The organism is Streptomyces sp. DSM 42067 (assembly GCF_055792885.1).
In genome coordinates, this window is sequence record NZ_CM147706.1 from 7,075,453 (window position 1) to 7,132,682 (window position 57,230).

At 70.7% G+C, this 57,230-nt stretch carries 50 protein-coding genes (2 of these 50 only partly in view); 25 read left to right on the forward strand and 25 right to left on the reverse strand.

All coding sequences use genetic code 11. The features are described from left to right. The 3 genes from ACSMXV_RS31950 to zapE form a co-directional block, all read right to left on the reverse strand. A protein-coding gene (locus tag ACSMXV_RS31950; RefSeq protein ID WP_473174610.1) for a slipin family protein crosses the window boundary here: on the reverse strand, positions 1-824 show its 5' portion. Its footprint begins 220 nt before the window's first position; 824 of the gene's 1,044 nt are visible here — the first part of the coding sequence; its start codon is at positions 822-824; its stop codon lies beyond the left edge, outside the window. A 667-nt stretch (positions 825-1,491) separates the two neighbouring features. Next, positions 1,492-3,468, reverse strand: coding sequence for a potassium channel family protein (locus ACSMXV_RS31955; protein ID WP_473179121.1), 1,977 nt, complete (start codon positions 3,466-3,468; stop codon positions 1,492-1,494). 463 nt (positions 3,469-3,931) lie between these two features. Beyond that, positions 3,932-5,029 carry a cell division protein ZapE gene (gene zapE / locus ACSMXV_RS31960; protein WP_473174611.1) on the reverse strand — a complete coding sequence of 366 codons (1,098 nt, stop codon included), beginning with the start codon at positions 5,027-5,029 and terminating at the stop codon, positions 3,932-3,934. A gap of 37 nt (positions 5,030-5,066) precedes the next feature. Between zapE and ACSMXV_RS31965 the strand changes: the two genes are divergently transcribed. The 5 genes from ACSMXV_RS31965 to ACSMXV_RS31985 all read left to right on the forward strand — a co-directional run bounded on the left by ACSMXV_RS31965 (position 5,067) and on the right by ACSMXV_RS31985 (position 10,635). Then, complete coding sequence (locus tag ACSMXV_RS31965; protein ID WP_473174612.1) at positions 5,067-5,870, forward strand: pyrimidine reductase family protein; 804 nt, start codon at positions 5,067-5,069, stop codon at positions 5,868-5,870. A gap of 129 nt (positions 5,871-5,999) precedes the next feature. Continuing rightward, a complete protein-coding gene (locus ACSMXV_RS31970; protein WP_181863520.1) occupies positions 6,000-6,473 on the forward strand; it encodes an indole-3-glycerol phosphate synthase in 474 nt (157 codons plus the stop codon). Positions 6,474-6,668: 195 nt separating this feature from the next. Then, positions 6,669-8,072, forward strand: coding sequence for a UDP-N-acetylmuramate--L-alanine ligase (gene murC / locus ACSMXV_RS31975; protein WP_473174613.1), 1,404 nt, complete (start codon positions 6,669-6,671; stop codon positions 8,070-8,072). A 22-nt stretch (positions 8,073-8,094) separates the two neighbouring features. After that, entirely contained in the window at positions 8,095-8,502 is a 408-nt protein-coding gene (gene msrB, locus ACSMXV_RS31980; RefSeq protein ID WP_473174614.1) for a peptide-methionine (R)-S-oxide reductase MsrB, read from the forward strand. Positions 8,503-8,841: 339 nt separating this feature from the next. Then, positions 8,842-10,635 carry a S8 family peptidase gene (locus ACSMXV_RS31985; protein ID WP_473174615.1) on the forward strand — a complete coding sequence of 598 codons (1,794 nt, stop codon included), beginning with the start codon at positions 8,842-8,844 and terminating at the stop codon, positions 10,633-10,635. Between the two features lie 88 nt (positions 10,636-10,723). On the opposite strand, the gene ACSMXV_RS31990 is transcribed toward ACSMXV_RS31985, so the two are convergent. From ACSMXV_RS31990 to ACSMXV_RS32000, 3 genes are all read right to left on the reverse strand, one after another. After that, positions 10,724-11,239: a hypothetical protein gene (locus ACSMXV_RS31990; RefSeq protein WP_473174616.1), complete on the reverse strand. Its 516-nt coding sequence runs from the start codon at positions 11,237-11,239 to the stop codon at positions 10,724-10,726. A 122-nt stretch (positions 11,240-11,361) separates the two neighbouring features. Continuing rightward, positions 11,362-12,768: a serine/threonine-protein kinase gene (locus ACSMXV_RS31995; protein WP_473174617.1), complete on the reverse strand. Its 1,407-nt coding sequence runs from the start codon at positions 12,766-12,768 to the stop codon at positions 11,362-11,364. 209 nt (positions 12,769-12,977) lie between these two features. Beyond that, positions 12,978-13,553 carry a hypothetical protein gene (locus ACSMXV_RS32000; RefSeq protein ID WP_473174618.1) on the reverse strand — a complete coding sequence of 192 codons (576 nt, stop codon included), beginning with the start codon at positions 13,551-13,553 and terminating at the stop codon, positions 12,978-12,980. A 241-nt stretch (positions 13,554-13,794) separates the two neighbouring features. On the opposite strand from ACSMXV_RS32000, the gene ACSMXV_RS32005 reads away from it, so the two are divergent. Both ACSMXV_RS32005 and ACSMXV_RS32010 read left to right on the forward strand, forming a co-directional pair. Next, complete coding sequence (locus ACSMXV_RS32005; protein WP_473174619.1) at positions 13,795-14,658, forward strand: putative protein N(5)-glutamine methyltransferase; 864 nt, start codon at positions 13,795-13,797, stop codon at positions 14,656-14,658. Positions 14,659-14,936: 278 nt separating this feature from the next. Continuing rightward, entirely contained in the window at positions 14,937-17,150 is a 2,214-nt protein-coding gene (locus tag ACSMXV_RS32010) for a terpene synthase family protein (RefSeq protein ID WP_473174620.1), read from the forward strand. Between the two features lie 136 nt (positions 17,151-17,286). Here the strand turns inward: ACSMXV_RS32010 and ACSMXV_RS32015 are convergent, their stop codons facing one another. Together ACSMXV_RS32015 and ACSMXV_RS32020 are read right to left on the reverse strand one after the other, a co-directional pair. Further along, complete coding sequence (locus tag ACSMXV_RS32015) at positions 17,287-18,618, reverse strand: cation:proton antiporter (RefSeq protein ID WP_473174621.1); 1,332 nt, start codon at positions 18,616-18,618, stop codon at positions 17,287-17,289. 4 nt (positions 18,619-18,622) lie between these two features. Next, entirely contained in the window at positions 18,623-19,108 is a 486-nt protein-coding gene (locus ACSMXV_RS32020; protein ID WP_181658675.1) for a cation:proton antiporter regulatory subunit, read from the reverse strand. A gap of 196 nt (positions 19,109-19,304) precedes the next feature. Here ACSMXV_RS32020 and ACSMXV_RS32025 point away from each other — a divergent pair, with 196 nt between their 5' ends. The 4 genes from ACSMXV_RS32025 to ACSMXV_RS32040 all read left to right on the forward strand — a co-directional run bounded on the left by ACSMXV_RS32025 (position 19,305) and on the right by ACSMXV_RS32040 (position 23,112). After that, the gene (locus tag ACSMXV_RS32025) at positions 19,305-20,027 is read left to right on the forward strand and encodes a PDZ domain-containing protein (RefSeq protein WP_473174622.1); all 723 of its coding nucleotides are present in this window, start codon (positions 19,305-19,307) and stop codon (positions 20,025-20,027) included. Between the two features lie 56 nt (positions 20,028-20,083). Continuing rightward, on the forward strand, positions 20,084-20,710 hold the full coding sequence (locus ACSMXV_RS32030; protein ID WP_473174623.1) for a LysE family translocator: 627 nt from the start codon (positions 20,084-20,086) through the stop codon (positions 20,708-20,710). Between the two features lie 170 nt (positions 20,711-20,880). Further along, positions 20,881-22,005, forward strand: coding sequence for a M24 family metallopeptidase (locus ACSMXV_RS32035; protein ID WP_473174624.1), 1,125 nt, complete (start codon positions 20,881-20,883; stop codon positions 22,003-22,005). Positions 22,006-22,140: 135 nt separating this feature from the next. Next, the gene (locus ACSMXV_RS32040; RefSeq protein WP_473174625.1) at positions 22,141-23,112 is read left to right on the forward strand and encodes an aminoglycoside phosphotransferase family protein; all 972 of its coding nucleotides are present in this window, start codon (positions 22,141-22,143) and stop codon (positions 23,110-23,112) included. 299 nt (positions 23,113-23,411) lie between these two features. Here ACSMXV_RS32040 and treZ read toward each other — a convergent pair whose 3' ends face one another. Then, on the reverse strand, positions 23,412-25,193 hold the full coding sequence (gene treZ / locus ACSMXV_RS32045; RefSeq protein ID WP_473174626.1) for a malto-oligosyltrehalose trehalohydrolase: 1,782 nt from the start codon (positions 25,191-25,193) through the stop codon (positions 23,412-23,414). Positions 25,194-25,369: 176 nt separating this feature from the next. On the opposite strand from treZ, the gene ACSMXV_RS32050 reads away from it, so the two are divergent. Continuing rightward, positions 25,370-25,921, forward strand: a complete 552-nt coding sequence (locus ACSMXV_RS32050; protein ID WP_181658680.1) for an FHA domain-containing protein — start codon at positions 25,370-25,372, stop codon at positions 25,919-25,921. 132 nt (positions 25,922-26,053) lie between these two features. On the opposite strand, the gene ACSMXV_RS32055 is transcribed toward ACSMXV_RS32050, so the two are convergent. The 3 genes from ACSMXV_RS32055 to glgX form a co-directional block, all read right to left on the reverse strand. Beyond that, positions 26,054-27,307, reverse strand: coding sequence for a M14 family zinc carboxypeptidase (locus ACSMXV_RS32055; protein WP_473179122.1), 1,254 nt, complete (start codon positions 27,305-27,307; stop codon positions 26,054-26,056). A 382-nt stretch (positions 27,308-27,689) separates the two neighbouring features. Continuing rightward, the gene (gene treY / locus ACSMXV_RS32060) at positions 27,690-30,260 is read right to left on the reverse strand and encodes a malto-oligosyltrehalose synthase (RefSeq protein ID WP_473174627.1); all 2,571 of its coding nucleotides are present in this window, start codon (positions 30,258-30,260) and stop codon (positions 27,690-27,692) included. Between the two features lie 52 nt (positions 30,261-30,312). Then, positions 30,313-32,424 (reverse strand): glycogen debranching protein GlgX, encoded by a 2,112-nt coding sequence (gene glgX / locus ACSMXV_RS32065; protein ID WP_181658682.1) that lies wholly within the window; start codon positions 32,422-32,424, stop codon positions 30,313-30,315. 245 nt (positions 32,425-32,669) lie between these two features. Here glgX and ACSMXV_RS32070 point away from each other — a divergent pair, with 245 nt between their 5' ends. From ACSMXV_RS32070 to ACSMXV_RS32085, 4 genes are all read left to right on the forward strand, one after another. Beyond that, positions 32,670-33,401: a Tat pathway signal sequence domain protein gene (locus ACSMXV_RS32070; RefSeq protein ID WP_473174628.1), complete on the forward strand. Its 732-nt coding sequence runs from the start codon at positions 32,670-32,672 to the stop codon at positions 33,399-33,401. 71 nt (positions 33,402-33,472) lie between these two features. Continuing rightward, positions 33,473-34,780: a copper amine oxidase gene (locus ACSMXV_RS32075; RefSeq protein WP_473174629.1), complete on the forward strand. Its 1,308-nt coding sequence runs from the start codon at positions 33,473-33,475 to the stop codon at positions 34,778-34,780. 103 nt (positions 34,781-34,883) lie between these two features. Then, positions 34,884-36,134 carry an SAV2148 family HEPN domain-containing protein gene (locus ACSMXV_RS32080; RefSeq protein WP_473174630.1) on the forward strand — a complete coding sequence of 417 codons (1,251 nt, stop codon included), beginning with the start codon at positions 34,884-34,886 and terminating at the stop codon, positions 36,132-36,134. A 190-nt stretch (positions 36,135-36,324) separates the two neighbouring features. Next, positions 36,325-37,047, forward strand: a complete 723-nt coding sequence (locus ACSMXV_RS32085; protein ID WP_473174631.1) for an exonuclease domain-containing protein — start codon at positions 36,325-36,327, stop codon at positions 37,045-37,047. A gap of 26 nt (positions 37,048-37,073) precedes the next feature. Here ACSMXV_RS32085 and ACSMXV_RS32090 read toward each other — a convergent pair whose 3' ends face one another. Beyond that, the gene (locus tag ACSMXV_RS32090; RefSeq protein WP_473179123.1) at positions 37,074-37,940 is read right to left on the reverse strand and encodes a phosphotransferase enzyme family protein; all 867 of its coding nucleotides are present in this window, start codon (positions 37,938-37,940) and stop codon (positions 37,074-37,076) included. 205 nt (positions 37,941-38,145) lie between these two features. On the opposite strand from ACSMXV_RS32090, the gene ACSMXV_RS32095 reads away from it, so the two are divergent. The 9 genes from ACSMXV_RS32095 (at position 38,146) to ACSMXV_RS32135 (ending at position 47,028) form a co-directional block, all read left to right on the forward strand. Continuing rightward, on the forward strand, positions 38,146-39,081 hold the full coding sequence (locus ACSMXV_RS32095) for a carbohydrate ABC transporter permease (protein ID WP_473174632.1): 936 nt from the start codon (positions 38,146-38,148) through the stop codon (positions 39,079-39,081). Next, positions 39,078-39,920 (forward strand): carbohydrate ABC transporter permease, encoded by an 843-nt coding sequence (locus ACSMXV_RS32100; RefSeq protein WP_473174633.1) that lies wholly within the window; start codon positions 39,078-39,080, stop codon positions 39,918-39,920. Before ACSMXV_RS32095 ends, ACSMXV_RS32100 begins: the two co-directional genes overlap by 4 nt. Next, positions 39,920-41,206 (forward strand): ABC transporter substrate-binding protein, encoded by a 1,287-nt coding sequence (locus ACSMXV_RS32105; protein ID WP_473174634.1) that lies wholly within the window; start codon positions 39,920-39,922, stop codon positions 41,204-41,206. Before ACSMXV_RS32100 ends, ACSMXV_RS32105 begins: the two co-directional genes overlap by 1 nt. A 452-nt stretch (positions 41,207-41,658) precedes the next feature. Further along, positions 41,659-42,438, forward strand: coding sequence for an ErmE/ErmH/ErmO/ErmR family 23S rRNA (adenine(2058)-N(6))-methyltransferase (gene erm, locus ACSMXV_RS32110; RefSeq protein WP_473174635.1), 780 nt, complete (start codon positions 41,659-41,661; stop codon positions 42,436-42,438). A 277-nt stretch (positions 42,439-42,715) separates the two neighbouring features. After that, entirely contained in the window at positions 42,716-43,702 is a 987-nt protein-coding gene (locus ACSMXV_RS32115; RefSeq protein WP_473174636.1) for a CDP-alcohol phosphatidyltransferase family protein, read from the forward strand. A 337-nt stretch (positions 43,703-44,039) separates the two neighbouring features. After that, positions 44,040-45,248 (forward strand): S8 family peptidase, encoded by a 1,209-nt coding sequence (locus ACSMXV_RS32120; RefSeq protein ID WP_473174637.1) that lies wholly within the window; start codon positions 44,040-44,042, stop codon positions 45,246-45,248. Positions 45,249-45,366: 118 nt separating this feature from the next. After that, the gene (locus ACSMXV_RS32125) at positions 45,367-45,915 is read left to right on the forward strand and encodes a DUF1697 domain-containing protein (protein WP_473174638.1); all 549 of its coding nucleotides are present in this window, start codon (positions 45,367-45,369) and stop codon (positions 45,913-45,915) included. Beyond that, a complete protein-coding gene (locus tag ACSMXV_RS32130) occupies positions 45,908-46,291 on the forward strand; it encodes a nuclear transport factor 2 family protein (protein ID WP_473174639.1) in 384 nt (127 codons plus the stop codon). The genes ACSMXV_RS32125 and ACSMXV_RS32130 overlap by 8 nt, the downstream gene beginning before the upstream one ends. 119 nt (positions 46,292-46,410) lie before the next feature. Then, entirely contained in the window at positions 46,411-47,028 is a 618-nt protein-coding gene (locus tag ACSMXV_RS32135; RefSeq protein ID WP_473174640.1) for a mycothiol-dependent nitroreductase Rv2466c family protein, read from the forward strand. Between the two features lie 9 nt (positions 47,029-47,037). Here ACSMXV_RS32135 and ACSMXV_RS32140 read toward each other — a convergent pair whose 3' ends face one another. The 12 genes from ACSMXV_RS32140 to ACSMXV_RS32195 form a co-directional block, all read right to left on the reverse strand. Then, complete coding sequence (locus ACSMXV_RS32140; RefSeq protein WP_473174641.1) at positions 47,038-47,775, reverse strand: sirohydrochlorin chelatase; 738 nt, start codon at positions 47,773-47,775, stop codon at positions 47,038-47,040. Between the two features lie 6 nt (positions 47,776-47,781). Next, a complete protein-coding gene (locus ACSMXV_RS32145; protein ID WP_473174642.1) occupies positions 47,782-48,732 on the reverse strand; it encodes an ABC transporter permease in 951 nt (316 codons plus the stop codon). Further along, positions 48,719-49,510 carry an ABC transporter ATP-binding protein gene (locus ACSMXV_RS32150; RefSeq protein ID WP_473174643.1) on the reverse strand — a complete coding sequence of 264 codons (792 nt, stop codon included), beginning with the start codon at positions 49,508-49,510 and terminating at the stop codon, positions 48,719-48,721. Before ACSMXV_RS32150 ends, ACSMXV_RS32145 begins: the two co-directional genes overlap by 14 nt. Positions 49,511-49,554: 44 nt before the next feature. After that, positions 49,555-50,667 (reverse strand): aliphatic sulfonate ABC transporter substrate-binding protein, encoded by a 1,113-nt coding sequence (locus tag ACSMXV_RS32155; protein WP_473174644.1) that lies wholly within the window; start codon positions 50,665-50,667, stop codon positions 49,555-49,557. A 223-nt stretch (positions 50,668-50,890) separates the two neighbouring features. Continuing rightward, the gene (locus ACSMXV_RS32160; protein WP_473174645.1) at positions 50,891-52,225 is read right to left on the reverse strand and encodes a sulfate adenylyltransferase subunit 1; all 1,335 of its coding nucleotides are present in this window, start codon (positions 52,223-52,225) and stop codon (positions 50,891-50,893) included. Positions 52,226-52,227: 2 nt separating this feature from the next. Next, complete coding sequence (gene cysD / locus ACSMXV_RS32165; protein WP_473174646.1) at positions 52,228-53,178, reverse strand: sulfate adenylyltransferase subunit CysD; 951 nt, start codon at positions 53,176-53,178, stop codon at positions 52,228-52,230. Beyond that, the gene (gene cysC / locus ACSMXV_RS32170) at positions 53,175-53,771 is read right to left on the reverse strand and encodes an adenylyl-sulfate kinase (RefSeq protein WP_473174647.1); all 597 of its coding nucleotides are present in this window, start codon (positions 53,769-53,771) and stop codon (positions 53,175-53,177) included. Before cysC ends, cysD begins: the two co-directional genes overlap by 4 nt. Continuing rightward, a complete protein-coding gene (locus tag ACSMXV_RS32175; protein WP_181863552.1) occupies positions 53,768-54,481 on the reverse strand; it encodes a phosphoadenylyl-sulfate reductase in 714 nt (237 codons plus the stop codon). The genes cysC and ACSMXV_RS32175 overlap by 4 nt, the downstream gene beginning before the upstream one ends. Next, positions 54,478-54,657: a hypothetical protein gene (locus ACSMXV_RS32180; protein ID WP_181863553.1), complete on the reverse strand. Its 180-nt coding sequence runs from the start codon at positions 54,655-54,657 to the stop codon at positions 54,478-54,480. Before ACSMXV_RS32180 ends, ACSMXV_RS32175 begins: the two co-directional genes overlap by 4 nt. 28 nt (positions 54,658-54,685) lie before the next feature. After that, positions 54,686-56,380 (reverse strand): nitrite/sulfite reductase, encoded by a 1,695-nt coding sequence (locus ACSMXV_RS32185; RefSeq protein WP_473174648.1) that lies wholly within the window; start codon positions 56,378-56,380, stop codon positions 54,686-54,688. A gap of 135 nt (positions 56,381-56,515) precedes the next feature. Further along, positions 56,516-56,599: a putative leader peptide gene (locus tag ACSMXV_RS32190; protein ID WP_309471194.1), complete on the reverse strand. Its 84-nt coding sequence runs from the start codon at positions 56,597-56,599 to the stop codon at positions 56,516-56,518. Positions 56,600-56,750: 151 nt separating this feature from the next. Continuing rightward, on the reverse strand, positions 56,751-57,230 hold the 3' portion of the coding sequence (locus ACSMXV_RS32195; RefSeq protein WP_473174649.1) for a GNAT family N-acetyltransferase. 90 nt of this gene lie beyond the right edge of the window; 480 of the gene's 570 nt are visible here — the last part of the coding sequence; its start codon lies off the right edge, out of view — the gene reads right to left on this strand; the stop codon is at positions 56,751-56,753.

Consider the following 57,230-nt stretch of genomic DNA (forward strand, 5'->3'; position numbering starts at 1 on the left):
GCCGGTGCATCCGCCTGGGTCACCGGTGCCGCAGTGGAAGCGGGGGTCGGAGTCGGCGCGCCCTGCTGCTGGGCGCGTTCGAGGAAGCGCAGCAACTCCACGGGGAAGGGCAGCACCAGCGTGGAGTTCTTCTCGGCGGCGACCGCCACCACGGTCTGCAGGAGGCGGAGTTGGAGCGCGGCGGGCTGGTTGGACATGACCCCGGCGGCCTCAGCCAGCTTCTTGGAGGCCTGCAGCTCCGCGTCGGCGTTGATGACGCGGGCGCGACGTTCCCGGTCGGCCTCGGCCTGGCGGGCCATGGACCGCTTCATCGTGTCGGGCAGGGACACGTCCTTGATCTCGACGCGGTCGATCTGCACGCCCCATCCCACCGCCGGACTGTCGATCATCAGCTCCAGGCCCTGGTTGAGCTTCTCCCTGTTCGACAGGAGGTCGTCCAGGTCGCTCTTGCCGATGATCGAGCGCAGCGACGTCTGCGCCATCTGGGAGACGGCGAAGCGGTAGTCCTCGACCTGGACGATCGCGTAGGTCGCGTCGACCACCTTGAAGTAGACCACCGCGTCGACGCGCACCGTCACGTTGTCCCGTGTGATCCCCTCCTGCGCGGGCACGGGCATCGTCACGATCTGCATGTTCACCTTCCGCAGCCGGTCCACCACGGGGATGATCATGGTGAAGCCCGGTTTGCGTACGCCCTCGAGCACGCGCCCGAGGCGGAAGACCACGCCCCGCTCGTACTGTTTGACGATCTTGGCTGCCGCCATGACGTACACCACCGCGGCAGAACCCAATCCCGCCGCCGCTGCCAGCAGGTCCTCGAGCATGACGACCCCCTCAAGCCTGATGCCGTCCAAGGCGCCTGAAATGTGCCGTTACTGGCACTATTGCCACGATATGACTTGATCGGTGCGCGGTCGAGCACGGTGCACGGTCGAGCACGGTGCGCGGCTTTCCGCACAGCCGCACAGCCGCACAGCCGCACATCGGCCGTGCCGCGGACGCGCGGGCAACCATGCCGCGGCCATGCGGCAGCCGCGCCGCGCCCGCACGCCCAGCTTCCTTCTGCGTGCCGCAGGCCGCGTCACCGGTCACGGCGAGCCGACTGCCCCCGCCGCCACCAGGAGCTCATGGAGCAGGTGCGATGCGGTGATCACACCGAGCAGCCGCGTGTCCCCGCTTCGGGGCCCGCGCGACTGCCGGTCAGCGTCCGTACGCCGGTCCGCACCCGTGCGCCGGTCCGCACCCGTACTCCGGTCAGGGCCGTACGCCGACCGGGCCCGCACGCCGACCCGGGCCCGTACGCCGACCGGGGCCCGTACGCCGGTCAGGGCCGTACACCGACCGGGCCCGTACGCCGGTCAGGGCCCGTAGCTGGTCAGGGCCCGTAGCTGGTCAGGGCTGTACGCCGACCGGGGCCCGTGGGCCGGTCAGGGCCTATGGGTCTATGGGCGTATGGGCGTATGGGCGCATGCAGTCAGGGTCGTACGCCGTTCAGGAGGCATGCGTGCGCTGCCGGGTCCGCCGCCCGAGGAGTTCCGCCAGGCCCCGGCGCGTGGCGGCAAGGACGACACGGTCCTCGGGGCGCAGCACATGTCCGGGGTGCAGATCCCAGACCAGGTCCGGCGGCCGCTTGTCCGCGTACGGCGAGGACGCGGTGGACAGGTCGGGCAGCCGGTCCCCGGGGGCGGCGGAGTCCAGGGCGAGCACCCGCCAGGAGCCGGGCCTGAAGGCCTCCTCGACCGTGCGGCCCTCCAGCTGCGGATGACCGGCCACGTCGACGGCGGCGATCAGCAGCACCTGCCGCTCGACCGGGATCGCCCCCAGGACCTGACGGCCCATCATGGCCCCGGCGAAGGCGGGCGCGGCGAGATGCGAGACGCTGCGGCTGCGGGTCAGCGCGCCCGGGTGCGCTGCGCGCAGGGTGCGGTAGACGGCGGTCGCGAAGTCGTCGTCGTACAGCCGCAGCGACACCCGCAGATCGGGCCTGACCGACCGGGCGACCAGCGCGGCCTCGAGGTTGGTGGTGTCGGAGCTGGTGAGCGCGAGCAGGGACTGCGCCCGATGGATCTTGGCGGCCTCCTGGACGCCCTCGTGCGTGATGTCGCCCAGGACCACCGGCACCCGTAGCCGCCGGGCGAGGGGGAGGCCCCGCGCCTCCGGGTCGGCCTCCACGCACACCACCGGGATGTCCAGCTCGCGCAGCCGCGCCAGCACCCGGGTGCCGATCTTGCCGAGGCCGAGGAGCACGACATGGCCGGACAGCCCGCGCGGCGGCCGACGCAGCGCGGACCCGTTGCGGAACGTGCCCAGCGCCTCCAGCACGGCGGCGAGCAGCACCGGAAGCAGCAGCAGACCGACAAGCCCGGACAGCAGCTGGAGGACCTTGCGGCTGGTCCCCTCGTCCACCGCCGGGTCGTTCATGCCGAAGAGATCCAGCAGCGTCAGATACGTGGCTGTCAGCGGATGCTCGCCGGTCGTCAGCATGGCCGCAACGACGAGGGCCACCATGCTGCCCACCAGCCACGCGAACGACCAGCGCAGCCGGCGCGACAGCAGCGAGGCGAAGGGCGCGCTGCGGCCGGCGGGCAGGGCCGGGCCCGAGTACGACACCGTCTCCAGCACGACCGTGCCGCGGCCGGTCGCCGAGCCCACCGACCGTTCGTCGGGCAGGAGCTGTGGCCCCTCCGCCCCGCTGCCTTCCGCTCCCTCGCTTCCCGCCGGGTCCGTGGAGGTCGCCGAGAGCAGAGCCAGGGTGCACAGCCCCGGGTCGGCCACATCGCCGGGCCCCGGCGGGGTGCGCTCCACCGCCCGCAGCAGCAGACCGTCGGCGTGGACGACCTTGCTGGTGCCCGCCACGGCGGTGGCGGCCAGGGCCGGTGCGGCGGTGTCGGCGTCCGACAGCACGGTGGTCGACGCGTCGTGGGGTTCCGCGTCCGGTCCGGGAGCGGCCAGCGCGGCCGCCTGGTCGAGCAGGGCCTCCAGGTGCTGGCCGAGCCGGCGGTTGTAGAGCCGGATCACCAGGCGCAGCCGCGGATTGATGCGGCGCGCGGTCAGCGCGGCCCGGATGTTCGTCTCGTCGTCGTCATGGACGAGTGCGAGGGCCGCCGCCTGCTCCACCCCTGCCTCGGCCAGGATCTCCTCCGTCGGCTCGGCGGCCTCCAGGAGCCGCTCGGGCGCGGGAGGTTCGCCGTTGCGGGCCGCGCCGTTGCCGGTCCCACGGTTGGCGCCCGCGCCGTTGGGTGCGCCACGGCTGGCGGCCCCACCGTTGGCGGCTGCGCCGTTGCCGGCCGTGCGCGTCACCGCTGCGGACATCCGCTCGAGCAGCGACGAGGCGGGCGCCCGCCCCACGACGGGCGGCCGCCCGCTCCGGCCGGCCGGCGGCACGACCAACGTCACCTGCTCGCCGTACAGCCCGCGCAGCTCGGCGGCGAGCCGGTGGGCGAGCGCATCGTCCCCGCAGACCACCATGTGGCCGGCGACGGGCGTGGAAGCGGTCTGCTGAGGCGGAAGGGTGGACATGATCAGCAAGACTGCCGCAGGCGCCCCACCGGTTCCACCGAATCCGGCAAACAGCTACGAACGGCCGCGCGAACGCACCCGAGCGCGCCTGACGCCTGACGCCGCCTCGCTCGCTGGAGGCACTAGGCGCCGTCCACCTGTGGGCAGTCGTCCGCTGGGGCATGGGGGTGCCCCCATGCCCTTAAGGCAGTGGGGGAGGGTGGGCACTGGGGGCACCTCCCAGCGTCAGCCGGGGGAGGAACCCGACGGCGCCGGGCTGCGCCCCCACGCGCACCACAGTGCCGTGGCGGCGGCCCGCCCGGCCGACCGCGCCAGGCGGCGGCCCGCCCGGCAGGCCACGCCTCGCGGCGGCCCCGCCCGCCGATACGCGGCCTCGCGTGGCCGCGGTCGGCGGCGTCCGGCCGCGCCCCGGCTACTCGCCGACCAGCCCCTTCGCGTCCCTCGCCAGCGCGGTCAGACGCGAGATCGCCCGGAAGTACTTCTTCCGGTAGCCGCCGCGCAGCATCTCCTCGCTGAAGAGCTGGTCGAAGGGCAGGCCGGAGGCCAGCACCGGGACTTCACGGTCGTACAGCCGGTCGGCGAGTACGACGAGGCGCAGCGCCGTCGACTGGTCCGGAACCGGCTGCACATCCGTCAGGCAGACCGCCTTCAGGCCGTCCGTCAGCGCGCCGTACCGGCTGGGGTGTACGCGCGCGAGGTGGTCCAGCAGATGCGGGAAGTCGTCCAGCGAGGCGTCAGGCGTGGCATACGCGGCCCGCGTCACCTGGTCGTCCGAGAACGGCGCGGGCGCTTCGGGAAGGCCGCGGTGGCGGTAGTCCTCGCCGTCGATCCGCAGAGGCCGGAAGTGCGCGGACAGGCCCTGTATCTCGCGGAGGAAGTCGGCGGCGGCGAACCGGCCCTCGCCGAGCTTGCCGGGCAGCGTGTTCGACGTCGCGGCGAGCGCCACGCCCGCGTCGACCAGCTTGCCGAGCAGCGTGGACACCAGCACGGTGTCACCCGGGTCGTCGAGCTCGAACTCGTCGATGCACAGCAGGCTGTGGCCGCTCAGCGTCTGCACGGTCTGCTGGAAGCCGAGCGCACCGACGAGATTGGTCAGCTCCACGAACGTGCCGAACGCCTTCTGCTCGCGCGCGGCCGGAGCGGCATGCCAGAGCGAGGCCAGCAGATGCGTCTTGCCGACGCCGTACCCGCCGTCGAGATACACGCCGCGCGGACCGGCCGGCACCGCGGGCTTCGCCCGCCCGCCGAACCACCTCCGCCGGCCGCTCCCGGAGGCGTGCGCCCCGCCGAGCCCGGCCGCGAAGCCGCTCAGGACCTGCACCGCCTCGCTCTGGCTGGGCTGGTTCGGGTCCGGAATGTACGTATCGAAGCGCACGGAGTCGAAGCGCGGCGGCGGCACCATCTCGGCGACGAGCCGGTCCGCGGGGACGTGGGGTTCGCGGGCGCACAGGGACTGCGGGGCCGCTTCGGTTATCGGGCTGTGCCCGCGGGCGGCTGTGGAGGACGACACGCTTCCCCACTTTAGGCGCCGTGGAAGACTGATCGACATGCGACGCCTGTTCCCTGTGACCGACGAAACAGTAGACCGTACGAGTTCCACGGAGGATCGTGCGGGTTTTGCGCAGTCCGCCGACCGCGAGTGGGGGCTGGAGGAACTCGCCGAGGCGTATGCATATCCGGGGAACCGGGACGTGTGGCTGCGCGCCAACATGGTGTCGACGCTCGATGGCGCGGCCCAGCACGAGGGCCGCTCGCAGCCCATCTCGTGCGAGACCGACATGCGTATCTTCGGCACGCTGCGCGGGCTCGCGGACGCCGTGGTCGTGGGCGCGGAGACCGTCCGTCTGGAGGGTTATCGCCCCGCACGCGCGCGTGAGGCCTTCGCCGCGCGCCGGGCCGCGGCCGGACAGGGCCCGGCGCCGGCCATCGCGGTCGTCAGCGCCAGCCTCGAGCTGGACTTCTCCCTGCCCCTCTTCACCGAGCCGCTCGTCCCCACCCTCCTGGTGACGGGTGCGGCTGCGCCCCTCACCCGCCTCCGGGCCGCGGAGGCGGCGGGCGTCGAGGTGGTGATCGCCGGCGAGGGAGCGGGCGCGGAGCCGGCCCGGATCGTACGGGCGCTGGCCGACCGCGGTCTGAGGCGGCTGCTGACCGAGGGCGGGCCGCGCCTGCTCGGCCAGTTCGTGGCCGCGGACGCCCTGGACGAGCTGTGTCTGACGCTCTCTCCGATGGTGGCCTCGGGAGCGGCGCAGCGCATCGTCGGAGGCCCCGAGACGGATGTGCTGAAACGATTCGCCCTGTCCTCGCTCTTGGAGGACACTGGGTTCCTCTTCGCTCGCTACCGTCGTAAGTGACACACAGCGGAATCAGTCGTTCCGCTCCGTCTTCGCCAGGCAAACTGAATCTTGGATACCCCGTGCAGAGACGGGGCGGGCTGGTTTCCGAAGGGGCACTTCGCGGCCCATGGAGAGAGGGCTCCTGTCGTGTTCACGAGCGTATTGATGATCGAGAAGGCCCTGACATCCGCCGACGTGGAGTTCATCACCACCTTGCACGGCGACGAGGGCGCTTCCTTCCACGTGCTGCTGCAGCCGCGCGGTGAGCAGGCCGACCGCCTGCTGCGCGCGATCGACGACATCGCGATGGGCGAGATCGACGAGGCCGTCCGCGAGCACGAGACGCCCGAGGGCAAGGACGCGGCCGCCGTCGGCCGGCAGGCCCTCGAGGTCTCCCTCGCCGCCCTGCGCGCATCGGGCTGCACCGCGGAGGGGCGGCTCGTCGAGGACCACCCGCTCGACGCGCTCAAGACGCTGGTCGAGGAGACGGACGCCGACGAGGTCATCGTGCTGACCGACCCCCACTACGTGGAGGAGTTCTTCCACCGCGACTGGGCGTCGCGGGCACGGCACAAGGTGGGGGTACCGGTCCTGAAACTGTTCTCGCACAAGAAGGCGTGAGGGTTGGTGGGGGCGGGTTGGCGGTACGAGCCGGCCGCAGAGCGTGGGGCGCCCGACTCGGCCGGCCGAGGGCACGGCACCGCATCCGCAAGGCATAGGCTGGGGACCCGCTCCGGCGTCGTTTCGCCGGCCGCGGCCCCAGCCGTATAACTTGCCCGAACCAGCCGTACCACTCGTCACCTGGGAGACACACGCATGGCACCCGGCCTTCCCACCGCCATGGACCGACCGCATTTCATCGGCATCGGCGGCGCCGGAATGTCGGGAATCGCGAAGATCCTCACCCAGCGCGGCTCCAAGGTCGCGGGCAGTGACGCGAAGGAGTCCGCGACCGCGGACGCGCTGCGCGCGCTCGGCGCCACCGTGCACATCGGCCATGACGCCGCGCACCTCGCCGACGACGCCACCTGCGTCGTCGTCTCGTCCGCGATCCGTGCCGACAATCCGGAGCTGGCCCGCGCCGCCGAGCTCGGCATCCCGGTCGTCCACCGCTCGGACGCCCTGGCCTCGCTGATGGACGGCCTCCGTCCGATCGCGGTCGCCGGTACGCACGGCAAGACCACGACGACGTCGATGCTGGCGGTGTCCCTCACCTCCCTCGGTCTGAACCCGTCGTACGCGATCGGCGGCGACCTGGACGCACCCGGCTCGAACGCCCAGCACGGCACCGGCGAGATCTTCGTGGCCGAGGCGGACGAGAGCGACCGCAGCTTCCACAAGTACGCGCCCGAGGTCGCGATCGTGCTGAACGTGGAGCTGGACCACCACGCCAACTACGCGTCCATGGACGAGATCTACGAGTCCTTCGAGACGTTCGCCGGAAAGATCGTGCCCGGCGGGACGCTGGTCATCTCCGCGGACCAAGAGGGCGCGCGCGAGCTGACCCGACGGCTCGGGGACCGCGTCAAGGTGGTGACGTACGGCGAGTCCGACGACGCCGACGTCCGCGTCCTCTCCGTCGTCGCCCAGGGCCTGAAGAGCGATGTCACGGTCCTGCTCGACGGCGCCGAACTGACCTTCACGGTCTCGGTCCCCGGCCGCCACTACGCGCACAACGCGGTCGCGGCCCTGGCCGCGGGCGTGGCGCTCGGCATCCCGGCGGCGGACCTCGCCCCCGCCCTCGGCTCCTACACGGGCGTGAAGCGCCGCCTCCAGCTCAAGGGCGAGGCGGCGGGCGTGCAGGTCATCGACTCCTACGCCCACCACCCCACCGAGATGACCGCCGACCTGGAGGCGATGCGCGCCGCCGCCGGGGACTCCCGCATCCTGGTCCTCTTCCAGCCCCACCTCTTCTCCCGCACCCAGGAGCTCGGCACGGAGATGGGCGAGGCGCTGGCCCTCGCCGACGCCTCCGTGGTCCTCGACATCTACCCGGCCCGCGAGGACCCGATCCCGGGCGTCACCAGCGCCCTGATCATCGACGCTGCCCAGGCGGCCGGCGCGGACGTCCAGGCCGTGCACGACAAGGCCGCGGCCGCCGAGGTCGTCGCGGGAATGGCCAAGCCGGGTGATCTTGTTCTCACCATGGGCGCGGGCGACGTGACGGAGCTCGGCCCGCACATCCTGGAAAAACTGGGTCTGGACCAGCTGCCGAAGTAGCCGGAGTGAGGGGCTGAGCAACATGGCGTACGACGTCGAAAAGCCGGACGAGCAGTGGCGGGCGGAGCTGAACCCGGCGGAGTACGCGGTGCTGCGCCAGGCCGGCACGGAGCCCGCTTTCACGGGTGAGTACACGGACACCAAGACCAAGGGCGTCTACTCGTGCCGCGCCTGCGGCGCCGAGCTCTTCACCTCGGACACGAAGTTCGAGTCGCACTGCGGCTGGCCGTCCTTCTTCGACCCGAAGGACACCGACGCGGTCGAGCTGATCGAGGACCGGTCGCACGGGATGGTGCGCACGGAGGTGCGGTGCGCCCGCTGCGGCTCGCACCTCGGCCACGTCTTCGAGGGCGAGGGCTACGCGACGCCGACGGACCAGCGGTACTGCATCAACTCGATCTCCCTGCGGCTGACTCCTGACGAGGGCTGAGGTAGCTCGCCTCCCGTCACCGTGTTCTCCGTGAACCCGTATCAACCGAACCCGCATCAAAGCTGATAAAGCGGCACGTTTCTTTCCAACCCTCGGTCCTGCAAAGGGAGTTCCCGCGCCAGGATCGAGGGTTTCCCCTGTATCCGGCCTGCCCGCGCCTTGTTTATCGTTCGGTCACAGCTGACCCACAGGTAACCCCTTACGGTCGCTCGCGCCTGGCCGGCCTTCGCGCCTACTCGATGTGACCCCCCTCCGCTTCGACGACGAGGCGAATCGACCGCCGCTCCGCGCTGCCCGGAGCCGGCCACGAAAGGCGATCCCTTGCTCACTCCACGTGTTTTGCGTGCTCCGAGACGGAAGCTGATATCCGTCGCCGCGATCTCCGCGACTCTCCTCTCCGGTACCGCCACCGCCGTCGTACTGGCCGGCCCGGCCGCCGCCGGGACACCCGCCGCAGAGGCCGCCGCCCCGGCCGCCTCCAGCCTCGTTCCCGCCGAACGGCTCATCGTCGGCTACAAGTCGACCGCCGCCGAGGCCAAGTCGAACTCCGCGGCCTCCGCCGACGCCGAGGCCAAGGGCCGCGAGGCCGGCGAGGACCTGGACTTCCAGCGCCGCCTCGGCACCGGGGCCGCGCTGGTCGACCTGGGTGAGAAGCTCTCCACGGCCGAGGTCGCCGACGTCGTCGCCGAGTACCAGGAGGACCCGCAGGTCGCCTACGTCGTGCCGGACCGGCTCAACAAGCCGCTCGCCGACCCGAACGACACCGAGTACAGCAAGCAGTGGGACCTGTTCGAGGCCACCGCGGGCATGCGCGTGCCGGGCGCCTGGTCCACCGCCACGGGCAGCGGCGTCACGGTCGCCGTCATCGACACCGGCTACGTGACGCACTCCGACCTGGCCGCCAACATCGTGGCCGGCTACGACTTCATCTCGGACACCGCCGTGTCCGTCGACGGCAACGGGCGCGACAGCAACCCCGCCGACCCGGGCGACTGGTACGCGACCGACGAGTGCGGCACGGGCACCGGCTCCAGCGACTCGTCCTGGCACGGCACGCACGTCGCGGGCACCATCGCCGCCGTCACCAACAACAGCAAGGGCGTCGCGGGCATCGCGTACAACGCGAAGATCTCCCCGCTGCGCGTCCTCGGCAAGTGCGGCGGCTACGACTCCGACATCATCGACGCCATCACCTGGGCCTCGGGCGGTACGGTCTCGGGCGTCCCGGCCAACAGCAACGTCGCCAAGGTCATCAACATGAGCCTGGGCGGCAGCGGTTCCTGCACCTCCGCGACGCAGAGCGCCATCAACGCCGCCGTGGGCCGAGGCACGACGGTCGTCGTCGCGGCGGGCAACAGCAACGCGAACGCGGCCAACTACTCGCCGGCGAGCTGCAGCAACGTCATCAGCGTCGCCGCCACCAACCGCAGCGGTTCCAAGGCCTCGTACTCCAACTACGGCTCGGTCGTCGACATAGCGGCCCCCGGCGGCCAGACCAGCACCGGCACCGCCAACGGCATCCTGTCCACGCTGAACAGCGGTGCGCAGGGCCCGTCCACCGAGAGCTACGAGTACTACCAGGGCACCAGCATGGCCGCCCCGCACATCGCCGGCCTCGCCGCGCTGATGAAGTCCGCCAGCTCCTCACTGACCCCGGCCCAGATCGAGTCGGCGATCAAGACCAACGCCCGTGCCCTGCCCGGCACCTGCTCGGGCGGCTGCGGCGCGGGCCTCGCGGACGCGACCAAGACCGTCCAGGCCGTGAGCGGCTCCGGCGGATCCGGCGGCACCACCTACACGAGCACCACGGCCGTCTCCATCCCGGACGCCGGCTCGGCGGTCGAGTCCCCGATCACGGTCAGCGGCCGCACCGGCAACGCCCCCTCGGCCCTGCAGGTCGGCGTGGACATCACCCACACCTACCGCGGTGACCTGGTGATCGACCTGGTCGCCCCGGACGGCTCGACGTACCGTCTGAAGTCCTCCAGCGGCTCGGACTCCGCGGACAACGTCGCCACCACATACACCGTCAACGCCTCCAGCGAGACCGCCAACGGCACGTGGAAGCTGCGTGTCCAGGACGTCGCGGCCCAGGACACGGGCCGGATCAACAGCTGGAAGCTCACCTTCTGATCGCTGCCCCAACCGTCCACCGAATCGGGCCAGGGGCCGGCCGGCGCGGAACGTGCGTCGGCCGGCCCCTGGCACGTGAGCCGGGCGACTATTTGATGAGCGCGTTGGCGATCACGACGATCACGCCGAGCAGTGCGTCGACGCAGGCGACCCCCAGGGACGAGAGCCAAGTCCGTCCTGCGGCGCGCATGGTGAACAGGCCCCAGCCGAAGAGCAGCAGGATGTTGAACCCGAACGCGATGTACTCGATGCCCTCGGACTCCCACCAGCCGTGGCCTGCGCCGAAGAGCATCAGCACTGTGGGCAGCGTGACCACCAACAGGGGCCACTCCTCCGCGAGCACGCCCAGCGAGGCCCGGGCGCCTAGATGGACGGCATGCTCACCGCGCAGGGCGATGATGTGGGCGTAGCCGTGGGCCAGGGCCGAGGCGCACGCGGTGAACAGCAGCCATGCGCCGGCACGTGACATCTCTCCGTACTGGGCGAGGGCGGCGACGAGGGAACTCGCCAGCACGGCCCCGTAGACACCTCCGAACAGCACGTTGGGCTGCGCGAGCAGCCCGCGCAGGCGCCGGCCGGAAAGACGGAGGGTGCTGTCGTGCATGGCGTGGGCCTCCGGGCGCGGCGGGCAGTGATGTCCGTACGGGTTGCTGGGAACCCTCCCCGCTGGTCGGACCGCCGGATCCCCCCGAACGGGTAGCGGCCCGCGGCGCCAAGTGCCTCGCCTCAGTCGTCCTCTTCCTCGTCCTGGTCCCCGCGATGCCCCTTCTGCGTCTCGACCGCCGTGGGCGACACGCTGGGGACGACCGGCGAGGCCGACTCCGACGCCTGACCGCCGACCGGTTCCGTAGCCGCCGGGGTGGAGGCCCCGGGGGCGGAGGCCGCCGGACTGGGAGCCACGGAACCCGTACCGGCGTCTCCGGAGCTCGTACCGGCGTCCGTCGTGGCCCCCGGGTCGGCCGTCGGCCGCTCCCCGGAGCTGCCGTCGGGCGCGAACCAGGCCATGCCGATCAGCAGGCACGCGATGAAGAGCGCGAGGCCCGCGACAAGGCCCGTCACTCGCGGCTGCCTCCCCGCCAGCGCACGCAGACCGCTGCCCCTCTGCACCGGGGGACGCTGCCGCGCATGAGACCGGCCCCCAGTGGTGGGTGAGCCGTACGAGGCGGTGTGCCCGCCGCGCGCAGGGCCGGCACCGGCACCGGGCGCATACGGGGTCGTGACCCCGGACGCAGGCGTGCCCGCGTGCGTGGGCGCCGCGCCAGACGTCGGCGTCACCCCGGACAGGGGCGTCGCCGTGTGCGTGGGTGCCGCATGCGTCGGCGTCGCCGCAGGCAGCGGCTCCGGCCGCCCCCGCCACGCGTCCGCCCGGAACCAGTCCGCAACCTGCTGCGCCGACGGCCGTTCCTCGGGCCGCTTGGCGAGCAGCCCCAGCAGATAGTTCTCGAAGGCTGGCGGAACGGCCACCCCCAGCCGGCCCGGCGGCACCGGCGGGGCGTCGACGTGCTGGTAGAGCAGCGCGGTGGCGGTGTCCGCCACGAACGGAGGCTGCCCGGCGAGCAGTTGGTACAGGACGCAGCCCAGTGAGTAGACGTCGGAGGCCGGGCCCGCCTGCTGCCCGAGGGCGCGCTCGGGGGCCAGATAGAGGCCGGTGCCCACGATCTGCCCGGTGCTGGTGAGCGCGGCCGCCGGATCGTCGAGGAACCGGGCGATGCCGAAGTCGCCCAGTTTCACCGTGCCGTCGGCGGCGAGCAGCAGATTGCCGGGCTTGATGTCCCGGTGCACCACGCCCTCGCGGTGCGCCGCGGCCAGCCCCGCCGCGGCCTGCTCGGCGATGGCGGCGACCCGCTCCGGTACGAGGCGGGCCCCACCCGAGGTCTCCTGCGCGAGGCTGCCGCCCTCCACGAGCTCCATGACGAGGTAGAAACGCCCGTCCCAGGCACCGAAGTCGAAGACGCCCACCACGTGCGGATGGCTCAGCCGTGCCGAGGTCTGCGCCTCCAGCCGGAAGCGGGCCGTGGCCGACGGGTCCGACTCCTGGCTCAGCAGCAGCTTCACGGCGACGGGCCGGCCGAGCACCTCGTCGGTGGCCCGCCACACCTCGCCCATGCCGCCCCGGCCGATGGGGGAGTGCAACCGGTATCGATCCGCTACCAGCACGTGCGCACCAACCTCGTTCCGGACAGCAGCCAACTGGACGGCCACGGAACGCACTTCGCCCGCACAGGGAGTCGGGGGAGCCGCAGCGGCCCTCAGCTTACCGGCGCTCCTCGCGGTTCCCGCACGCCACCACCTCTCTCACCAGCCGTCCTGGGACGCCGGTTCATGACCCCGTCACCGAGCCGTCACGTCGTGCCGGAGTTCCCCTCCGCCGGACCGGAGTCCTGGCCTTCCTGCGACTGAGCGTCCGGTCCCTGGGCGCGCACGCGCTGGACGTGTTCCAGGGATTCGCGCAGCTCCGTGAGCCAGTCGTCCGTGTGCTGCTGGACCAGGCGTACGCACCAGGCGAGCGCCTCGCTGCGGCTGCGGGCCACGCCGCCCGCGATCAAGGTGTCGAGGACCTGGCGCTCAGGCTGCCGCAGACGGGTCATCACCGGCGCGGCGACATGGGTGAAGAGGGCACGCTCCCCACCGCACTCCACACCCCACGAGACCTTACGGCGGAAGCGGTGCTCGGCCTCGCGGGCCACGGCGACGCGGTCCTCGCGGGTGCGCTCGCGAAATTCCTGGATACGGCCCTGGACGGCCGCCTCCCGCTCGGCGTCCGAGGCGTCCCCGGCCAGCCGGGGTTCGCGGATGCGTCCGATGACAGTGATCTCCTCGCGGTCCACCGACACGTCCAGCAGGCTCTCGAAAAGATCTTCCGGCAGGCGGCCGGCGAACCAGCCGCGTAGCTTCTCACGCTGATCGGCTGTAATCATGTAATCAACATTACGCCGATGCAGGTGGACCGCAAGGGGTTGCTTCAAGGGGTTGCTTCCCTGGGTTCCTGCTCGGGTACTGTGTGCCGTCTCCAGCACTGGAGGAAGCAGCACCGGAAGACGACCGAGGAGGTGAGACCCATTACCGCTGCAGCAGGCTGGGTGCTCTCACCTCGTGGTCGTACGGTCGCTCAGGCATAGGCGAGCGCGAGAGCGCCCTTCGGCATCTCGAAAGGCTCTCATGTCGGCTTCGCCGTCCCTTCCCCCCTTCTCCGCCTCCCTCTCCTTCACCTCCTTCTCCGCCGTCGTCACGCGGCTTCGGGCCGCAGGCTGCGTCTTCGCCGAGCAGGAGGCGCACATGCTCCTCTCCGCAGCGCCGACACCCGACGATCTCGCCGCCATGGTGGACCGGCGGGTCGCCGGGCTTCCGCTCGAACATGTCGTCGGCTGGGCCGAGTTCCACGGCCTGCGGATCGCCCTGGACCCCGGCGTCTTCGTGCCCCGCCGCCGTACCGAGTTCCTCGTCCGCCAAGCGGCCGCCCGCGTCCGTCCAGGCGCCGTCGTCGTCGATCTGGGCTGCGGCTCGGGGGCGCTAGGCGCCGCGGTGGCCGCGTCGCAGGGGCGGGTCGAGCTGCACGCGGCCGATATCGACCCCGCAGCGGTGCGGTGCGCCCGCCGCAACGTCGCCGCCATCGGCGGCCGTGTCTACGAGGGTGACCTCTACGAGCCGTTGCCGACCGCCCTGCGGGGCCGCATCGACATCCTGCTCGCCAACATGCCCTACGTCCCCACGGACGAGATCGAGCTGCTGCCCGCCGAGGCCCGTGTCCATGAGGCGCGGGTGGCGCTCGACGGGGGCGCGGACGGGCTCGACGTCCTGCGACGGGTGGCCGCGGAAGCGGTGCTGTGGCTCGCGCCGGGCGGCCATCTGCTGGTCGAGACGACCGAACGCCAGGAACCGGCGGCGTCAGAGGTCTTCGCTCGCTGCGGGCTGACCCCGAGGGTCGCCACCTCCGAGGAGCTGTACGCCACCGTCGTCATCGGGACGAGGCCGGTCGGTCTTAGCGACGGGCGGGGCGAGCACGAGGGTTCCTGCGCGCGCTGACCAGGTGGCGCGCCGCCATGACCAGGTGGCGCGTCCGCAGTACGCGCCGATCAGTCGGGGCGCGTCCGGTGGGCGTGCCGGTCAGGCGACGAGCTCCCGCGCGTGCCGCACCGCCTCCGCGACCGGGCCTGGTGCACCGGTCCGTGGCCCGGCAGCGCGGCAGGCGTGGGGGACCTGCTCTTCCCCGAATGGCCTGCCCACACGCGCCCGTTCACGCGATGGTGCGATCATCTGCGCCCACGTGGATGTACGTCCGAGGGCACGGGTAATGCCCGGCCATGAGCCAGCCGTTCGATCTTCCGCAGTTCTACATGCCGTATCCCGCACGGCTGAACCCCCATGTCGACGACGCGCGTGCGCACTCCAGGGAATGGGCCCGCGAGATGGCCATGCTGGAGGGATCCGGCATCTGGGAGGAGCGCGACCTCGACGCGCACGACTACTCGCTCCTGTGCGCCTACACCCACCCGGACTGCGACGGCCCGGCGCTGTCGCTGATCACCGACTGGTACGTGTGGGTCTTCTTCTTCGACGACCACTTCCTGGAGACGTTCAAACGCAGCCAGGACCGGGAGGGCGGCAAGGCGTACCTGGACAGGCTGCCGCTGTTCATGCCCATGAACCTGTCGACGCCGGTGCCCGAGCCGCAGAACCCGGTCGAGGCCGGCCTCGCCGATCTCTGGGCGCGCACGGTGCCCGCGATGTCCGTCGAGTGGCGCAGACGGTTCGCCGAGTCGACCGAGAACCTCCTCAACGAATCACTGTGGGAGCTGTCCAACATCAACGAGGGGCGCGTCGCCAACCCCGTGGAGTACATCGAGATGCGCCGCAAGGTGGGCGGGGCGCCGTGGTCGTCAGGGCTTGTGGAGTACGCGACGGCCGAGATCCCCGCGCCGGTCGCGGGCACCCGGCCGCTACGCGTGCTGTGCGACGCCTTCTCGGACGGTGTGCATCTGCGCAACGACCTGTTCTCCTACCAGCGGGAGATCGAGGAGGAGGGCGAGCTCAGCAACGGCGTTCTGGTTCTGGAGACCTTCCTCGGCTGCTCGACCCAGGAGGCCGCGGACACCGTCAACGATCTGATCACCTCACGGCTGCAGCAGTTCGAGACGACGGCACTGACCGAACTGCCCGCACTGTGCGCCGAGAAGGGGCTCACACCGGAGGAGTGCGCGGCCGTCGCCGCGTATGTGAAGGGGCTGCAGGACTGGCAGTCCGGCGGGCACGAGTGGCACCTGCGCTCCAGCCGCTATATGAACGAGGGCGCTGTGAGCGGGCGTCCGCTGCTCGGGGCGCCCGTGGGGCTTGGGACGTCGGCCGCCGGTGTCGGCGCACTGCTCTCCGTATCGGGCGCGAACCGGGTACGCAGCTACACGCACGTCCCGTACCAGCGGGTCGGGGCTTCCCTGGTCCCCGACCTGGAACTGCCGTACCGCACCAGCCTCAGCCCCCACCTGCCGGGCGCCCGCGAGAACCTCGTGGACTGGGCGCGCAGTATGGGCATGCTGGGCGAAGGGCTCTGGGACGAACAGGACCTGCGCCGCTTCGACTTCGCACTGTGCGCAGCAGGGCTCCATCCGGACGCCACGCCCGACGACCTCGACATCGGCTCGTCCTGGCTGGCCTGGGGCACGTATGCCGACGACCTGTACACGGGCGTCTACGGGGGTGCACGCGACCTCGTCGGGGCACGGGTCTGCACCGAGCGGCTGAAGAACCTGATGCCGCTCGACATGACGAACGGCGGCGTGCCGGCGAACGCCATCGAGCGGGGCCTCGCCGATCTGTGGACGCGGACCGCCGGACCGATGGCACCGGACGCGCGCACCCTGTTCCGCGAGTCCGTCGAGACCATGCTCGAAGGCTTCCACTGGGAGCTCGCCAACCAGGTGCAGCACCGCATCCCCGACCCGGTCGACTACATCGAGATGCGGCGGGCCACCTTCGGCGCCGACATGACGATGAGCCTGGCCCGGATCTCCCACGGCAACCAGATCCCGCCCGAGATCTACGGCAGCGGCCCCCTGTGCTCCCTGGTGAACGCCGCCGTGGACTATGCCGCGCTGCTCAACGACCTCTTCTCGTACCAGAAGGAGATCGAATTCGAGGGCGACGTCCACAACGGCGTCCTGGTCGTGCAGAACTTCTTCGGCTGCGACTACCCGACCGCCGTCGCCATCCTCCACGATCTGATGAACGGCCGCCTGCGCCAGTTCCAGCACGTCGCAGCGCACGAACTACCCGTGCTGTACGACGACTTCGAGCTGGGGGAGAGCGAGCGCGCGGTCCTCGGCGGGTTCGTGAAGGAGCTCGAGAACTGGATGGCGGGCATCCTGACGTGGCATCGGGAGTGCGGTCGCTACCGGGAGGAGTTCCTCTCCCACGGAGGCACGGCAGGCCGCCCGACCGTGCCGGCGCCACGACCGCCTCGGCTCCCCTTCACCTGGACCGGCCAGGGGGCCGCCGGGGTTTCGGCCTCCGCAGTGCTGTGACGGCTCTACGGCCCCGCGGCCATGCCTCACCAGCGCGGGGGTCGCGTACCGGCCGTCGCCGCATGCGCCACCGCCGCGCGCGCCACGACCCGCACCACCGAGGTGGCTGTGACCAGGTGGCTGTGAACCGTAGGGGTCAGGAACGGTGAACTGCCTCGTCGTTGTCGCTTTCCTCGGGCCAGGCCGAATCGTCCGGGACCGATGCTTGAGCCGAAACCGGCGCCGGCACGGATGCGGTTTCCGACGGAGCCGAAGACGTAAGTGCAGGCGTGGCCGTCCGCTGGTCGCTCTGCTCCCGCCCGCCGGTCCTGCGGCGCCAGGCCGCCAGTGCCATGGCCACCGGCTCCGTGAACCGTGCGGTGAGCGGCCCCAGTACGACGAGGATCAGTACGTACGCGGTGGCCAGCGGGCCGAGTGAGGGCTCGATTCCGGCGCTGACGGCCAGGCCCGCGATGACGATGGAGAACTCGCCGCGCGCGACCAGCGCACCGCCCGCCCGCCAACGGCCCTTGACGGAGATCCCGGCCCGCCTGGCAGCCCAGTATCCGGTGGCGATCTTCGTCAGCGCCGTGACGATGGCCAGCGCGAGGGCAGGCAGCAGGACCGGGGGGATGCTCGCGGGATCGGTGTGCAGGCCGAAGAAGACGAAGAACACTGCGGCGAACAGATCCCGCAGCGGGCTGAGCAGCGTATGCGCGCCGTCGGCGACCTCGCCCGACAGCGCGATGCCCACGAGGAACGCGCCCACCGCCGCGGAGACCTGGAGCTGCTGCGCGATGCCCGCGACCAGCAGGGTCAGTCCGAGTACGACCAGGAGCAGCTTCTCGGGGTCGTCACTGGAGACGAACCGCGAGATATGCCGGCCGTAGCGCACAGCGATCATCAGGACGAGCCCGGCCACGCCCAGCGCGATGGCGAGGGTGGCGCCGCCCGCGGCCCAGCCCGCACCGGCCAGCAGGGCGGTGATGATCGGCAGATACACGGCCATGGCCAGGTCTTCGAGGACCAGGATGCTCAGGATGACGGGCGTCTCGCGGTTGCCGAGCCGACCGAGGTCGCCGAGGACCTTGGCGATGACACCCGACGACGAGATCCAGGTGACGCCCGCCAGGACGACGGCGGCCACCGGGCCCCAGCCGAGCAGCAGGGCGACCGCCGCGCCGGGCAGGGCGTTGAGTGCGCAGTCGACGAGTCCGGCCGGGTACTGGGTCTTGAGATTGCTGACCAGATCGCTGGCCGTGTACTCCAGGCCCAGCATCAGCAGCAGCAGGATGACGCCGATCTCGGCGCCGATGGCCACGAACTCCTCGCTCGCGCCGAGGGGCAGTAGCCCGCCCTCACCGAACGCCAGCCCGGCCAGCAGATAGAGCGGAATCGGCGAGAACCGGAAACGTGCGGCGAACCGCCCGAGCAGCCCCAGGCCGAGGATGATCGCGCCGAACTCGATGAGGAAGACAGCGGAGTGCACGCAATCACTCCCGTCCCAGAATGTCCGCTGCTGCCTCGACGCCCTCGCGGGTACCGATGACGATCAGCGTGTCCCCACCGGCCAGCCGGAAGTCCGGCGCGGGCGAGGGGATGGCCTCCGCGCGCCGCAGAACCGCCACGATCGAGGCGCCCGTCTCGGTACGCATCCGCGTCTCGCCCAGCAGGCGCCCGTTCCAGTACGAGGTGGGGGACAGCTCGATGCGTTCGGCTACCAGCCCCAGATCGGTGGTGTGGAGGAGGTTCGGGCTGTGGTGCGCCGGCATCAGCGCGTCGATCAGGGAATCCGATTCTCCGGCGGTCAGCCGGAGCGAGAGCGCGCAGGCGTCCGGGTCGTCCGACCGGTATGCGCTGAGGGTGCGGGCGCCGTCGCGGTGCGCGATCACCGAGAGGCGGTTCTGTTCTCGGGTGGTGAGGTCGTAGCGGACGCCGATGCCGGGCAGCGGTGTCTGACGAAGGCGCGGTGCGGGCACGGTGTGTTCTCCCCTGTGTGGCTGTCTGCAGGGCTGCTTTACCAAGTCTTTGTACTTGCCATCCTTTTTACTTGATCGCGGTTCGCCAGGGATCGGCGGGGTCCGGTCAGGTGTTCTCTGCGGATGCGTGCCCGTCACCCGTTCGTGGATCTTCGCGCGGGAGCCCGCCGGGTAGAGCACCTGCCGGAGGCGAGCCATGGAACAGACAGCGTTGCAGCAGGAGACGGCGTCGAAGCAGATGAAGCAAGAGACGGCGTCGAAGCCCGGCGAGGGCCGGAAGACCGGTGCGGGCCGCCGTCCGCATGCCGCCCGGCGGCGCGGGCGGCGCCTGGTGAGTCTGTTCTTCGGGCTCCTCTTCGGGACCGTTCTGGTGCTCTCGGGGGTGGGCCTCGGCACCGTGAGCGCCGCCGTCATCGGCATGACCAAACTGGCCGAGCTGCAGAGGCAGGCGGAGGTTCAGGCACCGGGAGAGCCAGACCAGCAGCCGCGCGCGCAGCAGAAGCCGCCGGCGACACGGCAGCCCGGCGATGCCAAGCCGTCGTCCGGTGCTTCCGCCGATGCTTCCGCAAGTCCTTCCGCCGGTGATGGAAGCTCCGCTTCCGCCGCCTCGGAAGGCGAGACCACCGCCCAGCCCGTCCCCGCAGCGGGAGCACGCTCCGCCCTCGGAGTCGAGGCCGTCGACGCACCCAAGGGCGCCGGCGCGGTCCTCGTCGGGGTGCACGTCCCGGGTCCCGGGCACGCGGCCGGTCTGGTACGCGGCGACGTACTGACCGCGTTCGGCGGGACCCGTATCGCCTCGGCCGCCGACCTCGCGTCGGCCGTCGCGACCGCACCGCCCGGAAGAGCCGTCACGCTCACCGTCCGGAGTGCGAACGGCGACCGCCAGATGCTGTCGGTGACACCCGGCGTCGTCACGTGAGCGGGTGAGCGGAAAACCATTGGCCCGGCAGCGGGGGCCGGCACCACGATGGGCCCATGCTGAGCACCCTTCTCGCCTTCCTCGGCGCCTGTACGCTGATCGCCGCCTCGCCGGGCCCGAGCACCGTGCTGATCATCAAGCAGTCGCTGCAGAGCAGGCGGTCGGGCTTCCTCACCGTCCTCGGCAACGAGACGGGCGTGTTCGTCTGGGGCGTCGTCGCGGCGTTCGGGCTGACCGCGCTGCTGACCGCGTCCCAGATCGCGTACGACGTCATGCGGATCGTGGGCGCCGTGGTCCTCGTGGTCTTCGGCGTCCAGACGCTGTGGAACGCACGCCGCCACAAGGCGGCCGGGGCCGCGGACGGCGGATGGCAGGGGACACAGAAGTCCGGCTGGGCCTCGTACCGGGACGGGCTGCTGCTCAACCTCGCCAACCCCAAGTGCGCGATCTTCGCGATGTCTTTCCTGCCGCAGTTCGTGCCGGCGGGCGCCCCGCATCTGCCCACGATGGTCGGCCTCGCGGCGCTGTGGGCGGTCTACGAAGTCGGCTGGTACGGCGCGTACGTGTGGTTCGTGGGCCGGATGAAGCAGGTCCTGTCACGTACGGGGGTCCGGCGTCGGCTGGAACAGGTATCCGGAGGAGTACTCGTGCTCCTCGGGGTGCGGCTCGGCCTGGAGAGCTGACGCACATGAACCGGTCGGTGGCTCAGCCGGCCGCTCCCGGGCCGCTGCCGACCCCCGGAGGCCGTGCAGCCCGCTCGCGCGGACGGGGACCGGCGGGCAGGATGCTGCCCGTAGACCCGCACATCCGGAAGCCCATAGACCCGTAGAGCCGTGGAGCCCTGGAGGCCCTGATGTCCGGCACGCCCCCGCCCTTCACCGCCGACGACTACAAGGCCCGTATGGACCGCGCCGCACAGGCGGCGGCTGATGCGGGACTGGCCGGCGTCCTCGTCGCGCCCGGTCCCGATCTCGTGTGGCTCACCGGCTACCGGCCGCCCGCGACGACCGAGCGGCTCACCATGCTGGTGCTCGCCGCCGGGCAGGACCCGGTTCTCGTCGTGCCGACTCTCGAGGCGCCGGATGCGGCCGAGGCGGCGGGCGCGCCCGCGCTGACACTTCACGACTGGACCGACGGCAAGGACCCCTACGCGACGACCGCGCCCTTCCTCGACGCCTCCGGCCGGTTCGGCATCAGCGACAACGCCTGGGCGATGCATCTGCTGGGGCTTCAGAAGCAGTTGCCGGACACGTCGTATGTCTCCCTCACCGACGCCCTGCCGATGCTGCGGGCCGTGAAGGACGCCGCCGAACTCGAACGTCTCACGGCCGCCGGGGCGGCCGCCGACATGACGTACGAAGAGATCAAGAGAGTCCAGTTCGAGGGCCGCAGGGAGGCGGATGTCGCCGCCGAGCTCGCACATCTGCTGCGGCAGTGCGGGCACGAGCAGGTCGACTTCACCGTCGTCGGCTCGGGGCCCAACGGTGCCAATCCGCACCACGAGGCGGGCGACCGCGTCATCGAGCGCGGCGACATGGTCGTCCTGGACTTCGGCGGCCTGATGCACGGCTACGGTTCGGACACCTCCCGGACCGTGCACGTCGGCGAGCCGAGCGCCGAGGAACAGCGCGTCCACGACGTGGTCCGCGCCGCCCAGGAGGAGGCCGTGAAGGCCGTACGGCCGGGTATCGCCTGCCAGGACGTCGACCGGGTCGCCCGCGCGTACATCACCGAGGCCGGGTACGGAGAGTTCTTCATCCACCGCACAGGCCACGGCATCGGCGTCACCACCCATGAACCGCCCTACATGATCGAGGGGGAACAGCAGGCGCTGGTGCCGGGGATGTGCTTCTCCGTGGAGCCCGGCATCTATCTGCCGGGTCGCTTCGGGGTGCGTATCGAGGACATCGTGACCGTCACGGAGGACGGCGGGCGACGGCTCAACAACACGGCACGGGAGATGGCGATCGTGCACTAGGGGCGCCGGGACCGAACGTCCGGGACGGGGCGCCGGGAACTGACCGTGCGCGAGGGTGCCGGTCAGAATCGTGAAAGTCGGGTAACCGGCGAGCGTGGGCGATCGTGGAGATCGTGGACTGGGAGCGACGCGAGGATGCACCGGCCACTGACAGCAGACACCGTTCGGGGACTCGTCCGCACCGCCCTCGGCGACGCGGCCGGAGTCGGCGACGGCATCGACGTGCGCCCCGTCGATGAGGGCGGCGAGCAGCTGTGCTGGTGGATCGGCACGCGCCATGTGCTGCGGCTCGCCCCCGACCCTGCCGCCTCCGTCCGCCAGCGGCGTGAGATCCGGGTCCGCGACCTGGTACGCCCCCACATCGGCGTCCCGGTACCGGCCAGCTCCGCGGCCGGTGAGTGGGCGAACGGGCTCGCCTTCACGCTGGACACCCGGCTGCCGGGGGCCTCCGCGGAGGGCCGGGCCGTCTCGCCGGCGGGCGAGGCGGATCTGGCGGGGCTTCTCTCGGGGCTGCGCTCGGTGCCCGTGCGCGCGGCCGCGGCGCTCGGTCTGCCGGTGACCGCCCCGCGGTCGCTGGAGAAGGTGCGGGCGCAGGCCGCCCGGGTCGCCCAACGTGTCGATGTGGACGGCGAGTTCGATCCCGGACGGCTCGACAGGCTGACGCCGCGTGCCATGCATCAGCTCGTCCCGTTGCCTGGCACCGGCGTCGTCGTCCACCACGACCTCACGGGCGAGCACCTGAAGGTGACCGCGGACGGACGGGTGTGCGGCGTCCTCGACTGGGCCGACGCGGTGATCGGCGACCCGGCAGAGGACATCGCGGGCCTGGCCGTCGCCGTGGGCGCCCCTGCCGCGGTCCGGGCGGCGACACTGGCCGGATACGAGGCCCGGCTGTGCCTACGTGGTCTGTGGCTGGCCCGCTGCGACACCGTCATCCGCCTCGCCGGCCGACTCCACGGCCAGGACGAGGGCCCGCGGCCACTGCGGCCGCTGCTGCGCGCACAGTTGCGGCGCGCCTGGGAGGCGATCCTCCTCGAACGCCTCACGGATGTGCCGGAACAGGGGCCTGGCTCGGGTCAGAGGCCCGCACCGGACCAAGGTCCCTGACCCGGAGTCGGTTTCCGCCCCGTCCCCGGCCCCACCACCCCCGGCCCAAGGCTGGGACCCAGCGTGGGGCCGGGGCCCTGGGCGTAGCGGGCGGGAATGGACTGCGCGGCTCCCGCGGCCCCCCGCCGAAGAGCGGCCCGCGCCGCGGACGCCGCCAAGGGCGCGGATGCCGCCAAGGGCGCGGATGCCGCCAAGGGCGCGGATGCCGCTAAGGGCGCGGACGCCCCCGACAGCCGTCTCAGTCCGGTGGCACGCGGTCCCGGAAGCGCTCCGGAGAGGCCGGGCCCGAAGGCCCGACGTCATCCCTGCACCAGCACCACGCACGACTCGCCCGGAACCACGAGCGTGCCCTCCGCGTCCGGTGCGCCGACCGGTTCCCATGCGGCCAGCACGCGTGCGTGGCCCGTGCCCAGGGGTACGGCGGCGGGCTCCTTGGAGAGGTTCACGGCGACCCGGATGTCGCCGCGCCGGAAGGCGAACCAGCGCGCCTGCTCGTCGTACGAGACCCGCACCGCGGCCAGGTCCGGATCGGAGAGGTCGGGCAGCCCGTGCCGCAGCGCGATCAGTTCGCGGTACCAGGCGAGCACGCGCGCGTGATGCTCTCGCTCCGGCTCCGACCAGTCGAGGCACGAGCGGTCCCGCGTCGCCGGGTCCTGGGGATCCGGGATGTCCTCCTCCGCCCAGCCGTGGGCCGCGAACTCCCGCCGCCGGCCCCGGCGGACCGCCTCCGCCAGGGCGGGATCGGTGTGGTCGGTGAAGAACTGCCAGGGCGTGCCCGCGGCCCACTCCTCGCCCATGAACAGCATCGGCGTGAACGGCCCGGTCAGGGTGAGCGCGGCCGCGCAGGCGAGCAGGCCGGGGGAGAGGGAGGCGGCGAGCCGGTCGCCCTGGGCGCGATTGCCGACCTGGTCGTGGGTCTGGGAGTAGCCCAGGAGACGGTGCGCGGAGATCCGCGTCAGGTCGAGCGGACGGCCGTGGCGGCGGCCGCGGAAGCTCGAGTACGTACCGTCGTGGAAGTACCCGCCCGTCAGCGTCTTGGCGAGCGCGGCGAGCGGTGCCTTGGCGAAGTCCGCGTAGTAGCCCTGCGATTCGCCGGTGAGCGCGGTGTGCAGCGCGTGGTGGAAGTCGTCGTTCCACTGCGCGTGCAGACCCAGGCCGCCCTCCGAGCGCGGTGTGATCAGGCGCGGATCGCAGAGGTCCGACTCGGCGATCAGGAACAGCGGCCGGCCGAGCTCGTCGGCGAGCCCGTCCACCGCGGTGGACAGCTCCTCCAGGAAGTGGATCGCGCGCTTGTCGTGCAGTTCGTGCACCGCGTCGAGCCGCAGCCCGTCGATCCGGTAGTCGCGCAGCCAGGCCAGCGCACTGCCGATGAGATACGCGCGCACCTCGTCCGATCCGGGGCCGTCGAGGTTGACGGCGACGCCCCAGGGGGTGTGGTACGCGTCCGTGAAGTAAGGCCCGAACTGGGGGAGATGGTTGCCGGACGGGCCGAGGTGGTTGTGCACGACGTCGAGGACGACACCCAGACCGAGTTCATGCGCTCTGTCGACAAAGCGCTTCAGCGCCTCGGGGCCTCCGTAGGGTTCGTGTACGGCCCACAGCGAGACACCCTCATACCCCCAGCCGTGCCGCCCCGGGAACGGGCACAGCGGCATCAGCTCCACATGCGTGATGCCCAGTTCCACCAGATGGCCGAGGCGTTCGGCCGCCGCGTCGAGCGTGCCCTCGCGCGTGTACGTTCCTACGTGCAGCTCGTACAGCACCGCGTCCGGCAGGCCGCGCCCCGTCCACTCCGTGCGCCATGCGTACCGCCCGTGGTCCACGACGGCGCTCAGCCCGTCCGGACCGTCCGGCTGGCGCCGCGAGCGCGGATCGGGCAGCACCGGGCCGTGGTCGAGCGAGTAGCCGTAGCGCGCGCCGTCCTCCGCCTCCGTGTCGCTGGTCCACCACCCCGTGCGCTCCGGATCGCGTTCCATCGCGCGCGTGGCGCCTTCCAGGTCGAGCGTCACCCGGTCGGCCTGCGGTGCCCACACCTCGAACTGCTGCACGGACGGTATCCCCTCGTCTCCCGGCTGTGGCATCGGTGTCCATGGTGCTGCACAAGGGATCGATGCGCTCCTGAAATCGCCGTATGCCGCGCCGAGTCCTCTTTCACCGGACATGCCGGTCCCGTGCCTGGTCAGTGCGGCGGCCTCGAGGCCGGGGAAGTCCGGCGTTTCCTGGACACCCCGGCCGGTGCTGCCCGACAATCACCAGCGTGACGTCGTCTTTCGAGTTCCACACCTACCCCGCGCGGCTCTCCGACGCCGAACGCGACAGGGCACTGAAGGTGCTCAGGAACGGCGTGGCCCTGGGGCGGCTGTCGCACGACACGTTCATACGGCGCATGGAACTCGTACTGGCCGCCCGCCGGCCCGACGAGCTCGCGGTGCTGACCGCCGATCTGCACACCGAAGGCCGTTGGTCCCGACGGCTGTTCGGCGCGGTCGGCGCCGTCTCGGGCTTCACGGTACGGCTGCGCAGGGCCTGGCAGTCCGAGCGGCTGCCGAAGCTGCTGCTGCCCGTGCCCGGGAGCCCCTACCCGCTCCGCATAGGCCGGGACCCGGCGAACGGGCTGCGCCTCAGCCACGAGACGGTGTCCCGGGTCCATGCCGAACTGAGCCGGCAGGGCGGCGTGTGGGTGCTCCGCGACCTGGGCTCCACCAACGGCACGTCGGTGAACGGTCGGCGGGTGATCGGCGCGGTCGTCGTCCAGGACGGCGACCAAGTCAGCTTCGGCCAGATGTCGTTCCGTTTGTCGGCGGACTGAAACGCTCGGCCTCTTCGCCTGCGTATCCGCCGCTCAGGCCCGCGCGAGCCCCGGAACAGGCGTCCACGCGCGTGTGCAGGCAATCGGCGATACGTGCACTCGCGTATGCGGGCAACCCGGCGATACGTACAGTCAGCCGGTGACCGCGAGCGCCTGCCGCATCGCCTCGACCACCGTACGCGCCTGGTGCTCGACCTGGTGGTCCAACGGCACCCAGCGGGCCCGGAACCGCTCCGCGAAGGCGGCGCACCAGTGCGTCACGAGCTGGTCGAGCCGCGGCGCGGCCCGGTCGTCGCTCTCTCGCAGCACCCGGAGCAGCATCGCGGCGGCGCGCAGCGGCAGCCGGCGGCCGAACGCGTCGATGCTGTCGACGTACGCCATCGTGGCGTCCTGCGGCGGCGGCCGGCGCCAGTCGTCTGCGAGCCCGGGGACCAGATCGAGCGCCCATCTGGCCGCGCGCAGCAGGGGCCCCTCGGCCCCCGCCAGGCGCGGCAGGGCCTCCGCGAGGATCTCCTCGACCAGGAGCGTGTCCCGGCGCAGCCGGCCGGACAGCCGCCGCATGGCCTCGGCCGGCGCGGGATGCGGCGCCGGGTCACCGACCAGATCGCTCGCCCACATGGGCACCTCGACGATCGCCGTCAGACCGCCGTACCGGTGGGCGTGGTGCCAGGTGCTGTGCCGCGCGTCGTCGGGCAGGCTCGGGAAAGCCACGTCCGAATCCGCGGCCGGCATCACATGGACGCCAGGGCCGGAGGCCGGCCAGCCCGCGGCGTCGGACGCCCCCGTCTCGACCGGAATGTGCAGCTCCGCCGCCGACTTGGCGAACGGCTCGGCGAGCCCCGGGATGTCCTTCGTCAGCTGCACCCAGGTGCCGCCAAGATCCGTGCTGTGCAGCGACACCTGGAGGTAGGGCCGCAGTTCGTCGATGACGCCGGTGAGGGCCAGCGTCTCGGGCGGCAGCCGGTCGGGAGGCAGCACGGACGGGGACCACTCGGGCTGCTCGGGGCCCGCGGGACGGAAGAAGTTGCGGTGGTAGTCGAGCAGTGAGCGAGGCGCCGGGGTGCGGTGGAGGCTCGCGCCGTCCGGATCGGCGCACAGCAGGAAGTGCCAGGAGACATCCGTGCGCAACCCCCGGTCGTGCAGCGCCCGTTCGGCGAGGTACAGCAGCGTCGAGCCGCCCGTCGGCTCGTTGGCATGGGCGCCCGCGACGACCAGGACCGCCCGGGAGGCCCGGCCGACGGACAGCAGATGCAGGGGTCTGCCCGCGCGTGAAGTGCCGACCTGCCGCAGCTCGCACAGATCAGGCCGGTGAGCCGCCAACTCCCGCGCTGCCCAGGTGAGTTCCGTCACGCTGGGATAGCGCTGGTCTATCGGGTGGGTCTCCATGGGGTGGGTCACCGCTCCTCCTCGCCGAGCAGCCGCGGGCGTGAGGACATGCGCTCGGCGCGCATCCGGAGCCGTTGTGGACTCGCTGACGACCCGTTCGGCACCACAGGGCGGAGGGGGGGCGGACTGCCGTCGCCCTCCTGCGCCCGGCCCTCGACGACCGGTCCGGAATCGGCATCCCAGGCCGACCGGGCCCTACGAGGGCGTCTGCCGCTCACGCACCTCGGCTCCTCCCGCTGGCCTAGCCGAACAACCGCCGGGCGAAGGGAACCAGGTTCCCCCGGCCGCCGGCCGTCGCGCCCCCGTTGTGCGCATCCGCAGTACCCCATGCCGTGGAGCGGCTGTCAATAAGGCCGCAACCGGTACCCGCCCGTCCGGCGGACTACAGTCCGTCGCCGCCGGTTCCCGGCTCGGTCCGCACCAGAAGAGCCGCCGGCAGTTCGGTGAACAGCTCCGCCACGCGCGCGTGCCCCGCGAAGCTCCGCCCCGGCGAGAGCAGGTCGGACCACCGTCCCTCCGGCAGCGGCAGCTGCGTGTCCCGCCAGCCCCCGGCATCGGCCAGCCGCAGCGACAGCCGCGTCACGGCACAGATCACCTCGCCGGACCGTACGAACGCGACGCAGTGCGCGGCACCGGGCCCCTGAGCGTCCAGCGGCTCGTACGTCGCCGCGTCGCCGAAGAGCTCCGGGCGGCGCCTTCGCAGTCGCAGTGCGGTCGTGGTGAGCGCCAGCTTCTCGGCGGAGAGGTCGGGAGGCCCGGAGAGAACCTGAGCATCGGAGACGCCCGGAGCACCCGGGACCCCCGCAGCACCGGCGGCGACCTCGGAAGCACCCGAGCCCTCCGGCAGCCCCGGGACCTCCCGAGCTCCTGAAAACTCCCCGCCGCCGTGCCTCGCGTCCAGGCGCCGCAGCAACTCGGGCCGGAACCGCGGCGGCCGCCGGTTGTCCGGGTCGACCAGCGCCCGGTACTCGCTCTCCGTGCCCTGGTACACGTCGGGCACCCCGGGCATCGTCAGATGCAGCAGCGCCGCCCCGAGGACGTTGGCGCGCAGATGGGGACGCAGGGCGCCCGCGAACTCCTCGACGGTGTGCAGCGGCGGCCCGCCCGGCCCGGCCTCGACGAACCGCGCCACCGCCTCCTCGTACGCCGGGTTCTGCTCGGTCCAGCTGGTGTGCAGCCCCGCCTCGCGCACATGCTTCAGCATCGCCTCCCGCAGCCGGTCGCCAGGCCCACCGGACGGGTCCTCCGGGACGCCCCGCCCGAAGCCGACCGCCGTCTGCCAGGACGCCCAGGCCACCTGGAGGTCGGGCGCAGCCGGTGCGTCCGCGCGCGCGGTCTGCTCGGTCACTTCGGCCAGCAGGCCCGCCCACCGGTCGGGGCACTCGGTGAGCACGGCGATGCCGGCCCGTACGTCGGCACTGCGCTTCGTGTCGTGCGTGGACAGGACGGTCCCGGCGAGCGGCCAGTCGCGTTGCACGCGCGCGCAGTACGCGTGGAAGACCTCCGGCGAGACGGCCGGACTACCCGGATTCCCGCCCACCTCGGTCGCCGACATCAGCGGCACATAGCGGTAGAACGCCGTGTCCTCGACCGACTTGGCGTGCAGCGCCGACGCGATCTGCCCGAACCGGGTGGCGAACGCGACCTGGTCGGGGCCGTGGCCGAGCCGGCCGATCACCAGATTCCGGACGACGTCGACGGTCCCCGCCTCCTCGGGCACCGCGAAAACCGCCTTCGCCTCCTCGGCGGCCTCCTCGGTCAGGACGAATTCGGCGCCCCCGTTGACGTACGGCCGGTAGACGTGCAGGCGGACGAGCAGTTCGCGGATCGCGGTGCGCAGCGCCCAGGGCGCGTGGTCGCGCAGTGCGGGCTCCGCGGCGCAGATGAGGCTCCCCACGCGCGTTAGGCGGTCGACCTCGGTGGCCAGCTCGCGGGTGACCACCTTGTACGCGGCGCGCCGCACCGTGGCCGCCCAGTCGCCGCCCCGGTCGGCGGGCGGGGCGGCGAAGCGCCGGTACTGGCCGAGGAGTTCGCCAGCGCCCGCCGGGTCCGTGAACAGCCCGTCGATGTGCCGCAGGGCGTCATAGCCGGTGGTGCCGGCCACGGGCCAGGCGGCGGGCAGCTGCTCGCCGTCGTTAAGGATCTTCTCCACGACCGTCCAGCGCCCGCCGGTCGCCTCGTGCAGCCGCTGGAGGTACGCGCCGGGGTCGGAGAGCCCGTCCGGATGGTCGATGCGCAGCCCTTCCAGCACGCCCTCGCGGAGCAGTTGCAGGATCTTCCCGTGCGTGGCGGCGAACACCTCCGGGTCCTCGACGCGCACCCCGATGAGATCCGAAATGGTGAAGAACCGCCGGTAGTTGAGCTCGGTGCGGGCCAGCCGCCACCAGCCGAGCCGGTACCACTGCGCGTCGAGGAGTTGCGGCAGCGGCAGCTTCGCGGTGCCCTCGCGCAACGGAAACGTGTGCTCGTGGTAGCGCAGCACGTCGCCGTCGACCTTCAGCTGGTCCCATACCTCGCCGATCCGGTGGCCCAGGACCGGCATCAGTACCTGGCCGCCCCCCGCCTCCCAGTCGATGTCGAACCAGCGTGCGTACGGCGACTGCGGGCCGTCGCGCAGCACCTCCCACAGCGCGCGGTTGAACCGCGGTACCGCCGCCATGTGGTTCGGCACGATGTCCACGATCAGGCCGAGGCCGTGCTCCCGCGCGGTGCGCGCCAGCGCGCGCAGCCCCTCCTCGCCGCCCAGCTCGTCGCGCACGCGCGCGTGGTCCACGACGTCGTAGCCGTGCAGCGAGCCGGGGACGGCCTCGAGGACCGGCGACAGGTGCAGGTGCGAGACGCCGAGCGCGGCGAGATACGGCACGGCCGCCTCGGCCGCGGCGAACGGGAACGCCGGCTGGAGCTGGAGCCGGTACGTGGCGGTGGGCGGCGCGGGGATCGGCTGAGGCGTCATGGGAACGTACGTACCCGGCTGGCGGGCATTCGTGTCATGCCCGCACACCCGCTTACGCCGGCCGCTGCAAAACCACCAGGCTCCTGTCCACCAGCGTCAGCCGGTCGCCCGCCTGCACCTTCACGCCCGTGCCCGGTGGCACGCCGTCCGCTCGCGCCGTGTCCACGACGACTTCCCACTGCCGCCCGTGGTTGACGGGCACCACGAACTCGAGCTCCTCGGGGGACGCGTTGAACATCAGCAGGAACGAGTCGTCCGCGATGCGCTCGCCGCGCGGGCCGGGCTCGGAGATCGCGTTGCCGTTGAGGAACACGGTCAGGGCCCGTGCCTGGGACGCGCTCCAGTCGCGCTGCGTCATCTCCTCGCCCTCGGGGGTGAACCAGGCGATGTCGGACAGCTCGTCGTGGGTGCCCTGGACGGGCCGCCCGTGGAAGAACCGGCGGCGGCGGAATACCGGGTGATCGCGCCGGAGCCACACCATCGCGCGCGTGAATGCCAGCAGGTCCCCTTCGCCGTCCTCCGGCCAGTGCACCCACGACAGCTCGCTGTCCTGGCAGTACGCGTTGTTGTTGCCGCGCTGGGTGCGGGCGAACTCGTCGCCGTGGCTGAGCATCGGTACGCCCTGGGACAGCATCAGCGTCGCGATGAAGTTGCGCATCTGGCGCAGGCGCAACTCCAGCACCTCGGGGTCGTCGGTCTCGCCCTCCGCCCCGCAGTTCCAGGACCGGTTGTGGCTCTCGCCGTCGCGGTTGTCCTCGCCGTTGGCCTGGTTGTGCTTCTCGTTGTACGAGACGAGATCGTGCATCGTGAAGCCGTCGTGGCAGGTCACGAAATTGATCGAGGCGAGCGGGCGGCGCCCGTCGTCCTGGTACAGATCGGATGAACCGGTCAGCCGGGAGGCGAACTCTGCGAGCGTCCGCGGCTCGCCGCGCCACATGTCGCGCACCGTGTCGCGGTACTTGCCGTTCCACTCGGTCCACAGTGGCGGGAAGTTCCCCACCTGGTAGCCGCCCTCGCCGACGTCCCAGGGCTCCGCGATCAGCTTCACCTGCGACACCACCGGGTCCTGCTGCACGAGGTCGAAGAACGATGACAGCCGGTCCACCTCGTGGAACTGCCTCGCCAGCGTCGCCGCGAGATCGAAGCGGAAGCCGTCCACATGCATCTCGGTGACCCAGTACCGCAGCGAGTCCATGATCAGCTGCAGCACGTGCGGGGAGCGCATGAGCAGGGAGTTTCCGGTCCCCGTGGTGTCCATGTAGTAGCGGGGGTCGTCCGCCAGACGGTAGTACGACGCGTTGTCCAGGCCCCGGAAGGAGAGCGTCGGGCCCAGGTGGTTGCCCTCGGCCGTGTGGTTGTAGACGACATCCAGGATGACCTCGATGCCGGCCTGGTGCAGGGCGCGCACGGCCGACTTGAACTCCAGCACCTGCTGGCCGCGGTCGCCCCAGGAGGCGTAGGCGTTGTGCGGTGCGAAGAAGCCGATGGTGTTGTAGCCCCAGTAGTTGTTCAGGCCCATCTCCACCAGGCGGTGATCGTTCACGAACTGGTGGACCGGCATCAGCTCGAGGGCGGTCACGCCCAGCTCGGTCAGGTGTTCGAGGATCGCCGGGTGCGCCAGGGCCGCGTAGGTGCCGCGCAGCTCGTCGGGCAGCGCCGGGTGCATCATGGTCAGGCCCTTCACATGGGCCTCGTAGATCACCGTCCGGTGGTAGTCGGTGCGGGGCAGGCGGTCGTCGCCCCAGTCGAAGTACGGATTGACCACCACGGACGCCATCGTGTGCGGCGCCGAGTCCAGGTCGTTGCGCTTGTGGGGCTCGCCGAAGTGGTAGCCGTAGACCTCCTCGCCCCACTCGATACGGCCGCTGACGGCGCGCGCGTAGGGGTCGAGGAGCAGCTTCGCCGAGTTGCACCGCTGGCCGCGCTCGGGTGCGTACGGTCCGTGCACCCGGAAGCCGTAGCGCTGCCCCGGCATGATCCCGGGCAGGTAGGCGTGCCGCACGAAGGCGTCGCTCTCGCGCAGCTCGACGGCTGTCTCCGAGCCGTCGTCGTGCAGCAGACACAGCTCGATGCGGTGCGCGGCCTCCGAGAAGACCGCGAAGTTCGTACCGGCGCCGTCGTACGTGGCGCCGAGGGGATACGCCTGTCCAGGCCAGACCTGCATGGATACGACTCTTCCATTTCCGGCCCGGGTACGGGGGGCCACTCGGCTCCGAGTCTCCCTGAAAGTGAGTGAACCTCCTAGGACTTCATGCCGTCCTACAGGGTGACCACATACCCGGTATGCGTACTGACTACCCGGTATGCGTACTGAGGGGACTGCAGAGACAGCAGGGACTATAGGGGGAACGTGTGCGCGAACTAGCAAGACGCCATCTGGGGAAGGTGGTGGCAGGAGCGGCCATCGCAGTGGCGGGTACCGCTCTGATGGTCGCCGTCACGCTGCCGGGCGAGGCGGGCGCGGGGGAGCCGGCGGACAGGCGCACGTCCGCGGGCGCCGCGCAGCAGGACGCCGTACCGCCCGAGGGCGTCGTCGAGACCGCGCCCACCGAGGCTGACCAGGGCGTCGGCAGCGATCCGCTCACCGACGACGAGCTGAAGCGGGCCGAGCGGATCGCCGAGACCAGGGCGCTGCGGTCCGATGCTCGCGACGTCGACGGGGACCGCGGCCCGCAGCGGCTGTCCACCAATCTCGGCGAGCCGGCGCCGGACGACACGGCGCCCCAGCGTCGCGCCGACGTCGTCTTCTACGACTACAAGAGCGACGCTGTGATCACCAAGACTGTGAATCTCACCACAGGCAAGGTCGAGCAGACGGACGTGGCGCATGGTGTGCAGCCGCCACCCAGCCAGGAGGAGCTCCGCGAGGCGGCACAGCTCCTGATAGCCGACCCGCTCGGCGCGGACCTCAAGAACGACTACCGGCATGCCACGGACAAGGAACTGAGCGGCCCGGTCCAGCTGGAGCTGAGCGGCATGATCTTCCGCAAGGAGACCGTGCGGCAGGTGCCGTCCGGCCTCGCCAACTGCGGAGAGCACCGGTGCCTGCGGGTGGTCGCCAAGGTCAGGAACGGCCCGTGGATAGACACCCGGTCCCTTGTCGTCGACCTCAGCGCCCGCACGGTCAGCCGCCTCGGCTGACGCGCCGCCCGTCCGCTTCTTCGCCCCTTCTCCTGTACGCGATCTTCTCCTCCACGAAGGAGTCATTCCGCATGCCCGTCAGCAGACTGTCGCGCGCCCGCAAGCGAGCCGGCCTCGCCCTTGCGGTCTCCGCGCTCCTCGGCACCGCCGTGACCGCCGCAGGCCCCGCCTCCGCCGCGCCCGACCAGGCACCTGAGGCCCTGGCCGCCGCCCCCGGCTGCAGCGCCGCCTACCGCATCGAGCAGACCCTCGACGGCGGCACCACCTGGCGTATGTGCTGGCACTACAACACCCTCTCCGGGCTCGTCCTCGACAAGATCAGCTACCAGCCCAAGGGCGAGCCCAGGTCCATACCCGTGCTCACCAGCGCACGCCTCGCCCAGATCCACGTCCCCTACGACGACGGCGAGAGCGAGTACGACGACGTCACCGGAACCGACTTCGGACAGGCGCTGCAGAACCTGAAGCCGGGTGAGTGCCCCGGCGGCACCATCAAGACCGTGAAGGTCCCCGACACGGGCAATGTGAAGGGCCTGTGCACCACGACACGCGCGCGTGGCCACGCCTACCGGCTCGCGAACGACGAGGGCACAAAGGTCTGGCAGGCCCAGGGCAAGGACCTGCTCGTGTACACGGTCAACAAGGCGTCCTGGTACGAGTACATCACCGAGTGGCGGTTCGGCTCGGACGGCACGATCACCTCCAACGTGGGCGCGACCGGCAGCCTCTCGCCGTTCGACTACAACGGCGGCGACGGCCGCGGCTGGCCCATCGGCAAGGGCGCCCGCGCCTACGCCGAGAGCCACGCCCACAACGTCTTCTGGCGGCTCAACTTCGGCCTCGACGGCTCGCCCAAGGCCAAGGTCGAGCAGTACGACTCGAAGGTGACCCCGCCGCGCGGCAACGGCACGCCGACGACGAGGACCACCCGGACGGCCGTCACCAAGGAACTCGCGGGCGACGCCAAGGCCATGCGCTGGTGGCGCGTCGTCAGCACAGTCGGCAAGAACAAGGACGGCCACCCGCGCAGTTACGAGATCGTGCCCGGCCACACCGACAAGTTCTCCGGACGTCCCTACACCCGGCACGACGTGTACTTCACCGAGTACAAGAAATGCGAGCAGTACGCGTCCAACAACCCGGGCTGCAGGGACGGCGTGCCGACCAGTGTCGACAAATGGGTGAACGGCCAGACGCTCAAGCATCCGGTCACGTGGGTCAACATCGGTTTCCACCACATCGCCAGGGACGAGGACCAGCAGCCCATGCCGGTTCACTGGCAGGGCTTTTCACTGGTCCCGCGCGATGTGACGGCTATGAATCCGCTCACTCCCGCCGATCTCGCGGGCGAGAACGGCCAGCCGGAAGAAGGGAGTTGAGAAAGGACCCTGTGCATCCGGCTGCACCGCCACCCGCTCCCGGAGTACCCTTCCTTGATCGTTGAACGGGGGAGTGCTCGGGGGAGCGGAAGGCGGTGCACGGGTGAGCTCGGGAGGGCTGGAGCTGCCCCCTGGTGACAGTGGTCACGAGGGGAGCTCCATGGACGCCCCACCGGGTGCGGTGTCCCTGGCGCGGCCGATGGAGATGGGATCTCAGATCGGACCCGAACTGGACTGGGGCCCCGACGCCTGGAGCGAAGTGCGTACGCGCGCACAGCGGGCCGGTCGCGCCTACATCTGGCTGAACCTGGTCGAGCAGCGGCTGCGCGCCGTCGTGGCCGCCGTTCTGCGTCCCATCTACGAGCCCGTCCACGGCGACGACTGGGTCGTCGCGGCCGCCGGTCCCGCAGGGCAGGAGTGGGTGCAGCGTGCCGTCGCGGTACGCGAAGTCAGCCGCCGCAAGGGGTACTTGCTCGACCCGGCGGACGACAACATCCTGTCCTTCCTGACGCTCCCGCAGCTGCGCGAGCTGATGGTCCAGCACTGGCCCTGCTTCGAGCCCTACTTCGACGACCGGCGAGATGTCGAACTCGCCCTGGACGAGCTGGAGGTCACCCGGAACGTGGTGTCCCGCAACCGCGCCCTGTCCGGGACGGTCCTCGCCCAGGCGGAACGCGCCTCGGCCCGTCTGCTCGACATACTCGGGGCCGGCTCCGACGTGCCGTCCGCGCGCCGGCTGCCCGTGGACGCCGTCGAGGACCTCGTCGGTGACCGGTACGCCGACGTGGTCGCCGTTCATTCGGACCGGGTGCGGCTGCTGCGGCAGTTCCCGGCCGAGGACATCTTCGGCGGTGCCCGGCGCCTCGACGCGATCGGCATAGGCCTGAACCTGCTCGTGCAGAACTTCTCGGGCCGGCGCCTTGTGCGCCTCGCCGAGTCGGGCTGCCGGGTGCGGCTGCTGTTCCTCAATCCGGCGTCCAGCGCCGTGAAGCGACGCGAGCGCGAACTCGGCCTCAAGCGAAGCGAGTTGAGCCGGTCGGTCGAGATGAACATCCTGCACATGAGGCGTGTGCGCGCCAAGCTGCGCGACCCCGGTGCCTTCGAGATCCAGGTCTTCGACGAGACACCCCGCTTCACGGCGTACCTGGTCGACGGGGACGGCTCGGACGGCATCGCCGTCGTCCAGTCGTATCTGCGCAGGACCCGTGGGATGGAGGCGCCTGTGCTGGTGCTGCGCGGCGGAGGCCGGGTGGTCAAGGCGGGCGAGACCGGCGAAACGGGTGAGAGCGGGCTGTTCACGACATACCGCGAGGAGTTCGAGGCGGCTTGGATTGATTCGCGACCGGTGTCCTGAAGTCGGGTCGTGAGGTGGGTGTCGTGAGGCCGGTGTCCTGAGGCCGGTGTCCTGAGCTTGTGGTGAACGGCCTCGCGATGTCCTTGTCGGTGCCCTGCGGCGGCGCGAAGCGGAACGTGCCTCTCTGATTGTCAGTGGCGGATGCGATCGTGATGGTCACTGGGGGAAAGCACTACGAAGGAGGGGCCGCATGGGCTGGCACCGGGAGCTGCTGATCGGCTTCGACCTGGAGACGACCGGGACGGATCCGCGCGAGGCGCGCATCGTCACGGGAGCCGTGATCGAGCTGAGGGGTGGGGAGCTGCTGGGGCACCGGGAGTGGCTGGCCGACCCCGGGGTCCCGATCCCCGCGGAGGCGGTGGCGGTGCACGGGATCACCGGCGAACGGGCGGCCACCGAGGGCAGACCGGCCGACGAGGTCGCCGACGCCATAGCGGCCGTCCTCGTCTCGTACTGGCAGACGGGCGTGCCCGTCGTGGCGTACAACGCGGCCTTCGACCTGACGCTGCTCTCGGCGGAGCTGCGGCGGTACGGGCTGCCGTCGCTGCGCGACCGCCTCGGCGGTATCGATCCGGCCCCGGTCATCGACCCGTACACGATCGACCGCTCCGTCGACCGCTACCGCCGCGGCAAGCGCAACCTCGAAGCGGTCTGCACGGAGTACGGCGTGGCGCTGGACGCCGCGCATGACGCCTCGGCGGACGCCGTGGCCGCGGCCCGTCTCGCCTGCGCGATAGCCGACCGCCACCCGAAGATCGCCGGCCTGGGCCCGGTGGAGCTCCACCGCCGCCAGATCCAGTGGTACGCGGAGTGGGCCGCCGACTTCCAGGGCTTCCTGCGGAAACAGGGGAACGCGGAGGCGGTGGTGGACGGGGTCTGGCCCGTGCGGGAGTTGGCGGAAGAGGCAGTTTGAGGGGCGGCGGGTAGGGGAGCCAGCCGTCAGAACGGATACCAGCGCACCGTCTCGTCCCCGTCCCGCAAGGACGCCACCCTGCGCTGGAATTCCGCCAGCGCCTTCGGGTTGGTGGGGGCGTGCTGCGCGACCCATGCGCAGCTCGCCGTCTCACGGGCACCGCGCAGCACGCGGCAGCCCTCCCACTCGCGTACGTCCCAGCCGTACGCGTCGGTGAAGGCGCCGTATGCGTCGTCCGGCAGCCCGTATCGGTCGTGGGTCAGCGCCATGACCACCAGGTCGTGTTCGCGTAGGTCGGAGGAGAACGTCTCCAGGTCCACCAGGACCGGGCCGTCGGGGCCGACATGGACGTTGCGGGGCAGCGCGTCGCCGTGGACAGGGCCGGGCGGCAGGTGCGGCTTCAGTGCGGCAGCGGCGGCCGCGAAGCCGTCGCGGCGCTCGCGCAGATACGCCGCGTCGGCCGGGTCGATCGCGTCGCCCGCGAGCCGCAGCCAGCGCTCGACGCCGCCGAGCAGCTCGCGGCGCGGCAACTCGAAGGAGGGGGAGGGAAGTGCGTGCACCACTCGCAGCAATTCGGCCAGATCACGGGGCTCCGCGGGCCGCAGGGCCACCGGGATGCGGTGCCACAGCGTCACCGGATGGCCGTCGACCAGGAGGGCATCGGCCTCCGCGGCCCGCACTGCCGGTACGCCCGCCTCCGCGAGCCAGCCCGCGACGCGCAGCTCGCGCTGCGCGCGATCGAGGAGTTCGGCGCTCCGGCCGACCTTGACCACCAGGTCACCGACCGCGAACACCGCGTTCTCGCCCAGGGCAAGCAACTCCGCCTCCCGTGCCGCCACATCCGGCAGCACGCCCGCCGCCGTCAGCACGTCCCGCGCCCGGGCCTCGTCCATCATCCGCCTCCGCTCGATCACGCCCTACGCCCGCCAGTCTCGCATTTGCACAGGTAGAGACCGGTGAGAAGGGCCGGGAAGCCCTTGCGCAGTGCCTTGACGGCATCCGGGTCCGCCCTCACCATGACGGGGGCCGCCTGGGCGGCCGGACCGCAGCCGCACCGCATTCGGACCGTGACGAGCCGCCCCAAAGGAGCCGACTGCCGTGACCTTGGCGACCGCAACGACGCGGTCAACGAAGCGCCCGCCCGCACCCAACGGCGACCGGCGTCTGACCGACCGGGGCGCCTGGTTCCTGGTGCTGCCCGCGCTGCTGCCCATCCTGGTGCTCAGCGTCGGCCCCCTGCTCTACGGCATCGCGCTCGCCTTCACCGACGCGCAGTCGGGCCGTACCGCACCCACACAGTGGATCGGGCTGCTCAACTTCCGCGACCTGCTGCACGACACGCTGTTCTGGGACTCGTTCCGCATCGGACTGTTATGGGCGGTCGGAGTCACCGTCCCGCAGTTCCTGCTGGCGCTCGGGCTCGCACTGCTGCTCAACCAGAACCTCCGGCTGCGCTGGCTGGCGCGGGCGCTCGCCATCATCCCCTGGGCGATGCCCGAGGTCGTCGTCGGCATCATGTGGCGCCTCGTCTACAACGCGGACGCGGGCATCCTCAACGAGACCCTCCGCGACCTCGGCCTCGGTGACGGACGCGACTGGCTCACGGGCCTCGCGACCGCCCTGCCCGCCGTGATCGTCGTCGGCGTGTGGGCTGGCATGCCGCAGACCACGGTGGTGCTGCTCGCCGGTCTGCAGAACACCCCGCGCGAGCTGCACGAGGCGGCGGCCATGGACGGCGCGGGTGCCTGGCGCCGCTTCCGCACGGTCACCTGGCCGGCCCTCCGGCCGGTGGCGCTCGCCATCACCGCGCTCAACCTGATCTGGAACTTCAACTCGTTCGCGCTGGTCTACGTGCTGACCAGTGGTGGGCCCGGCGGCCGAACGCGGCTGCCGATGCTCTTCGCCTATGAAGAGGCCTTCCGCTACGGCCAGTTCGGTTATGCCGCCGCGATGGGCTGTGTGATGGTCGCCGTGATCTCGGTCGTGCTGGCCGTCCATCTGGTGGGCCGGCTGAGGGGAGGGGACCAGCGGTGAGCGTGTTCCGGACCAGTCGGCCCGCTCGCGCGGGACAGTACGTCGCACTCCTCGCATATCTCGTGTTCCTCGCCTTCCCCTTCCTGTGGCTGGTCTCGACGGCCTTCAAGCCGCCGCGGGAGCTCGGGAGTCTGCACCCGACCTGGATCCCGAAGGACCCGACACTCGCGAACTTCCGGCAGGCCTTCGACGAGCAGCCACTGCTCGGCGCCGCACTCAACTCCCTGGTCGCAGCCCTCGGGGCCGCAGTGATCGCGGTGGTCATCGCGACCCCCATGGCGTATGTCATGGCCCGCCGCCGGGCGCCGCTGTCGAAGGCCGCAACCGGCTGGGTCGTGGTCAGCCAGGCGTTCCCGTTCGTCCTGGTGATCATCCCGCTGTTCCTGGTCCTGAAGAATCTGCGGCTGATCAACTCCGTGCCCGGACTGATCATGGTCTACGTCGTCTGGGCGCTGCCGTTCGCGCTGTGGATGCTCATCGGGTACGTACGCGCCGTACCCGCCGAACTCGAGGAGGCCGCCGCCGTCGACGGCGCGGGGAAGCTCCGGACGCTTGTGTCGGTCATCGCTCCGCTGCTCGCGCCCGGCCTCGTGGCGACCGCGCTGTTCGCCTTCATCAGCGCATGGAACGAGTTCTTCTTCGCGCTCGTCCTGCTCAAGACCCCGGAGAAACAGACCCTGCCGGTCGTCCTCACCCACTTCATCGGCGCGGAGGGCGTGGCGGACCTCGGCCCGCTCGCGGCGGCGGCCTTCCTCGCGACACTCCCGTCCCTCGTCGTCTTCGCCCTCATCCAGAAACGGATCACGGGCGGCATGCTCGCCGGGGCGGTGAAGAGCTGATGCGTACCCGAATCCTCCTGGCCCTCGCGGCGGTCTTCGGACTGCTGCTGACGGGATGCACGGGCGACAGCGGTGGCTCCGGCTCCGACCGGATCACGCTCCGCTTCCAGTCGCTGGCCTGGCAGGAGGAGTCCGTCGAGGCCAACAAGGAGCTGGTGGAGGAGTGGAACGCCGCCCACCCGGACGTGCGGGTCGAGTACGTCCAGGGCAGCTGGGACAGCGTCCACGACCAGCTGCTCACCTCCTTCGAGGGCGGCGAGGCGCCGGACATCATCCATGACGCCTCCGACGACCTCGCCGACTTCGCGTACGGCGGATATCTCGCCGACCTGCGCGAGCTGCTGCCCGCGCGGCTGAAGGAGGAAATCCCGGACCGCAGCTGGGAGACGGCGACGTTCGGCGACGGCATCTACGGCGTGCCGTTCCTGCAGGAGCCACGCGTCCTCATCGCCAACGCCGAGTGGCTGAAGGAATCCGGGGTCCGCATACCCACGCCCGAGGAGCCCTGGAGCTGGGAGGAGTTCCGTCAGATCACCAAGGAGCTGAGCGGCGACGGCAAGTACGGAGTCGCCTGGCCGCTGAAGGAACCCGTGTCGGCGACGCTCAACCTCTCGCTGTCGGCGGGCGGGCGGATCTTCCACCGCGGCGAGGACGGCAAGGTCGATGTCCGCTTCGACGCAGCCGACGAGGTGGTGCCGCGCACGGTCCACGACCAGGTCGCCGTCGACCGGAGCGCTTCCGGCACGACGCTCGGCATGGGCGGCTCCGACACGCTGCCCGGCTTCTTCGGCGGCAAGTACGCGATGGTCCCGCTCGGGTTCTCCTACCGTCAGCAGATCGTGCAGCAGGCGCCCGAGGGCTTCGACTGGCAGGTGCTGCCCGCGCCCGCCGGCGCCGACGGCCTCACCCAGGGCGTGAGCCCCCAGACGCTGTCGATCGCCGAGGACAGCCCGCACAAGAAGGAGGCGGCCGAGTTCATCGACTTCCTCCTCCGCCCGGAGAACATGGTGCGGCTGGCGCTGGGCGACTGGATGCTGCCCACGGGGAGGAAGGCGCTGAGCGACCCGGCACTGCACACCGAGAAGTACGACTGGGCGACCGGCACGGCACTCGCCGAGCACCTTCGCTCGGCAACCGCTCAGTCGGTTCGTGGCTATCCCGAGTGGAAGGACAAGGTGGCCACCCCCGCGTTCCAGGAGTACTACAGCGGGGCGATCGGGCTGGACGAGCTGCGGGAACGCCTTGTCGAGGACGGGAATCTGGTGCTCGCCCGCTATCAGCGCTGAGCACTCGCTGTCAGCGCTGAGACTCGCTGTCAGCGCTGAGCACTCGCTGTCCTTTAGCGCTGAGCGCTCTCGACTGCCGGGTGCCGGGTGCCGGGTGCCGGGTGCCGGGTGCCGGTGTGGGGTGCTGGGTGTGGGGTGGCGGGGCGAAAACCTGTTGTCCCCCTCGCCCCGCCTCGCCTAGCGTGCCGTTCGTGGGAGCATTCAACGCGATCTTCATCTCCGGTCACGGCCGGGGCTGCACGCACTCCATCCGGCTGCGCCGCGGCCCCGGTGCCCTGACCGGCCCGGGGAGCCACGCCCGCTGACGGTTCCACCGCAGGGGCGCCCTCCTCCCGTACGCCATTGAGCGCGCACGCGTCCGACGCGTGCCCGCTGTGTGCGTCCTCCTCCTGTCTCCGGTCGGGGCCTTCGTCTGCCCGGATGCCCTTTACGGAAGACAAGGACCGCAGGCCATGGCCCGCCCCACGCACGTTTCCCGCGCGCTCTCGCAGAACTTCCTCGCCGACCGCGCCACCGCCGACCACATCGCCCGTCTCGCCGTCCCGCGCCCGCACCAGGCAGCACTGCTGCTCGAAGTCGGAGCGGGAAGGGGAGCCTTGACCGAGATGCTCGCCCACCGCTGCCGGGAACTCCTCGCGTACGAGATCGACCCACGGCTGGTGCCCGTGCTGCGCGACCGGTTCTCCGGCACACCCCACGTACGCGTCATCGGCGGGGACTTCCTCGCCGGGCGCCCCCCGCGCACCCCGTTCTCCGTCGCCGGGAACGTGCCCTTCTCGCGCACCGCAGCCATCGTCGACTGGTGCCTGCGCGCCCCCGCACTCACCGACGCCACGCTCCTCACGCAGCTCGAGTACGCCCGTAAACGCACCGGGGACTACGGGAGTTGGACCCTGGTGACGATCCGGAACTGGCCGCGCTTCGAGTGGCGGCTGGCCGGGCGGGTCGGCCGGACGCGGTTCAGGCCCGTGCCGCGCGTCGACGCGGGGATCGTACGCATCGAGCGGCGCCGGAGGCCGCTGGTAGACCCCTCGACGTACCAAAGTTGGCTGCACCTGGTCGAGTTGGGCTTCTCGGGGGTGGGTGGTTCGCTGCACGCCTCGCTGCGCCAGGCCCATCCGAGGCGTCGCGTGGACGCGGCGTTCCGTGCCGCGCGCCTCGATCCACGCGTGCTCGTCGGCGAGGTGCCGCCCGGGCAATGGCTGGCGCTCCACGCCGCACTCGCCCCATGAGATGCCGCCCCGCCACCTGCGGCTATCCCGGTGTACGACGGGTGCACCGATTCGGTTGCACCGCAGCGGTGAAGCGATCGCACACATTCGATAACGAGCGGGTCATTCGATAACGCTCGGATAACGCAGGCCCGGCCCTCGACCGCCATGGACTCGGCCTGCTCTTTTCGACCCGTTACCCCCGGGAAAGGTTGCACAGGCACCTTCTTGTTCCTTCTCTTACCGGCTTCCTAACGTGAAACCAACTCCAGTCGAACGCCAGGAAGTTGGCCGATCCATGCGCTCAGAGATTCCGCCACTGCACGAGGTGCGCCGCATCACCCAGAAGAAGCGGGACGCGTGGTGGACCGTGCTGCTCGTCGACCCGGTCGCCACGCCGCTCGTGCGACAGATCGCGCTGCGCACCAGCATCACCCCGAACCAGATCACCTGGGGTGCGCTGCTGCTGGGGCTCGGCGCCGCCGGCTGTTTCGCGATGGGCGACTGGCGCTGGCTTATCGCCGGGGCGCTCGTCTACCACTTGAGCTTCGTACTCGACTGCATGGACGGCAAGGTCGCCCGGCTCACCGGGCAGGGCTCGGTGTTCGGCGCCTGGCTCGACTACATCTTCGACCGCATCCGCGTGATGGCCTGCGCCATCGCGCTGATGGCCGGCCAGTACGAGCGCACCGGCGATCTGCGCTACATCTGGCTGGCGGCGGCCGTCGTCTTCCTCGACGCCCTGCGCTACATCAACTCGCTGGAGATCTTCAAGACCCGGCACACCATGCGGAAGCAGATCAAGGCGCGCATACGCCAGGCGCGGCGCAGTGAGGACGAGGCGGGCGTCGCCTTCATGGAGGACCTGCTGCGGCACAACCCGGAGGCCGACGTCGAGCAGGACCTGGCGTCATTGCACGCGCAGGATCGGCGCGCGGAGTCCGTGACTGCACATTCCGGAATCGTCCGGATTCCCGAACAGCCCAAGGCTCAGGTGATCGACCTCCAGCAGGAGTTCCGGCACCGCTTCCCCGTCTATCTGCGGCTGCGCTCCTTCCTTCTGCGTCACCGTATCCGCACCCACCTGATCAGCGGGATCGAGTTCCAGATGGGTGTTTTCATCATCGGCCCGCTCTGTGACGCGGTGATCCCGGCGACCATCATTTCCGGCGCACTGCTGCTCGTCTTCGAACTCGCCATCATCTACAAGCTTCTGCTCTCCACTCGCGATTTCAGCCGGACCCTTGCCTCCTTCGAGGAGGACGAAGTCCCCACGGCGGCATGACCGCGACGGCCCCGCACCCTCGCCGGGCCCTCACCGCCGTACCGGCGCCCTGAGCGCCCTACCCCGGCTGTCCGGTCTGCCGCACCCATGCCGATTTGTTATTGCGAAGCCTTGTTGAACGGATCACAGGTGTATGAAGGTCTTGATCTGACCGCGTCAATCCGTCAGGGTTTCGTGCCAACACCCGGAGATCTTCCGGATCTACGGGCGTTGATGCAGCAATGCCGACGGCGAAGCGGGCGCCGACCGACCTGACGAGGTGTCGGCGCCGACCGGAGGCCTCGCCCGGCAACCCCCCACATTTCCCCCCACAAACACCACGAGGAGACCCCTCTTCATGGCAACTCACAAGCGCACACGCTCGATGAAGCTGACCGCCGCCATAGCCACCGCTGCCACCGCAGTGGGCGTGTCCGTCTTCGCCGGCTCCTTCGCGGGCGCCGCTGCCCCGGCCGAGGGCAAGGTCTACGGCGCGAACGCCGAGGGCGCCGTAGCCGGCAGCTACATCGTCATGCTCGACGAGAAGACGAACAAAGGAGCGAAGCAGGACCTCGCCCAGGAGTACGGCGGCACCCTGAAGCGCAACTACTCCTCCGCGGTCAACGGCTTCTCCGCCTCCGGTCTGAGCGAGACCGAGGCCAAGCGCCTGGCCGCCGATCCGGCCGTCTCGAAGGTCGTCCAGAACAAGAAGTTCCACATCGACGCCACCCAGGAGAACCCGCCGTCCTGGGGCCTGGACCGCATCGACCAGACCGAGACCGCGGGCGACGGCGCGTACACCTACCCGGACAGCGCGGGCGAGGGGGTCACCGCGTACGTCATCGACACCGGTGTCCGCATCAGCCACCAGGACTTCGGAGGCCGCGCCTCGTCCGGTTTCGACGCGATCGACAACGACGACAGCGCCGACGACGGCAACGGCCACGGCACGCACGTCGCGGGCACCATCGCCGGCGAGGCGCACGGTGTCGCCAAGAAGGCGAAGATCGTTGCTGTCCGCGTCCTCGACGACCAGGGCTCCGGCACCACCGAGCAGGTCGTCGCGGGCATCGACTGGGTCACCGCCAACCACCAGGGCCCGTCCGTCGCCAATATGAGCCTCGGCGGGGGCGTCGACGAGGCGCTCGACGCGGCCGTGCAGAAGGCCATCGCCTCAGGCGTCACCTTCGCCGTCGCGGCCGGCAACGAGTCCACCGACGCGAGCGGGGGCTCCCCGGCCCGGGTCCCCGAGGCCATCACCGTCGCCTCCTCCACCGAGGCCGACGAGCAGTCCTCCTTCTCCAACTACGGTTCCGTGGTGGACATCTACGCACCCGGCTCGGAGATCACCTCCGACTGGAACACCGGCGACGACGCCACCAACACCATCTCCGGTACGTCGATGGCGACCCCGCACGTCGCGGGCGCCGCCGCCGTCTACCTCGCCGGCCACCCCGAGGCCACGCCGGACGAGGTCGCCAAGGCGCTGACCGACGGTGCGACCCCGGACGCGATCTCCAACGCGACCGAGGGCACCCCGAACAAGCTGCTCAAGATCGTCGAGTAGGACCTACCGGCAAGTGGGGGTGGGACGCCGCCCCCCACTTGCCGGTAGGTCTATGCCGTCGTGCCGCGGCCGCCGTGCCCACCCCCACGGGGCACGGCGGCCGCATTATCGTGTGCGGGTGACAACCAGGTATGCGGCGCTGCTGCGCGGGATCAACGTGGGCGGCAACAAGAAGGTCCCCATGGCGGAGTTGCGCACGGTCATGGAGGAACTCGGCCTCCGCGACGTACGTACGTATCTGCAGAGCGGCAACGCCGTTTTCACCAGCGACTCGGACGACGAGCAGGCGGTCGCCGACGCGCTGGAGAAGGCCATCGCGGAGCGGTTCGGCTTCACCGTCGACTGCCTGGTACGTGGAGGAACGTATCTGCGGCGGGTTGCCGAGGCCTGCCCCTTCCCCGCCGCGTCCCTGGAGGCCAAGCAGCTGCACGTCACCTACTTCTCCGAGGAGGTCGGCCCCGAACGGTTCGCGGACATCGACCCGGCCGCCTACCTTCCGGAGGAGTTCCGCCTCGGCGAACGCGCCCTCTACCTCTATGCGCCGGAAGGCCTCGGCCGCTCCAAGCTCGCGGATGCCCTCTCGCGCCCCGGACGGCTGAAGGGCATCGTCGCCACCAGCCGGAACTGGAACACCGTCACCAAACTCGTGGAGTTGACCGGTGCCTGAGCGCAACCCCGCCGTCGACGCCGCCATCGAGAGGGAACTGAGCCTCCTCGACTCCGAGGTGCGCCGCTCGCCCACGCGGCTCGGTGCGCTGCTGCACCCCGAGTTCACCGAGTTCGGTGCCTCCGGTCGGTACTGGGACCGGGTCTCGATCATCGAGGCGCTGACGGGGAAGTCGGAGCCCCGCGTACGCCCCTTCACCATCTCCCGTATGAAAGGCGTCCAGCTCGCCCCGGACGTCGTCCACCTCACCTTCGACACCGACTACAACGGCCGCCGGGCACACCGCAGTTCCCTGTGGCGGTACACCGAGGGGAGCTGGCGGTTGTACTTCCACCAGGCGACGCCGTTCGACGGGGGCGGCCAGCAGACGGGCTGACCCATCTTCGACCGGGGGCCTCGCGCACAGGGCGGGCGGCACCCCGCGCCAAATGGCCCAACAGAAGGCGGCACAAGTGGACCAGAGTCGGGAGCCACTCGGTCGGTAGCGTCATCGGCATGATGGTTGCCCCCACCACCCGCGTCGACTTCTACTTCGACCCTGCCTGCCCTTTCGCCTGGATCACGTCCCGCTGGCTGCTGGAGGTCGAGCGTGAGCGCGATCTCGACCTCCGCTTCCACATCATGAGCCTCCATCTGCACAACATCGGCAACGAACTCCCGGACTGGTACCAGGACCTGGTCGACCGGTCGATCGGCCCGGTCCGGGTCGCGGCCGCAGCAGCGGAGCGTTACGGCGAGGAGGTGCTGCGAGACCTCTACACGGCGTTCGGCACGCGTATCCACGTGCAGAAGAAGGAGGACTTCGACGAGGTCATCGCGCAGTCGCTGGCCGAGCTCGGGCTGCCCGCGGGGCTGGGCAAGGCGGCACACGACAGGGCGTACGACGAGGCTGTGCGCCGCAGCCACGATGCCGGCAAGGACCCGAAGGCCGACGGCTATGTGGGGACTCCCACCATTCACGTCGATGGAACCGTGTGGTTCGGGCCAGTGCTCCGGGCGATCCCGCGCGGAGCGGAGGCGGTCCGCATCTTCGACAGCTTCCGCGTCCTCGCCGGCCACCCGGACCTCTTCGAACTGAAGCGGACACGCACGGGGAGCCTGAGCTTCGACTGAGGCAGCGCGTCAGGCGCCCAGCGCCGTAAGCGCCGGCATGCGTGCCTCGTCGTACCGCTCCAGCACCACCCGCGCCACCTCCGGCGCCGGGCCCAGTACATCAGCCAGTACGTCCGCCTCTGCCGCACCCCGCGCGATGCGGTCCGGCAGGAAGCCGGGGGCGAGGACATACGGGGCGACCGCGACGCGGGTGCAGCCGAGGGCGCGCAGTTCCCGTACCGCGTCCTCCGTGCGCGGAAGGGATGCGGAGGCGAACGCAGGCCGCACGGCGCACCAACCGGTGTGCCGCCACTCCCGCGCGATTTCAGCGATCACTGCGATCGCCTCCGGGTCTGTGGACCCCGCCGAGGCCAGCACGACCCCGGTCGAGGACTTGTCGGCCGGAGTCAGCCCGGCCTCGTACAGCCGCCGTTCCAGCGCGGCGGTCAGCAGCGGGGAGGGGCCCAGCACCTCCGCCTGGTGGATCCGCAGCTGCGGCGGGGCCTCCCGGAGCACCGCCGGGATGTCCGCCTTCGCGTGGAACGCGCGCGTCAGCAGCAGGGGGAGGGCGACGACATCGCGTACCCCCTCCGCCGCCAGGGACTCCAGCACACCCGTCACCGAGGGGAGGTTGAAGTCCAGGAAGCCGGTCTCCACGCGCATGCCGGGCCGCAGCGACCGCACACGGCGCCCGAGGGCGTGCACGGTCGCCGCGTGCCGCGGGTCGCGGCTGCCGTGGGCGATGACGAGGAGGACCGGATTTCGCATGGGAGTTCAGCTCTTCACGAGGAGACCGCGGTTGCGCAGCACCCACCGCTCCAGCGGGCTGAAGATGAGCAGGTCGATGGCGATACCGACGATCAGGATGAGGATGATGGCCAGGAAGACCATCGACATCGAGCTGGTGTTGCGGCCGTTCTCCAGGAGCTGGCCGAGGCCCACGCCCAGTTCGGGCGAGGACGCGATGATCTCAGCGGCCATCAGGGAGCGCCACGAGAAGGCCCAGCCCTGCTTCAGACCGGCCAGGTAGCCGGGCAGCGCTGCGGGCATGACGATGTGCCAGGTGCCCTTCAGACCGGTCGCGCCGAGTGTGCGGCCCGCCCGCAGGAACAGCGGCGGCACCTGGTCGACGCCGGAGACGAGACCGTTGGCGATCGACGGGACGGCGCCCAGCAGGATCACCGCGTACATCATCTTGTTTTCCAGGCCCAGCCAGATGACGGCCGGGGGCACCCACGCCACCGACGGCAGGGACTGCAGGCCGGACAGGATCGGGCCGATCGCCGCGCGCACGAACTTCACACGGGCCACGATCAGACCGAGCGGCGTGCCGATCGCCAGCGCCATCAGGAAGCCGAGCAGACCGCGGGAGACGCTGGTCCAGATGTAGTCGAGGAGTGTGCCCTGCAGCCAGGCGTCGGTCACCTCGCCCCACACCGCGGACGGCGAGGGCAGCTTGCTCGGGTCGTCGACGACCTTGAACGACACCAGCGCCTGCCACGCCACCACGACAAGCGCCACGGCCACAACGGGCGGCAGCACCTTCCGGACGAGTGTTTCCCGCAGCGGAGTACGGCTCGACTGGACCGTCTCCAGCGCGTCGAGGCCGGCCTCCAGACCCGCCAGGTCGTGGTGGTCCCTGCCGGTCCTGCCGGCCTCCCTGGCCCGCTTCTCGGCCTCGTCGACCGGTTCGGCCTTGTCGACGGACGTCTCAGTGCTGGCCATGACGGCGGATCTCCCCACGCAGTTCTTCGGTGATCTCGACGGACAGCTCCGCCACGGCGGCGTCCTCGATGCGGCGCGGCTGCGGAATGTCGACGCGCCACTCGTGGGCCACCCGCCCGGGCCGCGACGACAGCAGTACGACACGCTGCGCGAGCCGCACCGCCTCGCGCACGTTGTGCGTCACGAACAGCACCGACACGTTCGTCTCGCGCCAGATACGCGTCAGTTCGTCGTGCAGCACGTCGCGGGTGATGGCGTCGAGCGCGGCGAACGGCTCGTCCATCAGCAGCAGCTTGCTGTCCTGGCCCAGCGCGCGCGCCAGCGCGACGCGCTGGCGCATACCGCCCGACAGCTCGTGGACGCGCTTGCCGTACGCGCCCTTCAGCCGTACGAGCTCAAGCAGCTCCTCGGCCCGCTCGCGGCGCTCCGCCTTCGGAACGCCCCGCAGCTTCAGGGCCAGTTCGATGTTCTTGCCCGCGGTCAGCCACGGGAACAGGGCGTGCTCCTGGAACATCAGCGCCGGACGGCCGTCCGTGCTGATGCTGCCCGCCGTCGGCCTGTCGAGACCGGCGACGAGATTCAGCAGCGTCGACTTGCCGCACCCGGAGGCTCCCAGGAGGGTGACGAACTCGCCGGGCGCGACATCGAGTGTGATGTCGTCCAGGACGAGTTGCTGCCCGGTCGGGCCTATGAAGGACTTCGAGACGTGCTCGATCCGGGCGGCGTGGTCCACCGCTGCGGCGTCGCTGTCGGCGGCCTTGGCGAGGGTGGTGGCCATGGTCGTCACCTCCTGGGAACTCAACGGATTACGGGGCTACGGCTTTACTCGGCGCCGAGACCGGCGTCGGCGACCTCGGACTCGCCCGCGGCCTTCAGGACCTTGTTCAGCAGCGTCAGGTCGTAGATGCCGTTCAGGTCGGGCTTCTCCAGCAGACCGGCCTTGACCGCGTGCTCCGCCTCGGTGTTGAGGGTGGAGGCCAGCGGGTCGTTGGTGATCTGGATCGACTTCCACGCCGGGTCGAGCACGTCGGCCGGCAGCTCCTTGCCGGAGTCCACCTTGAGCTGGGCGTTCGCCGCCGCCTTCGCCTCGTCGGGGTTGGCGTTGATCCACTTGTTGGTCTCGACGGAGGCCTTCAGCACGGCCTCGACGGCCTTCGGGTGCTCTGTGAGGAACTTCTGCGACACGATGATGTTCGTGATCACGAACTTCTTGTCGGGCCACAGGTCGGCCTCGTCGAGCAGCACCTTGGCGCCCTCGGCGACCAGCTTGGACGCGGTCGGCTCCGGCACCCAGGCGCCGTCGATGGAACCCGACTTGTAGGCGTCCGGCGTGACCTTGTTGTCGGTGCGGATCACCGACACGTCGCCCTCGCCGCTCTCCGCGTCGACCTTCCAGCCCTGGTCGGCGATCCAGTTGAGGAACGCCACGTCCTGGGTGTTGCCGAGCTGCGGCGTTGCGATCTTCTTGCCCTTGACGTCCTTCAGGGACTTGATCTTGTCCGGGTTGACCACGAGCTTCACACCGCCGGACGCCGAACCGCCGATGATGCGCAGGCTCTTGCCGTTGGACTTGGTGTAGCCGTTGATCGCGGGGGAGGGGCCGATCCAGCCGATGTCGATGGACCCGGCGTTGAGTGCCTCGATCTCCGAGGGGCCCGCGTTGAAGACGGAGTACCTGGCCTCCGTACCGCCGAGCTCCTTCTGGAAGAAGCCCTTCTGGTTGCCGACCAGCGCTGTGGCGTGGGTCAGGTTGCCGAAGTAGCCGATCTTCACGGCGTCGAGGCCGTCGATCTTCTTGGCGTCGGAGGCGACGTTGGCCTTCGCGCTGTCGTCCTTCGCCTCGGAGCCGTAACCGCAGGCGGCAAGGGCGAGAAGGGGCAGCGTCGCTATGACGGCAAGGCCGCGGCGTACGGCGGTGGAGCGGTTGGCAGGCACGGGAGGCTTTCCTCTCGTTGGCCCGGCGGTCACGCCTCAGGTCGTGGCCGGGACGTCGGCAGGTCTTCGTCTGTGCAGGGAGTGGGGGGTGCGGGCGCGCAGGCAGTGCGCGTACGTCATCGCGCACATCGCGCCACTCCGCCCTGCCCGCTGCCGAGGGCGCCGCTGCCGACGCGGCCGCCCTCCTTCGCGAACGTCGAGAAGACGTCGGTGACGGTCATGACTAGAAGTCCCACCCGTCGTCGTCGGCCTCGTCCTTGACCGGGTCCGGAGAGGCGAAGGACTCGCCGACCATGCCCGCTGTGAGCGTGGTGCCGTCGGCCGGGTCGATCAGGATGAACGAGCCGGTGCGGCGCGAGTCGGCGTACGAGTCGAGGGGCAGCGGCTCGGCGGTACGGATCGTGACACGGCCGATGTCGTTCGCCACGAGCTGTCCGGGGTGCGGGTGCAGGGACAGATCGTCGAGGGTCAGCCGGGACGGGATGTCCTTGACGATCGCCTTGACGGTGCGGGTGCCGTGCTTGAGCAGCACACGGTGGCCGACGGTGAGCGGCTGGTCGGCGACGTGGCAGACGGTCGCGTCGACGTCCTGCGTGGTCGCGGGCGCGTCCTTGCTCGGCACGATCAGGTCGCCGCGCGAGATGTCGATGTCGTCCTCCAGCAGGAGGGTCACCGACTGCGTGGTCCAGGCGATGTCGACCGGCTTGCCCAGCAGGTCGATGCCGGAGATCCGCGAGGTGCGGCCCGACGGCAGTACGGTGACGGCCTCGCCGACGTGGAAGGTACCGGCGGCGATCTGGCCCGCGTAGCCCCGGTAGTCGGGGTGCTCGGCGGTCTGCGGGCGGATCACGTACTGCACGGGCAGCCGCGCGTGGCAGTGGCTCAGGTCGTGGCTGACCGGGACCGTCTCCAGGTGCTCCAGGAAGGTCGGCCCGCCGTACCAGTCCATGTTCGCGGACGGGTCCACCACGTTGTCGCCGGCCAGCGCCGAGATCGGGATCGCGGTGATCTCCGGGACGCCCAGCTCGAGCGCGTACGCCGTGAACTCCTGGGCGATCGCAGCGAACACGGACTCCTGGTAGTCGACCAGGTCCATCTTGTTGACGGCGAGCACCACGTGCGGGACGCGTAGCAGCGCCGCGATCGCGGCGTGGCGGCGGGTCTGCTCGACGACGCCGTTGCGGGCGTCGACGAGGATCACCGTCAGCTCGGCGGTGGAGGCACCCGTCACCATGTTGCGGGTGTACTGCACGTGGCCGGGCGTGTCGGCGAGGATGAACCGGCGCCGGGGAGTGGCGAAGTAGCGGTAGGCGACATCGATGGTGATGCCCTGCTCGCGCTCGGCCCGCAGGCCGTCCGTCAGCAGCGCGAGGTCCGGGGCGTCCTGGCCGCGGCTGACCGAGGCGCGCTCCACGGCCTCCAGCTGGTCCGTGAGGATCGACTTGGAGTCGTGCAGCAGCCGGCCGACGAGCGTGGACTTGCCGTCGTCGACGGAGCCGGCGGTGGCGAACCGCAGCAGGGTGGTGGCCGAGAGTTCCTCGGGCGTGGTCGTGCTCATGCTTAGAAGTACCCCTCGCGCTTACGGTCTTCCATCGCGGCCTCGGAGAGCTTGTCGTCGGCGCGGGTGGCGCCGCGCTCGGTGAGCCGGGACGCGGCGATCTCGGTGATGACCTGATCCAGGGTCACCGCATCCGAGTCGACGGCACCCGTGCAGGACATGTCGCCGACGGTCCGGTAGCGGATGAGCCGCTTCTCGACGGTCTCGCCGTCCTTCGGCCCGCCCCACTCACCGGCGGTCAGCCACATGCCGGACCGCTGGAACACCTCGCGCTCGTGGGCGAAGTAGATCTCCGGCAGCTCGATGCCCTCGCGGGCGATGTACTGCCACACGTCCAGCTCGGTCCAGTTGGACAGCGGGAACACGCGCACGTGCTCGCCCGGCGCGTGCCGGCCGTTGTACAGGTTCCACAGCTCCGGCCGCTGGCGGCGCGGGTCCCACTGCGAGAACTCGTCCCGCAGAGAGAACACGCGCTCCTTGGCGCGGGCCTTCTCCTCGTCGCGCCGCCCCCCGCCGAAGACCGCGTCGAACTTCTCGCTCTGGATCTTCTCGGTCAGCGGCAGCGTCTGCAGCGGGTTGCGGGTGCCGTCCGGACGCTCCTTGAGCACACCACGGTCGATGTAGTCCTGCACGGACGCGACATGGAGCCGCAGGTTGTGCTTCTCGGCCGTACGGTCGCGGTACTCGATGACCTCGGGGAAGTTGTGTCCCGTGTCCACATGCAGCAGCGAGAAGGGGATCGCCGCGGGAGCGAACGCCTTCAGCGCCAGATGCAGCATGACGATCGAGTCCTTGCCGCCGGAGAACAGGATCACCGGCCGCTCGAACTCACCCGCCACCTCGCGGAAGATGTGCACCGCCTCGGACTCGAGAGCGTCCAGGTGGCTCAGCGCGTACGGGCCGGCGCCGTCGGAGTTGTCGGCTGCCTCGTGGACAGTGGCCGCGGTCGTCATGCGAGACCCCTTTCGGTGAGCAGCGCGTACAGCGCGGCAGCGGACTCCTGCACGGTCTGGGTGTGCGACTCGATCCGCAGATCGGGCGTCTCGGGCTCCTCGTACGGGTCGTCGACCCCGGTGAGTCCCGAGATCTCGCCGGCCGCCTGCTTGGCGTACAGCCCCTTCACGTCGCGTACGGAGCACACCTCGACAGGAGTGGCGACGTGCACCTCGACGTACGCCGTGCCCTCGGTCTCGTGGCGCTTGCGCACCGCGTCGCGGCTGTCCGCGTAGGGGGCGATGACCGGGACCAGGGCCTTCACGCCGTTCGACGCGAGCAGTTCGGCGACGAAGCCGATGCGCTGCACGTTGGTGTGCCGGTCCTCGCGGCTGAAGCCCAGGCCCGCCGAGAGGAACTCACGGATCTCGTCACCGTCCAGGACCTCCACGCGGTGGCCCTCGTCGCGCAGCCGGCCCGCCAGCTCGTGCGCGATGGTGGTCTTGCCGGCGCTCGGCAGACCTGTGAGCCAGATGGTGGCCCCAGTCACGTGCTTCTCCTGCCCCTGGTCGTTCGACTCGTCGTTCGTCTGGTGCGTCGCTGTGCTCGTCATTCGTGCAGCCCGCACTCGGTCTTGGCGCGGCCCGCCCAGCGGCCGGCGCGTGCGTCCTCGCCCTCCAGCACCCTGCGCGTGCAGGGCGCGCAACCGACCGACGCGTAGCCGTCCATCAGCAGCGGGTTGGTGAGGACGCCGTGCTCGGTGACGTACGCATCCACGTCGTCCTGCGTCCAGCGGGCGATCGGCGAGATCTTGACCTTCTGCCGCTTCTCGTCCCAGCCGACGACCGGGGTGTTCGCCCGGGTCGGGGACTCGTCGCGGCGCAGGCCCGTCGCCCACGCGTCGTACTTGGTCAGCCCCTCCTCCAGGGGCCTCACCTTGCGCATCGCGCAGCACAGGTCGGGGTTGCGGTCGTGCAGCTTCGGGCCGTACTCGGCGTCCTGCTCGGCCACCGTCTGGCGCGGCGTGAGGGTGATGACGTTGACGTCCATCACGGCCTCGACGGCGTCCCGGGTGCCGATGGTCTCCGGGAAGTGGTAGCCGGTGTCCAGGAACACGACGTCGACGCCGGGCATCGCGCGCGAGGCGAGGTGGGCGACCACCGCGTCCTCCATCGAGGAGGTCACGCAGAAGCGCTTGCCGAAGGTCTCGGCGGCCCACTGGAGGATCTCGAGCGCGGAGGCGTCCTCGAGGTCGCGCCCAGCCTGCTCGGCCAGCGCCTTGAGGTCCTCGGTCTTCTGCTCGTCTGCCTGAATCGTCGTCATATCTCGTCCCCTCCACCGTCGGTGCGCTGAAGACCCCGGGCGAGGAGCCCGAGGAACTTCAACTGGAAGGCTCGATTGCATGCCGCGCATTCCCACGCGCCGTGTCCCTGCTCGCTCGGACGCAGGTCCTCGTCGCCGCAGTAGGGGCAGTAGAAGGGAGCCGCGCGCTCGCTCATGCTGCCTCCTTTGTTTCGCTCACTGCGCTCACGACAGCGACTCCTCGCTGGCGCGAGCCGCCCAGGTGGCGAACCGCTCGCCGTCCTCGCGCTCCTCCTGGAAGCGCTTGAGGACGCGCTCGACGTAGTCGGGCAGCTCGTCGGAGGTGACCTTCAGGCCGCGCACCTTGCGGCCGAAGCCGGCCTCCAGGCCCAGCGCACCGCCCAGGTGCACCTGGAAGCCCTCGACCTGGTTGCCGTCGTCGTCCAGGACCAGCTGGCCCTTGAGACCGATGTCCGCGACCTGGATACGGGCGCAGGCGTTCGGGCAGCCGTTGATGTTGATGGTGATCGGCTCGTCGAAGTCCGGGATGCGGCGCTCCAGCTCGTCGATCAGCGAGGCGCCACGGGCCTTGGTCTCGACGATGGCCAGCTTGCAGAACTCGATGCCGGTGCAGGCCATCGTGCCGCGCCGGAACGGGGAGGGCTTGACGGTGAGGTCCAGCGCCTCGAGACCCTCGACCAGCGACTCGACCTTCGACTCCTCCACGTCGAGCACGATCATCTTCTGCTCGACGGTCGTACGGAGCCGGCCCGAGCCGTGCGCCTCGGCCAGCTCGGCGATCTTCGTGAGGGTCGTGCCGTCGACGCGGCCGACGCGCGGTGCGAAACCGACGTAGAACCGGCCGTCCTTCTGCCGGTGCACACCGACGTGGTCGCGCCAGCGCTCGACGGGCTGGGCGGGCGCCGGGCCGTCGTTCAGCTTGCGCTTGAGGTACTCGTCCTCGAGGACCTGGCGGAACTTCTCGACGCCCCAGTCGGCGAGCAGGAACTTCAGGCGGGCGCGGGTGCGCAGCCGGCGGTAGCCGTAGTCGCGGAAGATCGAGATGACACCTTCGTAGACGTCCGGGACCTCGTCCAGCGGGACCCAGGTGCCGAGGCGCTGGCCGATCTTGGGGTTGGTGGACAGACCGCCGCCGACCCAGACGTCGAAGCCGGGCCCGTGCTCGGGGTGGTTCACACCGACGAACGCGACGTCGTTGATCTCGTGCGCCACGTCGAGCAGCGGAGAACCGGAGATGGCGGACTTGAACTTGCGCGGCAGGTTCGAGAAGTCCTTGTTGCCGATGATCCGGCGGTGGATCTCCTCGAGGGCCGGGGTGCCGTCGATGATCTCGTCGGCGGCGATTCCGGCGACCGGAGAGCCGAGGATCACGCGGGGAGTGTCACCGCAGGCCTCGGTCGTGGACAGCCCGACGGCCTCAAGGCGGTTCCAGATCTCGGGGACGTCCTCGATACGGATCCAGTGGTACTGGACGTTCTGCCGGTCCGTGATGTCGGCCGTGCCGCGCGCGAACTCCTGGGAGATCTCACCGATGACGCGCAGCTGCTCGGTGGTCAGCCGGCCGCCGTCGATGCGCACACGCAGCATGAAGTACTCGTCGTCGAGCTCCTCCGGCTCCAGGATGGCGGTCTTGCCGCCGTCGATCCCGGGCTTGCGCTGGGTGTACAGCCCCCACCAGCGCATACGGCCCCGCAGGTCGTTGGGGTCGATCGAGTCGAAGCCGGTCTTGGAGTAGATCGTCTCAATGCGTGTCCGCACATTGAGACCGTCGTCGTCCTTCTTGAACTGTTCGTTGCCGTTGAGCGGGGTGAAGTGGCCCACGGCCCACTGGCCCTCACCACGGTGACGGCTCGCCTTGCGGCGGGGCGCGGCGGAGGGCTTAGGAGGGGTGGCGGCCATGGTTCTACGTCCTTCGGGACAGCGGGAAAGCGGCTCTGACCTGTGCGTACGGGTGCATGCTCGAGATGCTCGAGACAGGCGCGTCATTGCGCAGGAAAGTCTTGAGACAGGGGGGATCGCGGCGTTGCTGGACTGTCAGCCCGCCGGACAGATCGCGCTGGACATGCGGCCGAGGTCGACGTGCCGCCGACTCACCAAGGCAATTCCAGCTCGAGACATGACGGAAGCGTGTCACGGGGATCTCCGGACAGTCCACCGTCATCCAAGATGTGGACACCCTTGTCTCGCTTCATGAGACAAGGGTGTCGCCGGTCACACTGTGCTGCCGCCCGGGTCGCAAAGGGTGCCCGCGGGTGGCAGTGCGCGGGCCTCAGATGGCGTACGCGCCCGGCCATGGGCCCGGCATCGGCACCTCCGGCTCCTCCTCGACCTTGGTCTCGAACAGAGTGAAGCCGCGCCGGAGGTAGTTGTCCATAGCGTGCTCACCGTCCTTGCTGCAGGTGTGCAGCCACACACGCTTGGTCGGCGCACGACCCGGCCACCGCTCGGCCAGGTCCCAGGCGCGTGCGACGCCGTGGCTGAGCAGATGGCCGCCGAGCCGACGGCCGCGGAACGCCGGGATCAGCCCGAAGTAGACGATCTCGACGACTCCCTCGTCCTGGGCTTCGAGCTCCACGTATCCGGCGGGGGTGCCCTTCTCGTACACGACCCAGGTCTCCGTCCCCGGCCGGTTCAGGACTTCCTGCCACTGGGCGTACGTCAGGCCCAGCCGGTCCGTCCAGCGGATGTCCCCGCCGACCGCCGTGTAGAGGAACCTGCTGAACTCGGGTGAAGGCACCTCGGCCCGCAC

Coding starts and splice junctions, on each gene's coding strand:
- ACSMXV_RS31955 (WP_473179121.1), bottom strand. CDS start 3,468: ATGGTGGTCTGCGGGGACGATGCGCTCGCCCACCGGCTCGCCGCCGAG.
- ACSMXV_RS31965 (WP_473174612.1), top strand. CDS start 5,067: ATGCGACGCCTGTTCCCTGTGACCGACGAAACAGTAGACCGTACGAGT.
- murC (WP_473174613.1), top strand. CDS start 6,669: ATGGCACCCGGCCTTCCCACCGCCATGGACCGACCGCATTTCATCGGC.
- msrB (WP_473174614.1), top strand. CDS start 8,095: ATGGCGTACGACGTCGAAAAGCCGGACGAGCAGTGGCGGGCGGAGCTG.
- ACSMXV_RS31990 (WP_473174616.1), bottom strand. CDS start 11,239: ATGCACGACAGCACCCTCCGTCTTTCCGGCCGGCGCCTGCGCGGGCTG.
- ACSMXV_RS32000 (WP_473174618.1), bottom strand. CDS start 13,553: ATGATTACAGCCGATCAGCGTGAGAAGCTACGCGGCTGGTTCGCCGGC.
- ACSMXV_RS32005 (WP_473174619.1), top strand. CDS start 13,795: ATGTCGGCTTCGCCGTCCCTTCCCCCCTTCTCCGCCTCCCTCTCCTTC.
- ACSMXV_RS32010 (WP_473174620.1), top strand. CDS start 14,937: ATGAGCCAGCCGTTCGATCTTCCGCAGTTCTACATGCCGTATCCCGCA.
- ACSMXV_RS32025 (WP_473174622.1), top strand. CDS start 19,305: ATGGAACAGACAGCGTTGCAGCAGGAGACGGCGTCGAAGCAGATGAAG.
- ACSMXV_RS32030 (WP_473174623.1), top strand. CDS start 20,084: ATGCTGAGCACCCTTCTCGCCTTCCTCGGCGCCTGTACGCTGATCGCC.
- ACSMXV_RS32035 (WP_473174624.1), top strand. CDS start 20,881: ATGTCCGGCACGCCCCCGCCCTTCACCGCCGACGACTACAAGGCCCGT.
- ACSMXV_RS32040 (WP_473174625.1), top strand. CDS start 22,141: ATGCACCGGCCACTGACAGCAGACACCGTTCGGGGACTCGTCCGCACC.
- treZ (WP_473174626.1), bottom strand. CDS start 25,193: ATGCCACAGCCGGGAGACGAGGGGATACCGTCCGTGCAGCAGTTCGAG.
- ACSMXV_RS32055 (WP_473179122.1), bottom strand. CDS start 27,307: ATGGAGACCCACCCGATAGACCAGCGCTATCCCAGCGTGACGGAACTC.
- treY (WP_473174627.1), bottom strand. CDS start 30,260: ATGACGCCTCAGCCGATCCCCGCGCCGCCCACCGCCACGTACCGGCTC.
- glgX (WP_181658682.1), bottom strand. CDS start 32,424: ATGCAGGTCTGGCCTGGACAGGCGTATCCCCTCGGCGCCACGTACGAC.
- ACSMXV_RS32075 (WP_473174629.1), top strand. CDS start 33,473: ATGCCCGTCAGCAGACTGTCGCGCGCCCGCAAGCGAGCCGGCCTCGCC.
- ACSMXV_RS32085 (WP_473174631.1), top strand. CDS start 36,325: ATGGGCTGGCACCGGGAGCTGCTGATCGGCTTCGACCTGGAGACGACC.
- ACSMXV_RS32090 (WP_473179123.1), bottom strand. CDS start 37,940: ATGGACGAGGCCCGGGCGCGGGACGTGCTGACGGCGGCGGGCGTGCTG.
- ACSMXV_RS32105 (WP_473174634.1), top strand. CDS start 39,920: ATGCGTACCCGAATCCTCCTGGCCCTCGCGGCGGTCTTCGGACTGCTG.
- erm (WP_473174635.1), top strand. CDS start 41,659: ATGGCCCGCCCCACGCACGTTTCCCGCGCGCTCTCGCAGAACTTCCTC.
- ACSMXV_RS32115 (WP_473174636.1), top strand. CDS start 42,716: ATGCGCTCAGAGATTCCGCCACTGCACGAGGTGCGCCGCATCACCCAG.
- ACSMXV_RS32120 (WP_473174637.1), top strand. CDS start 44,040: ATGGCAACTCACAAGCGCACACGCTCGATGAAGCTGACCGCCGCCATA.
- ACSMXV_RS32135 (WP_473174640.1), top strand. CDS start 46,411: ATGATGGTTGCCCCCACCACCCGCGTCGACTTCTACTTCGACCCTGCC.
- ACSMXV_RS32140 (WP_473174641.1), bottom strand. CDS start 47,775: ATGCGAAATCCGGTCCTCCTCGTCATCGCCCACGGCAGCCGCGACCCG.
- ACSMXV_RS32145 (WP_473174642.1), bottom strand. CDS start 48,732: ATGGCCAGCACTGAGACGTCCGTCGACAAGGCCGAACCGGTCGACGAG.
- ACSMXV_RS32150 (WP_473174643.1), bottom strand. CDS start 49,510: ATGGCCACCACCCTCGCCAAGGCCGCCGACAGCGACGCCGCAGCGGTG.
- ACSMXV_RS32160 (WP_473174645.1), bottom strand. CDS start 52,225: ATGAGCACGACCACGCCCGAGGAACTCTCGGCCACCACCCTGCTGCGG.
- cysD (WP_473174646.1), bottom strand. CDS start 53,178: ATGACGACCGCGGCCACTGTCCACGAGGCAGCCGACAACTCCGACGGC.
- cysC (WP_473174647.1), bottom strand. CDS start 53,771: ATGACGAGCACAGCGACGCACCAGACGAACGACGAGTCGAACGACCAG.
- ACSMXV_RS32175 (WP_181863552.1), bottom strand. CDS start 54,481: ATGACGACGATTCAGGCAGACGAGCAGAAGACCGAGGACCTCAAGGCG.
- ACSMXV_RS32180 (WP_181863553.1), bottom strand. CDS start 54,657: ATGAGCGAGCGCGCGGCTCCCTTCTACTGCCCCTACTGCGGCGACGAG.
- ACSMXV_RS32185 (WP_473174648.1), bottom strand. CDS start 56,380: ATGGCCGCCACCCCTCCTAAGCCCTCCGCCGCGCCCCGCCGCAAGGCG.
- ACSMXV_RS32190 (WP_309471194.1), bottom strand. CDS start 56,599: ATGTCTCGAGCTGGAATTGCCTTGGTGAGTCGGCGGCACGTCGACCTC.